51 protein-coding genes and 1 tRNA gene (2 of these 52 running past the window's edge) are annotated in these 56,854 nt (G+C 72.8%); 25 read left to right on the forward strand and 27 right to left on the reverse strand.

Going from position 1 to position 56,854, the window contains the following annotated elements; all coding sequences use genetic code 11:
* A protein-coding gene (gene malQ, locus ACFWPQ_RS37025; protein WP_384044880.1) for a 4-alpha-glucanotransferase crosses the window boundary here: on the reverse strand, positions 1-832 show its 5' portion. Its footprint begins 1,304 nt before the window's first position; only the first 832 of its 2,136 coding nucleotides appear in the window; the start codon lies at positions 830-832; the stop codon falls past the left edge of the window.
* Positions 833-1,042 carry a hypothetical protein gene (locus ACFWPQ_RS37030; protein WP_384044883.1) on the reverse strand — a complete coding sequence of 70 codons (210 nt, stop codon included), beginning with the start codon at positions 1,040-1,042 and terminating at the stop codon, positions 833-835.
* Positions 1,043-1,262: 220 nt separating this feature from the next.
* Here ACFWPQ_RS37030 and ACFWPQ_RS37035 point away from each other — a divergent pair, with 220 nt between their 5' ends.
* The 3 genes from ACFWPQ_RS37035 to ACFWPQ_RS37045 are packed head-to-tail and all read left to right on the forward strand — an operon-like array spanning position 1,263 to position 3,858.
* Entirely contained in the window at positions 1,263-1,796 is a 534-nt protein-coding gene (locus tag ACFWPQ_RS37035) for a PadR family transcriptional regulator (RefSeq protein WP_384044886.1), read from the forward strand.
* The gene (locus ACFWPQ_RS37040; RefSeq protein WP_384044889.1) at positions 1,793-2,491 is read left to right on the forward strand and encodes an ABC transporter ATP-binding protein; all 699 of its coding nucleotides are present in this window, start codon (positions 1,793-1,795) and stop codon (positions 2,489-2,491) included. The genes ACFWPQ_RS37035 and ACFWPQ_RS37040 overlap by 4 nt, the downstream gene beginning before the upstream one ends.
* Positions 2,488-3,858 (forward strand): FtsX-like permease family protein, encoded by a 1,371-nt coding sequence (locus ACFWPQ_RS37045; RefSeq protein WP_384044892.1) that lies wholly within the window; start codon positions 2,488-2,490, stop codon positions 3,856-3,858. Before ACFWPQ_RS37040 ends, ACFWPQ_RS37045 begins: the two co-directional genes overlap by 4 nt.
* Before the next feature lie 145 nt (positions 3,859-4,003).
* Here the strand turns inward: ACFWPQ_RS37045 and ACFWPQ_RS37050 are convergent, their stop codons facing one another.
* Positions 4,004-4,540 carry an HNH endonuclease gene (locus tag ACFWPQ_RS37050; protein ID WP_089107458.1) on the reverse strand — a complete coding sequence of 179 codons (537 nt, stop codon included), beginning with the start codon at positions 4,538-4,540 and terminating at the stop codon, positions 4,004-4,006.
* Positions 4,541-4,929: 389 nt separating this feature from the next.
* On the opposite strand from ACFWPQ_RS37050, the gene ACFWPQ_RS37055 reads away from it, so the two are divergent.
* Positions 4,930-6,027 (forward strand): mechanosensitive ion channel family protein, encoded by a 1,098-nt coding sequence (locus ACFWPQ_RS37055; RefSeq protein WP_384044896.1) that lies wholly within the window; start codon positions 4,930-4,932, stop codon positions 6,025-6,027.
* Here the strand turns inward: ACFWPQ_RS37055 and ACFWPQ_RS37060 are convergent.
* Both ACFWPQ_RS37060 and ACFWPQ_RS37065 read right to left on the reverse strand, forming a co-directional pair.
* Complete coding sequence (locus ACFWPQ_RS37060) at positions 6,020-6,640, reverse strand: hypothetical protein (protein ID WP_384044899.1); 621 nt, start codon at positions 6,638-6,640, stop codon at positions 6,020-6,022. The genes ACFWPQ_RS37055 and ACFWPQ_RS37060 overlap by 8 nt on opposite strands.
* Entirely contained in the window at positions 6,637-7,182 is a 546-nt protein-coding gene (locus ACFWPQ_RS37065) for a hypothetical protein (RefSeq protein ID WP_384044902.1), read from the reverse strand. Before ACFWPQ_RS37065 ends, ACFWPQ_RS37060 begins: the two co-directional genes overlap by 4 nt.
* A 249-nt stretch (positions 7,183-7,431) precedes the next feature.
* On the opposite strand from ACFWPQ_RS37065, the gene ACFWPQ_RS37070 reads away from it, so the two are divergent.
* From ACFWPQ_RS37070 to ACFWPQ_RS37135, 14 genes are all read left to right on the forward strand, one after another.
* Complete coding sequence (locus tag ACFWPQ_RS37070; protein WP_384044905.1) at positions 7,432-8,274, forward strand: hypothetical protein; 843 nt, start codon at positions 7,432-7,434, stop codon at positions 8,272-8,274.
* A gap of 255 nt (positions 8,275-8,529) precedes the next feature.
* The gene (locus tag ACFWPQ_RS37075) at positions 8,530-9,741 is read left to right on the forward strand and encodes an ROK family protein (protein WP_384044908.1); all 1,212 of its coding nucleotides are present in this window, start codon (positions 8,530-8,532) and stop codon (positions 9,739-9,741) included.
* A gap of 107 nt (positions 9,742-9,848) precedes the next feature.
* Complete coding sequence (locus tag ACFWPQ_RS37080; protein ID WP_384044911.1) at positions 9,849-11,192, forward strand: ABC transporter substrate-binding protein; 1,344 nt, start codon at positions 9,849-9,851, stop codon at positions 11,190-11,192.
* Between the two features lie 2 nt (positions 11,193-11,194).
* Positions 11,195-12,136: a carbohydrate ABC transporter permease gene (locus ACFWPQ_RS37085; RefSeq protein ID WP_384044914.1), complete on the forward strand. Its 942-nt coding sequence runs from the start codon at positions 11,195-11,197 to the stop codon at positions 12,134-12,136.
* Positions 12,137-12,138: 2 nt separating this feature from the next.
* Complete coding sequence (locus ACFWPQ_RS37090) at positions 12,139-13,032, forward strand: carbohydrate ABC transporter permease (RefSeq protein ID WP_384044917.1); 894 nt, start codon at positions 12,139-12,141, stop codon at positions 13,030-13,032.
* A gap of 7 nt (positions 13,033-13,039) precedes the next feature.
* A complete protein-coding gene (locus ACFWPQ_RS37095; protein WP_384044920.1) occupies positions 13,040-14,308 on the forward strand; it encodes a 6-phospho-beta-glucosidase in 1,269 nt (422 codons plus the stop codon).
* Positions 14,299-15,270 carry an N-acetylglucosamine kinase gene (locus ACFWPQ_RS37100; RefSeq protein ID WP_384044923.1) on the forward strand — a complete coding sequence of 324 codons (972 nt, stop codon included), beginning with the start codon at positions 14,299-14,301 and terminating at the stop codon, positions 15,268-15,270. Before ACFWPQ_RS37095 ends, ACFWPQ_RS37100 begins: the two co-directional genes overlap by 10 nt.
* Positions 15,271-15,643: 373 nt before the next feature.
* Entirely contained in the window at positions 15,644-17,059 is a 1,416-nt protein-coding gene (locus tag ACFWPQ_RS37105) for a hypothetical protein (RefSeq protein WP_384044926.1), read from the forward strand.
* A gap of 14 nt (positions 17,060-17,073) precedes the next feature.
* On the forward strand, positions 17,074-18,114 hold the full coding sequence (locus ACFWPQ_RS37110; RefSeq protein WP_361294595.1) for a glutamate ABC transporter substrate-binding protein: 1,041 nt from the start codon (positions 17,074-17,076) through the stop codon (positions 18,112-18,114).
* Between the two features lie 47 nt (positions 18,115-18,161).
* Positions 18,162-19,487 carry a hypothetical protein gene (locus ACFWPQ_RS37115; RefSeq protein ID WP_384044929.1) on the forward strand — a complete coding sequence of 442 codons (1,326 nt, stop codon included), beginning with the start codon at positions 18,162-18,164 and terminating at the stop codon, positions 19,485-19,487.
* A 2-nt stretch (positions 19,488-19,489) separates the two neighbouring features.
* Positions 19,490-21,994 carry a tetratricopeptide repeat protein gene (locus ACFWPQ_RS37120; RefSeq protein ID WP_384044932.1) on the forward strand — a complete coding sequence of 835 codons (2,505 nt, stop codon included), beginning with the start codon at positions 19,490-19,492 and terminating at the stop codon, positions 21,992-21,994.
* 3 nt (positions 21,995-21,997) lie between these two features.
* Positions 21,998-23,392 carry a protein phosphatase 2C domain-containing protein gene (locus ACFWPQ_RS37125; RefSeq protein ID WP_384044935.1) on the forward strand — a complete coding sequence of 465 codons (1,395 nt, stop codon included), beginning with the start codon at positions 21,998-22,000 and terminating at the stop codon, positions 23,390-23,392.
* Positions 23,393-23,516: 124 nt separating this feature from the next.
* Positions 23,517-24,893, forward strand: a complete 1,377-nt coding sequence (locus ACFWPQ_RS37130) for a VWA domain-containing protein (RefSeq protein WP_384044938.1) — start codon at positions 23,517-23,519, stop codon at positions 24,891-24,893.
* 68 nt (positions 24,894-24,961) lie between these two features.
* Complete coding sequence (locus ACFWPQ_RS37135; protein WP_384044941.1) at positions 24,962-26,608, forward strand: FHA domain-containing protein; 1,647 nt, start codon at positions 24,962-24,964, stop codon at positions 26,606-26,608.
* Positions 26,609-26,709: 101 nt separating this feature from the next.
* On the opposite strand, the gene ACFWPQ_RS37140 is transcribed toward ACFWPQ_RS37135, so the two are convergent.
* Positions 26,710-27,681: a methyltransferase domain-containing protein gene (locus ACFWPQ_RS37140; RefSeq protein ID WP_384044944.1), complete on the reverse strand. Its 972-nt coding sequence runs from the start codon at positions 27,679-27,681 to the stop codon at positions 26,710-26,712.
* A gap of 84 nt (positions 27,682-27,765) precedes the next feature.
* Between ACFWPQ_RS37140 and ACFWPQ_RS37145 the strand changes: the two genes are divergently transcribed.
* On the forward strand, positions 27,766-28,170 hold the full coding sequence (locus ACFWPQ_RS37145; protein ID WP_384044947.1) for a globin: 405 nt from the start codon (positions 27,766-27,768) through the stop codon (positions 28,168-28,170).
* A gap of 36 nt (positions 28,171-28,206) precedes the next feature.
* Here ACFWPQ_RS37145 and ACFWPQ_RS37150 read toward each other — a convergent pair whose 3' ends face one another.
* The 5 genes from ACFWPQ_RS37150 to ACFWPQ_RS37170 form a co-directional block, all read right to left on the reverse strand.
* On the reverse strand, positions 28,207-29,007 hold the full coding sequence (locus ACFWPQ_RS37150; RefSeq protein ID WP_384044949.1) for a hypothetical protein: 801 nt from the start codon (positions 29,005-29,007) through the stop codon (positions 28,207-28,209).
* Between the two features lie 120 nt (positions 29,008-29,127).
* Positions 29,128-29,802 (reverse strand): hypothetical protein, encoded by a 675-nt coding sequence (locus ACFWPQ_RS37155; protein WP_384044952.1) that lies wholly within the window; start codon positions 29,800-29,802, stop codon positions 29,128-29,130.
* Positions 29,799-30,212 carry an acyl-CoA thioesterase gene (locus tag ACFWPQ_RS37160; protein WP_384044955.1) on the reverse strand — a complete coding sequence of 138 codons (414 nt, stop codon included), beginning with the start codon at positions 30,210-30,212 and terminating at the stop codon, positions 29,799-29,801. The genes ACFWPQ_RS37155 and ACFWPQ_RS37160 overlap by 4 nt, the downstream gene beginning before the upstream one ends.
* A gap of 6 nt (positions 30,213-30,218) precedes the next feature.
* Positions 30,219-31,883, reverse strand: a complete 1,665-nt coding sequence (gene ettA, locus ACFWPQ_RS37165; RefSeq protein ID WP_351500862.1) for an energy-dependent translational throttle protein EttA — start codon at positions 31,881-31,883, stop codon at positions 30,219-30,221.
* Positions 31,884-32,477: 594 nt separating this feature from the next.
* Positions 32,478-32,696 (reverse strand): CarD family transcriptional regulator, encoded by a 219-nt coding sequence (locus ACFWPQ_RS37170; protein ID WP_384044958.1) that lies wholly within the window; start codon positions 32,694-32,696, stop codon positions 32,478-32,480.
* A gap of 432 nt (positions 32,697-33,128) precedes the next feature.
* On the opposite strand from ACFWPQ_RS37170, the gene ACFWPQ_RS37175 reads away from it, so the two are divergent.
* The 4 genes from ACFWPQ_RS37175 to ACFWPQ_RS37190 all read left to right on the forward strand — a co-directional run bounded on the left by ACFWPQ_RS37175 (position 33,129) and on the right by ACFWPQ_RS37190 (position 37,006).
* Positions 33,129-33,860 carry a ferritin-like domain-containing protein gene (locus tag ACFWPQ_RS37175; RefSeq protein WP_384044961.1) on the forward strand — a complete coding sequence of 244 codons (732 nt, stop codon included), beginning with the start codon at positions 33,129-33,131 and terminating at the stop codon, positions 33,858-33,860.
* 530 nt (positions 33,861-34,390) lie between these two features.
* Positions 34,391-35,005: a DUF1326 domain-containing protein gene (locus ACFWPQ_RS37180; RefSeq protein ID WP_384044964.1), complete on the forward strand. Its 615-nt coding sequence runs from the start codon at positions 34,391-34,393 to the stop codon at positions 35,003-35,005.
* Complete coding sequence (locus ACFWPQ_RS37185) at positions 35,002-35,760, forward strand: DUF2182 domain-containing protein (RefSeq protein ID WP_384044966.1); 759 nt, start codon at positions 35,002-35,004, stop codon at positions 35,758-35,760. Before ACFWPQ_RS37180 ends, ACFWPQ_RS37185 begins: the two co-directional genes overlap by 4 nt.
* Before the next feature lie 178 nt (positions 35,761-35,938).
* The gene (locus ACFWPQ_RS37190) at positions 35,939-37,006 is read left to right on the forward strand and encodes a zinc-dependent alcohol dehydrogenase family protein (RefSeq protein WP_384044969.1); all 1,068 of its coding nucleotides are present in this window, start codon (positions 35,939-35,941) and stop codon (positions 37,004-37,006) included.
* On the opposite strand, the gene ACFWPQ_RS37195 is transcribed toward ACFWPQ_RS37190, so the two are convergent.
* The 5 genes from ACFWPQ_RS37195 to ACFWPQ_RS37215 all read right to left on the reverse strand — a co-directional run bounded on the left by ACFWPQ_RS37195 (position 37,003) and on the right by ACFWPQ_RS37215 (position 43,814).
* Entirely contained in the window at positions 37,003-37,344 is a 342-nt protein-coding gene (locus ACFWPQ_RS37195; protein WP_384044971.1) for a hypothetical protein, read from the reverse strand. The genes ACFWPQ_RS37190 and ACFWPQ_RS37195 overlap by 4 nt on opposite strands.
* A gap of 40 nt (positions 37,345-37,384) precedes the next feature.
* Positions 37,385-38,752 (reverse strand): Cys-Gln thioester bond-forming surface protein, encoded by a 1,368-nt coding sequence (locus ACFWPQ_RS37200; RefSeq protein ID WP_384045037.1) that lies wholly within the window; start codon positions 38,750-38,752, stop codon positions 37,385-37,387.
* A gap of 464 nt (positions 38,753-39,216) precedes the next feature.
* The gene (locus ACFWPQ_RS37205) at positions 39,217-39,684 is read right to left on the reverse strand and encodes a single-stranded DNA-binding protein (protein WP_384044974.1); all 468 of its coding nucleotides are present in this window, start codon (positions 39,682-39,684) and stop codon (positions 39,217-39,219) included.
* 428 nt (positions 39,685-40,112) lie between these two features.
* On the reverse strand, positions 40,113-42,203 hold the full coding sequence (locus ACFWPQ_RS37210; RefSeq protein WP_384044977.1) for a YfjP family GTPase: 2,091 nt from the start codon (positions 42,201-42,203) through the stop codon (positions 40,113-40,115).
* A gap of 3 nt (positions 42,204-42,206) precedes the next feature.
* Positions 42,207-43,814: a dynamin family protein gene (locus tag ACFWPQ_RS37215; protein WP_384044980.1), complete on the reverse strand. Its 1,608-nt coding sequence runs from the start codon at positions 43,812-43,814 to the stop codon at positions 42,207-42,209.
* Between the two features lie 321 nt (positions 43,815-44,135).
* Between ACFWPQ_RS37215 and ACFWPQ_RS37220 the strand changes: the two genes are divergently transcribed.
* A tRNA-Arg gene (locus tag ACFWPQ_RS37220) sits at positions 44,136-44,211 on the forward strand.
* Positions 44,212-44,361: 150 nt separating this feature from the next.
* Here ACFWPQ_RS37220 and ACFWPQ_RS37225 read toward each other — a convergent pair.
* From ACFWPQ_RS37225 to ACFWPQ_RS37250, 6 genes are all read right to left on the reverse strand, one after another.
* On the reverse strand, positions 44,362-47,220 hold the full coding sequence (locus tag ACFWPQ_RS37225) for an ATP-binding protein (RefSeq protein WP_384044983.1): 2,859 nt from the start codon (positions 47,218-47,220) through the stop codon (positions 44,362-44,364).
* A 348-nt stretch (positions 47,221-47,568) separates the two neighbouring features.
* Positions 47,569-47,925 (reverse strand): DoxX family protein, encoded by a 357-nt coding sequence (locus ACFWPQ_RS37230; protein WP_384044986.1) that lies wholly within the window; start codon positions 47,923-47,925, stop codon positions 47,569-47,571.
* Positions 47,922-49,919 carry an acetoacetate--CoA ligase gene (locus ACFWPQ_RS37235; RefSeq protein WP_384044989.1) on the reverse strand — a complete coding sequence of 666 codons (1,998 nt, stop codon included), beginning with the start codon at positions 49,917-49,919 and terminating at the stop codon, positions 47,922-47,924. Before ACFWPQ_RS37235 ends, ACFWPQ_RS37230 begins: the two co-directional genes overlap by 4 nt.
* On the reverse strand, positions 49,916-51,511 hold the full coding sequence (locus ACFWPQ_RS37240) for a bifunctional 3-(3-hydroxy-phenyl)propionate/3-hydroxycinnamic acid hydroxylase (RefSeq protein ID WP_384044992.1): 1,596 nt from the start codon (positions 51,509-51,511) through the stop codon (positions 49,916-49,918). The genes ACFWPQ_RS37235 and ACFWPQ_RS37240 overlap by 4 nt, the downstream gene beginning before the upstream one ends.
* Positions 51,512-51,680: 169 nt before the next feature.
* Positions 51,681-52,616, reverse strand: coding sequence for a fumarylacetoacetate hydrolase family protein (locus ACFWPQ_RS37245; RefSeq protein ID WP_384044995.1), 936 nt, complete (start codon positions 52,614-52,616; stop codon positions 51,681-51,683).
* 38 nt (positions 52,617-52,654) lie between these two features.
* Positions 52,655-53,782: a VOC family protein gene (locus ACFWPQ_RS37250; RefSeq protein WP_384044998.1), complete on the reverse strand. Its 1,128-nt coding sequence runs from the start codon at positions 53,780-53,782 to the stop codon at positions 52,655-52,657.
* 136 nt (positions 53,783-53,918) lie between these two features.
* Between ACFWPQ_RS37250 and ACFWPQ_RS37255 the strand changes: the two genes are divergently transcribed.
* A complete protein-coding gene (locus ACFWPQ_RS37255; protein WP_384045000.1) occupies positions 53,919-54,554 on the forward strand; it encodes a TetR/AcrR family transcriptional regulator in 636 nt (211 codons plus the stop codon).
* A 31-nt stretch (positions 54,555-54,585) separates the two neighbouring features.
* On the opposite strand, the gene ACFWPQ_RS37260 is transcribed toward ACFWPQ_RS37255, so the two are convergent.
* The 5 genes from ACFWPQ_RS37260 to ACFWPQ_RS37280 form a co-directional block, all read right to left on the reverse strand.
* Positions 54,586-55,233, reverse strand: a complete 648-nt coding sequence (locus ACFWPQ_RS37260) for a TetR/AcrR family transcriptional regulator (protein WP_384045003.1) — start codon at positions 55,231-55,233, stop codon at positions 54,586-54,588.
* A 202-nt stretch (positions 55,234-55,435) separates the two neighbouring features.
* Positions 55,436-55,744: an acyl carrier protein gene (locus ACFWPQ_RS37265; protein WP_384045006.1), complete on the reverse strand. Its 309-nt coding sequence runs from the start codon at positions 55,742-55,744 to the stop codon at positions 55,436-55,438.
* A 4-nt stretch (positions 55,745-55,748) separates the two neighbouring features.
* Complete coding sequence (locus tag ACFWPQ_RS37270; RefSeq protein WP_384045009.1) at positions 55,749-56,324, reverse strand: nuclear transport factor 2 family protein; 576 nt, start codon at positions 56,322-56,324, stop codon at positions 55,749-55,751.
* Positions 56,325-56,502: 178 nt separating this feature from the next.
* Positions 56,503-56,784, reverse strand: a complete 282-nt coding sequence (locus ACFWPQ_RS37275) for an acyl-CoA carboxylase subunit epsilon (protein WP_384045012.1) — start codon at positions 56,782-56,784, stop codon at positions 56,503-56,505.
* Positions 56,781-56,854: the 3' end of an acyl-CoA carboxylase subunit beta gene (locus tag ACFWPQ_RS37280; protein WP_384045040.1), read on the reverse strand. The gene runs 1,438 nt beyond the window's last position; only the last 74 of its 1,512 coding nucleotides appear in the window; the start codon falls outside the window, past its right edge; it ends in the stop codon at positions 56,781-56,783. The genes ACFWPQ_RS37275 and ACFWPQ_RS37280 overlap by 4 nt, the downstream gene beginning before the upstream one ends.

A 56,854-nucleotide genomic window follows, 5' to 3' on the forward strand; every position in this document is an offset into this window, starting at 1 on the left:
TGAGGGCGCCCTGGTCGAGGACGGCGGAGCGCAGGGCTTCGGCACGGTCCGTGACGGCGGCACGGACCGCACGGCCCGTGACGGCGGCACGGCCCGTGACGGCGCCGGTGGCGGTGCCGGGGCCCGTGGCGGTGTCCTCGGCGTACTCGGCGTACTCGGCGTACTCGGGTACGGCCTCCGGGCGCAGGTGGACCGGGTCGGGGAAGCGGCGGGAGGAGGGGCGGTAGGGGGACGGGTCGGTCGGCGCTCCGGGTACGGCCGCGTGCAACGGGTTGACCTGGACGAACCCGGCGCCCGCGGTGCGGCCGGCCCAGTCGGCCAGCTCGGCGAGGTCCCCGAGGTCGCCCATGCCCCAGGAACGGCGGGACAGGAGCGAGTAGAGCTGGACGAGGATCCCGTACGAGCGGGTGGCTGGGGTGGGCAGCCGCTCGGGGGCGACGACCAGGTGGGCGCGGGCGGTGCGGCCGTCGGGGGCGGCGGCGGTCAGCAGATGCACCCCGAGCGGCAGATCCTCCACATCGCTCCGGCTCTCCCCGTCCTCCGTCCGCACCTCCAGGCGGGTGCCGGCGGGCAGGCCGAGGGCGATCTCGCCGGTGCCCGCCCAGTGGACGACCGTCGGCGGCAGCAGCCGTTCGGCGAGTTCCCGTTCCCGGTCGGCGAGGGCGGTGCGGACGGCGTCCGGGGTGCTCGCGTCGACGCCCAGGGCGCCCAGGGCGGCGGTCACGGCACCGGCGGAGGCGGCGACGGTGCGGTCCGGGGCGGGACTGTAGGAGGTGGCGACGCCGTGCAGCTCCGCGAGCCGGCGCAGCCCCGGGTCCAGGGCTTCGTTCATCTACAACCCCGGCTCGCTGGTCAGCGGCGCCGCGTCGGCGAGCGGCGGTTCGCTGGTGAGGGGCTCGGCGTCGGGCAGCGGCGGCTCACTGGTCAGCGGGGCCTGCGCGCAGGCGCCCTCGGCGCTCAACACGCACAGGTGGGGCTCCTCCGCGGTCTCCACCGGGGGTTTGGACTGGGCCGGGATCGGATGATGCACCGTTGCGGCCACGGCGGCCTCCTCGTCACGACGTCGGGTACGGCGGCGAATGCCGGGTCAGACCAGGCCTACCCCGTCGCCGCAGGGGCACTCCCCGCGGACGGCGATCAGCGCTGCGACGCGATGAACTCCGCCCAGGCCTTCGGGGCGGGCGGCGGGGCAGCGAGTTTCCGGGGGCATCATTCACTCGCACTATTCACTCAGTACATGTATCCAGTGCATACTGCTCTCCATGAGCACCCGGCACATCCTTCTGGGGCTGTTGGAGGCAGGGCCGAGTCATGGCTACGACCTCAAGCGGCGCCACGACGAACGCTTTCCGCAGGCCCGTCCGCTGGCCTACGGGCAGGTGTACACGACCCTGCAGCGCCTGGTCCGGGACGGTCTCGCCGAGGTCGAGGGGACCGACGCCGACGGGGGGCCGGAGCGGACGCTGTACCGGTCGACGGACGACGGCGCACGTGAACTGACGCACTGGGCCGGGGAGATCGCGCCGCCCGCGCCCTTCGTGGCGAACGAGATCTTCGCGAAGGTCGTCGTCTCGATCCTGGCCGGTGGCGATCCGGCCGCCTATCTGCGCGCCCAGCGTGCCGCGCACATGGAGCGGATGCGGGAACTCACGGCTGTGAAGACGGCCCGGGGCGCCGATCTGGCGACCGTGCTCTCGGCGGACTTCGCCCTCAACCACCTCGATGCCGACCTCCGCTGGATGAACACCACGGCGGACCGGCTGACCACTCTGACCGCGGAGGTCGACGCAGCATGACCAACAAGGGGGACTCCCCGGCGCCGCTTCTGGCGGGCCGGGACCTCGTCAAGGCGCACGGCAGGACGGCGGCACTGCGCGGCGCCTGTGTCGAGCTGCGCGCCGGCGAGATCCTCGCCGTGACCGGGGCCAGCGGCAGTGGCAAGTCCACGCTGCTGCACTGTCTGGCCGGGATCGTGCGGCCGGACGCGGGGGCGGTGACCTACGACGGGTCGCGGCTCGACCAGCTGCCGGAGAAGCGGCTGAGCGAGCTGCGGCGCTCCGACTTCGGCGTGGTCTTCCAGTTCGGGCAGCTGATCCCGGAACTGACCGCGCTCGACAACGTGGCGCTGCCGCTGATGCTGGCCGGAACGGCCCGCACCGAGGCCCGGGCGCGGGCCGGCGAGTGGCTGGAGCGGTTCGGGGTGCGCGGACAGGAGGAGTTGCGGCCGGGCGAGATGAGCGGCGGCCAGGCGCAGCGGGTCGCCCTGGCACGGGCGCTGGTGACCGGCCCGAAGGTGGTCTTCGCTGACGAGCCGACGGGGGCGCTGGACTCGCTGGCGAGCGAGCAGGTGATGACCGCCCTGGTGCACACGGCCCGCGAGTCGGGTACGGCTGTCCTGCTGATCACGCACGACGCGCAGGTGGCGGCGTACGCGGACCGCGAGGTGCGGCTGGGCGACGGGGCCGTACTGCCGGCGGAGGTGGCCGCGTGAGGGCCGATCTGGCGCTCGCCTGGCTGCTGACCCGGGGGTCGGACCGGCGGGAGTGGTGGCGGGTCGTGCTGACGGCGGCCGGGGCCGCCCTCGCGACCGGGCTCGGGACGATGGTCGCCGTGCTCGTGCCGATGGACGGCCACCATCACATCGGGGTCGGCGGCGGGCTGCTGGACGAGCAGGGGACCCGGGGCGGCGTGGTCGTCGCGCTGACGATGCTGCTCATTCCGGTGTACGGGTTCCTCGGGCAGAGCGCGCGGATCGGTGCCGTGCATCGCGAGCGGCGGCTGGCCGCGCTGCGGCTGGCGGGGGCCGGGGCCGCGCAGGTGCGGCGGATCGCGGCGCTGGAGTCGGGGCTCGCCTGCCTGGCAGGCTCCGCCGCGGCCACGGCGGTCTCGCTGCCGGTCCTGCTCCGTCTGTGGTCCCACCCCGCTCCCCTGGCCTGGGCCGGGATCGCCGCGGTGACGCTGCTGGTGCCGACGGCCGGCGCGACGGTGAGCGTGCTGTCGCTGCGCCGCGTGGTGGCGTCGCCGCTGGGTGTCGTACGGCGGGTGCGGCCGGCGGGCCCGGGGCGGCTGTTCCTGGTGGCGACCGTCCTGCTGGGCGTGTCCGCGCTGTTCCTGGTGGTGGCCGTGTTCGTGCGCGACCCCTTCTCGCTCCCCCTGTTCGGGCTCGCCGTCGGCCCGCTCGTGGTCTTCGCCCTGTGCCTGCTGGTGGGCGCCGCGGCGGTGTGGCTGGCGGGCTGGTCGTCCGGGCGGCTGGGCTCGGCGCTCGCCGCCCGCACCGGCAGTCCCGCGGTGCTGATCGCGGCGGAACGGCTCCGCGACGACCCGTGGGCGGCGGCCCGGACCCACGCGGCCGTGCTGCTCGTGACGGTCGTCGGAACGGGCTTCGTGGGGGTGCGGCAGGTGCTGCTCGCCGATCTGCGCGCGTCCGAGCGCGAGGGCCACCTCGGGATGGGCCTGTCGTACTACACCGACGGGCTCGATCTGACGGCCGCCGCGATCCTCGTCGCCCTGGCGATCGTCCTGGCCGCCCTCGCCGTGGGCACCGCGGAGTCCCTGGCCACCCGGCGCCGGGGCCTGGCGGTCCAGACCGCCGTCGGGGTGCCGCACGGGGTGCTGGCCCGGGCGCTGCTGCTGGAGACCGCGCTGCCGCTGCTCCCCGCGGTCGCGGTGGCGGGTGCGGGCGGCATGGGGATCGGGGTCTGGTACTCGGCGCTCGTCGGGGAGCGGACCGGCGCGGGCGTGCCGTACGCGGCGCTGCTGGTCCCGGTGGGCGTGTACGCGTGCTGTCTGCTCGCCGCGGCCACCTCGCTGCCCCTGCTGCGCCGCTCGGTGCGCCCGGCGGAGCTGCGCTACGCGTGACCGCCGGACGAGTGTCCGGCCCCCGGGTGGGGCACGGGACACCCCGGGGCACGGGACATCCCGGGGGCACGAGGGACCCCCAGGGGTACGGGGGACCCCCGGGGGCCGGAGCACACCGTGCCCGGGTATGCGAAGGCCCGGATCGTCAGGCGGAGATGCCGTCGATCCGGGCCAGAGCGTCGTCCGCGCCGTACGGCTGCAAGTAGGGCAGCCAGCGCGGGTCCCTATGGCCGGTCCCGATGATGCGCCAGGCCAGGCCGGTGGGTGGGGCTGGTTTGTGCCGCAGCCGCCAGCCGATCTCGAAGAGATGGCGGTCGGCCTTGACGTGGTTGCAGCGGCGGCAGGACGCCACCACGTTGTCCCAGACGTGCTGACCCCCGCGGCTGCGCGGGATGACGTGGTCGACGCTGGTTGCGACGCCACCGCAGTACATGCACCGGCCCCCGTCGCGCGCGAAGAGCGCCCTGCGGGTGAGAGGAACGGGCCCCCGGTAGGGAACCCGTACGAATCGCTTGAGCCGGACCACGCTGGGTGCGGAGACTGTGACGGTTGCGCTGTGCATATAGGCGCCGGATTCCTCCAAGGCGACAGCCTTGTTCTCCAGGACGAGGACGAGCGCGCGGCGGAGCGGTACGACGCCGAGCGGCTCGTACGACGCGTTGAGGACCAGGACATGCGGCACGGGGGCCTCCTTGGGCGTCGGCGGCGCGTGGCTCGCGCCGGGACGATCTGTGGCCAGTCTCCCCTCCTGCCTGGTGGACGCGCCACCATCTCCCGGTAACGGGCTGGGAGTGTTTTCGACCACACCGCATTCATCCCCCGGTTGCACCCCTTTTCAAGCGGGCCGTTTCAAGCGGTCCTGTTCAGGCGGTCCTGTGCGGCGGAAGCGACCGGAAGTGAGAAGCAGGCGTGAGGACGGTCTCTCCTTCTCGTATCGGCCGGGCCCACACACAATGCCCCGTTAGTGTGGTGTTCCTGCCCGTCCGGTGACCTTTCCGTGACCTTGAACGCCGTACGTGACCTTGAACGCCGTGCCGGAGGGCAGTACCGCACCGCCTGGAGGTACCCGCCGTGTCCTTGCCCGCCGTCCTACTGGCCGCCGGTTCGTCGCCGTCGCCGACCCCCTCGGAGTCGTCGACAACGACCGTGCCCACGCTCCAGGACGCCCAGGAGAGCGCCGCCAACACGGCCAGCTGGGTCGAGCAGAACTGGTCGACGTGGCTGGCGATCGGGCTGAAGGTGCTGCTGGTCGTGGTGATCGCGGTGGTGCTCAGAAACGTCGTGCTGCGGGCGATAACCAAGTTCATCGACCGGATGAACCGGACGGCCGAGTCGGCGGAGGGCACCACCCTCGGCGGGCTGCTGGTCAACGCCGAGCGGCGGCGGCAGCGCTCGCAGGCGATCGGGTCGGTGCTGCGGTCGGTGGCGAGCTTCCTGATCCTCGGCACGGCCGCGCTGATGGTGCTGAGCAGCTTCCAGATCGACCTGGCCCCGCTGCTGGCCTCCGCCGGTGTCGCCGGTGTCGCGATCGGTTTCGGCGCCCGGAACCTGGTCACGGACTTCCTGTCCGGCGTGTTCATGATCCTGGAGGACCAGTACGGCGTCGGCGACTCGATCGACGCCGGGGTCGCCTCCGGCGAGGTGGTCGAGGTCGGCCTGCGGGTGACGAAGCTGCGCGGCGCCGACGGTGAGATCTGGTACGTCCGCAACGGCGAGATCAAGCGCATCGGCAACCTCTCGCAGGGCTGGGCCACGGCCGGCGTCGACGTCACCGTCCGGCCCAGCGAGGACCTGGACCAGGTGCGGGCCGTCCTGGACGAGGTCGCCGAGAAGATGGCCAAGGAGGAGCCCTGGAACGAGCTCCTGTGGGGTCCGATCCAGATCCTCGGCCTGGACTCGGTCCTCATCGACTCGATGGTCGTCCGGCTCTCCGCCAAGACCATGCCGGGCAAGGCGCTGACCGTGGAGCGCGAGCTGCGCTGGCGGATCAAGCGGGCGTTCGACGCGGCGGACATCCGGATCGTCGGCGGTGTCCCGGCCGCGGCTTCGGAGGACGAGGCCGCGGACCCGGCGGACGGGGTGGCGGCGCCGTCGGTGTTCTCCAACTCGGACTCGCCGCAGGTGGCGGCGACGACGCCGATCGCCTCGCAGCGGTCGGGCGCTAAGTAGTTCCGCCGCCGCAGGCCAGCCGGTAGGCCTCCTTGACCCAGGCTTCGCCGCCTGGGTCGACGCCGCAGGCCAGGCCGGCGTCGGTGTTGCCGTTGACCCAGGTGGTGACGCTGCCGTAGACGTTCCGGCCGGGGCAGGCGACGGTGAAGCCGCCCTGGACGACCCGCACGCTCTTGGCGTCGACGTAGCGCCCGCCGTGCCCGCGGGTTCCCATTCTGAGCGGCGCCGGCTTGCGGTCGGCCGAGTCCTCCCCGGGGGCCGCGTACTCCCCGACGTCCCACAGCTTGAGGTGCTTGGCGAGCGCGGCCAGGACGCGGTGCGCGGAGACGCTGCCGTCGCTGGTGTCGACCCTGGGCACGACGTTGCGGACGAGCCGGGTGTGGAAGGTGATCCAGCCGCTGTCGCCCTCCTTCACCGTCACGACCGGGGAGAGCTCGGTGAGCCGCTCCTCGCGGGTCACACCGGCCCACCGGAAGGTGCCGCCGGGGCAGGCGGGGGCGGTGGCGGACGCCTTGGCCGAAGGGCTGGTCGCGGCCGCCTTCCCGGTCGTCGTGGTGCAGCCCGCCGTCGCGAGGACTAGGGCGAGACCCAGCCCGATGTGCCGCCGCTTCACTTCGTACTCCCGGTCTCGATCGTGCGCACCGTCTGGCAGAGCGCGAGGAAGACGGCACCGTGGAAGACGGCGGTGTCGGTCCTGAGGCCCTTGCCCGCGTGGAGCTCGACGCGGGTCTCCCCCGAGGCCTCGTCGTAGGTGACCGAACCGTCGGCGGACGCCTTGCCCCGGAACGGACGCCAGGAGAAACCGACCGGGTTGCCGTCGCCGACCTCGGACGCCCGCCGGGCCGCGCGCAGTTCGGTGCGGACGAGGGAGAGCGGGATGCCGGTGAGGGTGTGCGTCTGGGTGCGGTCGAGGGCGTTCTCGGAGACCGGGATGCCCAGCCCGCGCGCCGCGCGCACCAGCGAGCGGGTCCGCCAGGCCGCCCACAGCGGGGAGAGCAGTGCCATCGCCACCGGTATGGCGCTCACCTCGCGCAGGGTCGACCAGGCGAGGCCGTCGTCGACGAAGGCGAAGACGCACGGCGGCACCATCACCGGCACGGAGTCGACGAAGGTTCTCAGCGACAGCCGCAGGAACAGCCGTCTCGGGTAGGTCATACGAGTCACCGTTCTCCTGGTCGATGCCCGGATCAAAGGGCAGGAAACTGTGAGCGGGACCCCGTTGACCAGCGCGGACGAAGATCGTGACGCAGCCGTGATCACAATCCGGCCGTCGGCCGGATTCAGATGGTCTTCACAGGCCCCGCGCATTCTCCGCGCATCGGTGATGATCTATGGTCGCCCCACTACGGGCCCTTGTTCTGGAGCGCGACGTCGCCCGGGGGCCCGTCTCGAATGTGGGGATACATGAGAAAGCTCGCCATAGGCACCGCCCTGTCCGGTGCCCTGGCCCTGGCCGGCATCGCGGCGCCCGCCGCCTCCGCGGCCACTCCGAACCTGGTCTTCTCCGACGTGACCGTGAACAAGGGCAAGGCGATCGTCGTCGGCACCACCAAGACGGTGAACGTGCCGGTGACGTACACCCTGACCCGGCCCGCCGACCTCGTCATCGACAACAAGAAGACGTTCGCCGCGGTGACGCTCTACCGCGGCACGCTGAAGTCCCTCGGCAACGAGCTGGACCCGGAGGTCATGCCCACCTGCACGACGACCGCCACCACGGACACCACGGTCACCGAGAGCTGCTCCGAGACCATCCCGGTCGACCCGGAGTACCTGTTCGAGGCCGCGGACGCCACCACGTGGAAGGCCGCGGGTCTGTACGCCCACCTCGACAGCACCTCGTCGGACGACTTCCTCAGCTCCGAGTACGACGCGGCCATGTGGGGCAACCTGACCACGGCCAAGGTGCAGCGGGCGGCCAAGCTGACCGTCAACGCCACCCCCGAGCCGGCGGTCCAGGGCAAGACGCTCACCGTCAAGGGCAAGCTGACCCGGGCGAACTGGGAGACCGGCAAGTACGCGGGGTACAAGGGGCAGAAGGTCGTCCTCCAGTTCCGCGCCGCGGGCACCAGCACGTACCAGAACGTCAAGGGCATCACCTCCGGCACCGCCGGCGCGCTGTCCACCACCGTGAAGGCCTCGAAGCGCGGCTACTACCGCTTCGTCTTCGCCGGTACGACGACCACCGCCGCGGCGAAGGCCACGGGCGACTACGTCGAGGTGGACCCGCCGGCCCTCCAGCTCTGACAGAGCCCCAGGCGCACAGCGGGGCCCGTCCGGATCTTCCGGGCGGGCCCTTCGCATGCCCAAGCCCAGGTAACGACTGCGTTGCCGCCCCGGCGGGCTATTGACGCTCTCCTTCCGGCGGCTTACGTTTTCCAGCCAACAGGAAACTTTCCTAACAGTGATCAAGGGATGGCCGCCTCAGGTGGTCCACCCGGGTGGACCGATCGTCCGTGTCACTGGGAAACTGAGCGGCTGGAAAGGCAGGTGTCGAACCCCATGGCAGGAACCGCCGGTACGCCGGGCACCCCGCGTGTGCTGCGCGCCATGAACGACCGCGCCGCACTGGACCTGCTGCTGGAGCACGGCCCGCTGTCCCGCACCCGGATCGGCAAGCTGACCGGCCTCTCCAAGCCGACCGCCTCCCAGCTGCTGGCCCGCCTGGAGGCGGCCGGGCTGGTGCTGGCGACCGGCACCAGCGAGGGCCGGCCGGGCCCCAACGCCCAGCTGTACTCGGTGAATCCGCGTGCGGCCCACGCCGCCGGCCTCGACGTCAACCCGGGCCGGATCCGGGCCGCCGTCGCCGACATCACCGGCCGTACCGTCGGCGAGTACGAACTGCCCACCCCCGGCCGGCGCTCCGCGCAGTCCGTCGTACGGCAGGTCACCGACGCCCTGGACGGCGCCGTGAAGGCGGCCGGGCTGGCCCGGGACGACGTCCACCGGGTCGTCGTCGGCACGCCCGGCGCCTTCGACCCCAACACCGGCCGGCTGCGGTACGCCTCGCACCTGCCCGGCTGGCACTCCCCCGCACTGCTCGACGACCTCGCCGCCGCGCTGCCCATGCCGGTCGAGTACGAGAACGACGTCAACCTCGCCGCCATCGCCGAACAGCGGCTCGGCGCGGCCCGCGGCCACGGCGACTTCGTGCTGCTGTGGAACCAGGAAGGCCTCGGCGCCGCCCTGGTCCTCGGCGGCCGGCTGCACCGCGGCTGGACCGGCGGTGCCGGCGAGGTCGGCTTCCTGCCGGTGCCGGGCACCCCGCTGGTCCGCCAGGTCACCAAGGCCAACAGCGGCGGTTACCAGGAGCTCGCCGGTTCGCAGGCCGTGCCCCGGCTGGCGCGCGAACTGGGCATCGAGGACCTGCCGGACGGGCCGTACGACGAGGCGGCCGCCGAACTCGTCGCCCGCGCCGCCGACCACGCCACCGGCCCCTACCACCAGTTGCTCCGGACCTACGCGACCCGGCTCGCCACCGGTCTCGCCTCCCTCGTCTCCGTCCTCGACCCCGAACTCGTCGTCCTCAGCGGCACCGCCCTGACCGCCGGCGGCGAGGTGCTGCGCGCCCTCGTCCAGGCCGAACTGGAGGAGCTGGCGGCCGCCCGGCCACGGCTCGTCGTCGGCGACGTCCGTGAACACCCCGTGCTGCGCGGCGCGCTGGAGAGCGCGCTCGCGACCACCCGCGACGAGGTCTTCGACACCTCGCGCTGAGCCCCTGCCCTCTCTCTGCCCCTCTCCGCCTCTCTCCGCCTCTCTCCGCCCCTCGACTTCCCGCACAGCCTTCCCTTCCCACACCGCCCGCCCCGGGAGACCTCGCCATGCCCATACCCTCCGCTGCCCGAAAGACGGCTTTTGCCCTGACCGCGGCCGCCAGTTCGCTGGCCCTGCTCACCGCCTGTACCGGCCAGTCCTCCTCCGGAGCCGACGACGACGCCTCCGCGAACACCACCATCAACTTCTGGCACGCCTGGAGCGCCCCGAACGAGGTGAAGGCGGTCAACGCGCTGATCGCCGGCTTCGAGAAGGCGCACCCCAACATCCACGTCAACGTCGTCAGCAACATGACGGACGACAAGATCAACCAGGCGCTGCGCAGCGGCGGCGACAAGGCCCCGGACGTCATCTCGTCGTTCACCACCAACAACGTGGGCAAGTTCTGCTCCTCGGGCGCGCTCGTCGACCTGAACCCGTTCTTCAAGAAGTCCGGCATCGACCCGGCGACGACGTTCCCGAAGGCGATGAACGAGTACACCCAGTACGACGGCAACCGCTGCTCGGTGCCGCTGCTCGGTGACGCGTACGGCCTCTACTACAACAAGACGGCGTTCAAGGCGGCCGGTATCACCAGCCCGCCGAAGACGTGGACCGAATTCACGGCCGACGCGAAGAAACTGACGATCACCCAGGGCGACAGCTACAAGCAGCTCGGTTTCATGCCGGACTACCACGGCTGGGAGACCACGACCGAGCACTACCAGGCACAGTTCTCGCCGACGTACTTCACCGCCGACGGAAAGTCGAACGTCGCGAAGGACCCGGCGTTCACCGAGGCGTTCACGCTCCAGAAGAACCTCGTCGACGAACTCGGCGGATTCCAGAAGCTGGAGAAGTACCGGGCGACGCTCGGCGACGAGTGGGGCGACAAGCACCCCTTCCAGACCGGCCAGGTCGCCATGCAGCTCGACGGCGAGTGGCGGCTCGGCATGGCGCTGGACGCCAAGACGAAGTTCGACATCGGCGTCGCCCCGCTGCCGGTGCCGGACGACCAGGTCGCGCAGTACGGCAAGGGCTACATCACCGGCACCATCGCCGGAATCGCCGCCAACAGCAAGAAGCAGAACGCGGCCTGGGAGTTCGTCAAGTACATCACCACGGACACGGACGCGGTGGTCAACTTCTCCAACGCCATCCACAACGTGCCGTCCACGCTGGCCGCCCTGAAGTCGCCGAAGCTCAAGTACGACCCGCGGTTCAAGACCTTCCTGGACATCGCCGCCAACCCGAATTCGACGACGTCCCCCGCCTCCATCAACGGCGGTGTGTACCTGGCGACGATCCAGAACTTCGGATACGACTACGAGAGCGGCAAGGTCACCAACCTCAAGTCCGGTCTGGAGGCCACGGCCAAGCAGATCGACACGGACATCGCGCAGGCGAAGTAGCGATGAGCACCATCACGTTGGCGTCGAAGCGCCGCCGGTCGGCGCTTCGTACGGCCGCCTTCATGTCGCCCTGGCTGATCGGGTTCGCGGTGTTCTTCGCCTACCCGCTGATCTCCACGGTCTATTTCTCCTTCATGCACTACGACGGCTTCAAACCGCCGACGTGGACCGGCACGAAGAACTGGACGTACGTCTTCGAGCACTACCCCTACTTCTGGCCCGCACTGCGCAACACCCTGTGGCTGGTGCTGGTGATGGTGTCGCTCCGGGTCGTCTTCGGCCTCGGCGTCGGCATGCTCATCACGAAGATCAAGACGGGCACGGGGGTCTTCCGCACCCTCTTCTACCTGCCCTACCTGGCCCCGCCGGTCGCCGCGACCATGGCGTTCGCGTTCCTCCTCAACCCCGGTACCGGACCGGTCAACTCGATCCTCGAGAAGATCGGCATCCCGGCCCCTGGCTGGTTCAACGACCCCACCTGGTCCAAGCCGGCCCTGACCCTGCTGGCCCTGTGGGGCGTCGGCGACCTGATGGTCATCTTCATGGCCGCGCTGCTCGACGTGCCGACGGAGCAGTACGAGGCGGCGGAGCTGGACGGCGCCTCCGCATGGCAGCGCTTCCGGTTCGTCACCCTCCCGAACATCTCACCGATCGTGATGTTCGCGGTCGTGACGGGTGTCATCCAGACGATGCAGTACTACACGCAGCCGCTCATCGCCGGAAAGGTCGCCTCGGGCGTGATCCAGGGCGCGGGCACGCAGTTCGAACCCGGCTATCCGGAGAAGTCGACGCTCACCCTCCCCCAGCTCGTCTACAACCTCGGCTTCCAGCGCTTCGACTACGGCTCCGCGTGTGTCGTCGCCCTCGTGCTCTTCGCCCTGTCCATGGCGTTCACCGCGATCCTGATGCGGCGCCGGGGCGGTCTCATCCAGGCAGGTGACTGACGATGACCCAAGTGCTGGACCGGCCGGCGGAGCTGAAGGCCCCGGTGTCGGACGCCGAACGCACCGCCCGCCGCAAGGCCTTGCTGAACTGGGTGGCGGTGCACTCGCTCGGCGTCGCCGCCGCCCTGTTCTTCACCCTCCCCTTCGTGTTCGTGTTCCTGACCTCGCTGATGAGCGACAGCCAGGCGCTGAGCCGGGACCTGATCCCGCACACCTGGGAGTGGGGCAACTACAAGAAGGTGTTCGACACGCCGGGCTTCCTGACCTGGTGGAAGAACACCCTGATCTACGCCGGACTGGGCACCGTCCTGACCGTCGTGTCGTCGCTCCCGGTGGCGTACGCGCTCGCGAAGTTCCGCTTCCGGGGCCGCAACCTGTCCCTGATGCTGGTGATCTCGATGATGATGCTGCCGCCGCAGGTGGTCATCATCCCGATGTACCTGTTCTGGGCGAAGCAGCTGGACCTCTCCGGCACCCTGTGGCCGCTGATCGTGCCGATGGCGTTCGGCGACGCGTTCTCCATCTTCCTGCTGCGCCAGTTCCTGATGACGATCCCGAACGAGTACCTGGACGCGGCGAAGGTGGACGGCTGCGGCGACCTCAGGACCCTCCTCAGGGTGGTGATCCCGATGGCGAAGCCGGGGATCGCCGCCGTCGCTCTCTTCCAGTTCTTCTACGCTTGGAACGACTACTTCGGCCCCCAGATCTACGCCTCGGAGAACCCGGGCGCCTGGACCCTCTCCTACGGCCTGGAGTCGTTCAAGGGCATGCACCACACCGACTGGAACCTGACCATGGCCGCGACCGTGCTGGTCATGGCCCCCGTGATCCTCGTCTTCTTCTTCGCCCAGAAGGCGTTCGTCGAGGGCGTCACGCTCACCGGAGTGAAGGGTTAACCCATTCATGAAGCTCACTGTGGTCGGCGGAGGCTCGACCTACACCCCTGAACTCATCGACGGTTTCGCACGCCTGCGGGACACCCTGCCCATCGAGGAACTGGTCCTGGTCGACCCGGCCGCCGAACGCCTGGAACTGGTCGGCGGACTGGCCCGCCGGATCTTCGCCAAGCAGGGCCACGGCGGCCGGATCGTCACCACCTCCGACCTGGACTCGGGCGTGGAGGGCGCCGACGCGGTGCTGCTGCAACTGCGCGTGGGCGGACAGGCGGCCCGCCAGCAGGACGAGACGTGGCCGCTGGAGTGCGGCTGCATCGGCCAGGAGACCACCGGCGCCGGCGGCCTCGCCAAGGCCCTGCGCACGGTCCCCGTCGTCCTGGACATCGCCGAACGGGTCCGCCGCACCAACCCGAACGCCTGGATCATCGACTTCACCAACCCGGTGGGGATCGTGACCCGCGCCCTGCTCCAGGCCGGCCACAAGGCGGTCGGGCTGTGCAACGTGGCGATCGGCTTCCAGCGGAAGTTCGCGAACCTGCTGGGTGTCACGCCCTCCGAGATCCACCTGGACCACCTCGGTCTCAACCACCTCACCTGGGAGACGGCGGTCCGCCTCGGCGGCCCCGAGGGCGAGAACGTCCTGCCCAAGCTGCTCGGGGAGCACGGCGACACGATCGCCGCCGACCTGAAACTGCCCACGGCCCTCCTGGACCGCCTCGGCGGCGTGATCCCGTCCTACTACCTGCGCTACTACTACGCGCACGACGAGGTGGTACGGGAACTGCGCACCAAGCCGTCCCGGGCGGAGGAAGTCGCCGCGATGGAGAAGCAGTTGCTGGAGATGTACGGCGACCCGGCCCTGGACGAGAAGCCGGAGCTGCTCGCCAAGCGGGGCGGCGCCTACTACTCGGAGGCGGCGGTCGACCTGGCCGCGGCGCTGCTCGGCAGCAGCGGCAACCCCTACCAGGTGGTGAACACCTACAACGGCGGCACGCTGCCCTTCCTCCCCGACGACGCGGTGATCGAGGTACAGGCGGCGGTGGGCGCGCACGGCCCCGTTCCGCTGCCCGTCCCGGAGGTCGACCCGCTCTTCGCCGGGCTCGTCGCGAACGTGACCGCGTACGAGGAACTGGCCCTGGAGGCGGCCCTGCGCGGCGGCCGGGACCGCGTGTTCCGGGCGCTGCTCTCCCACCCCCTCATCGGCCAGTACGAGTACGCCGACGCCCTGACCGACCGACTGATCGCGCACAACCGGGAGCACCTCGCGTGGGCCTGACCGCAAGTGTCCTCGCCATCGACGCGGGCAACAGCAAGACCGACGTCGCGGTGGTGGCGGCGGACGGCGAGGTCCTCGCCACGGCCCGGGCCGGCGGTTTCCGGCCGCCGGTGGTGGGCGTGGAGCAGGCCGTGGACGAGGTGGCGACGGCGGTCGCGGCGGCGTACGCCGCCGCCGGGGTCACCTCCGTCGCCCACGTCTCCGCCTGCCTGGCCAACGCCGACTTCCCCTTCGAGGAGGAGCAGTTGGCCGCCGCGCTGGCCACGCGCGCGTGGGGGGCGACGGTGGCGGTCCGCAACGACACCTTCGCGATCTTCAGGGCCGGCGTCACCGAGCCGCGCGGGGTCGCCGTCGTGTGCGGTGCCGGCATCAACTGCGTCGGCATGCGCCCCGACGGCCGTACCGCCCGCTTCCCCGCCCTCGGCCGCATCTCCGGTGACTGGGGCGGCGGCTGGGGACTGGCGGAGGAGGCCCTGTGGCACGCGGCCCGCGCGGAGGACGGGCGCGGGGAGGGCACGGCCCTGGCCCGCGCGCTCCCGGCCTACTTCGGGTACGACAGCATGCTCGCGCTGATCGAGGCGCTGCACCGGGAGGACGTCGAGCCCGCCCGGCGGCACGAGTTGACGCCGGTGCTGTTCGCGACGGCGGCCGACGGCGACCCGGTGGCACGGGCGGTCGTGGACCGGCTGGCGCAGGAGGTGGTGGCGATGGCGGTGGTCGCGCTGACGCGCCTGGAGCTGCTGGACGAGGAGACGCCGGTGCTGCTGGGGGGCGGGGTGCTGGCGGGCGGGCATCCGCAGCTGGACGACGGAGTGCGGGAGTTGCTTGCCGCGCGGGCACCGAAGGCGGTACCGAGGGTGGTGACGGCGCGGCCGGTGCTGGGCGCTGCGCTGCTGGGGCTGGATGTGGTGGGGGCGGGGGTGGGGGTGCAGGAGAGGGTGCGCGCCTATTTCGAGGGGTGACCCGGGGTGCGGCGGGGGGGTGGGGACGCTCACCGGCGCCGGCCGGGTGCCTCCCCCAGCCTTCGGCCGGGGGGACCCCCAGCGCCCACCCGTGCCGCCCTGCGGCACGCCTGCCCGCAGCTACGGCGTGCCCCGTACGGGGCGCGGGGCTGCATTTGATTTGCGGCTGCCGCCGCGTGGGCGCGACCAGCCCCCACCGGCCCGCGCCCCGTGACGCACCCTCACCACCCCTCCGGAACCGAACCGATTCCCCCGGCGTATTCATGGGCAGGGGTTCCGCTGCGATCCGATCAAGATCCAGTGAAGGCCGGTGCCGAATGTCAGTCCGGGCGGCGATACTGGTCGGCGACCGGATGGCCATGGGGGAGGTCAAGTGACAGACTCGCCGACGAAGAGCGCGGCACCGCCAGGAGCAGGCACCGCCCTGCCCGCGCAGCGGACCGGCGCCCCCACGCCCGAGGCGGCGCCCCCGCGCCGCCGTTCCGCGTTCGCGGAGGGCGTCGAGCAGGTGCGCACCGCCGCCACCACCGAGCCCGGCCGGCTCCGGATCATCGGCGCCGTCCTGGCCGTGCTGATCGTCGCCTTCGGTGCCGTCACCGCCTGGCAGATGACCGACCGCGCGGCCGCCGCCGACGACGTGCTGCACCGCAGCCAGCCGCTCAGTTCGGGCGCGGCCGACATCTACCGCTCGCTGGCGGACGCCAACACCACGGCCTCCAGCGGCTTCCTGGCGGGCGGCCAGGAGACGGCCGCCTCCCGCACGCGGTACGAGAAGGACGTCCAGACCGCCGCCGCCAAGCTGGTCACCGCCGCCGCCAACTCCGAGCCCGGCTCGCCCGCCGAGGCGGCCGTGGCGAAGCTGAACAAGCTGCTGCCGGAGTACGAGGGGCTGGTGGAGCGGGCCCGCGTGTACAACCGGCAGGGCTACCCGGTCGGCGGCGCTTATCTGCGGTACGCGAACGAGAAGATGCAGCAGGAGATGCTCCCGGCCGCGGAGGACCTCTACACGAAGGAGAACGCGCGCCTCGCCTCCGACTACTCGGACGCGACGCCGTACCCGTGGGCGGCGATCGCCCTCGGTCTCCTCGCGCTCGCCGCGCTCGCCTGGGCCCAGCTGCGCCACTACCGCCGGACGAACCGCCTGCTGAACCACGGCCTGGTCGCGGCCTCGGCGGCCACCGTCATCACGCTGCTGTGGCTGGTCGTCGGCCACACCCTCGCCCGGTCCGGCCTGGACGGCTCCTACGACCACGGCGTCCGCTCGCTGAACGTGCTGCACGACGCCCGGATCGCCTCCCTGAAGGCCCGCGGGAACGAGAACCTGAGCCTGGTGGCGCGCGGCGCCGAGACGGTCACGGTCGGCGGGCAGACGTACGACGCGTACTACTACGACTTCGACAAGGACATGACGGCGCTCGGCAAGGGCCTCACCGAGGCCGCCGCGCTCTCGGACGGCACGGCCGGCAAGAAGCCTGTCGTGGCGGCCGAGGGGAACATGAAGGTGTGGAAGGAGCGGCACGCCGACGCCCGCACCGAGGACGAGAACGGCGACTACCAGGCGGCGCTGGACAAGGTGATAGGCACGAAGGACGCCACCGCCGAGTGCTTCGACAGCGTCGACACCAATCTGAAGAACGCGCTGGCGTTCGAGGAGACCGAGTTCAAGGAGCAGGCCACCGACGGGCGGGACGCGATGTCCGGACTGCCGATCGGTGCCGCCATGCTGGGGGTCGCGGCAGCGGCCGGCGCACTGTTCGGCATCGGGCGCAGGCTTTCGGAGTACCGGTGAGAGGGGGCGTGGCGATGTTCGTGCGGCGGCTGAGGGCCTCCCTGCGCGGCTGGGGCGGAGTGGGTGCGATGGCGGTCGGCTGCGCCCTGGCGCTGGCGTTCGTCCTGCTGCTGCCGCTCACCCAGTCCCGTGGTGAGGGCGGTCAGGGCGAGGGGATCGGCGGGCCGGGGCTGGCGACCGGCAGCCCCGCCAAGGCCGACGACTGCACCGACTCCCAGGCGCAGAACGAGACCTGGTCGCCGTCGGGCGCGGACGGGTCCACCATCGACGCCATCAAGGCCCGTACCGGCGCCAAGCGGAAGCTGATCGTCGGCGTCGACCAGAACAGCTACCGCTGGGGCTACCGCAACCCGAACAACTCGGACGCGGAGCTGGAGGGTTTCGACATCGACCTGGTGCACCGGATCGCCCAGGACATCCTCGGCGACCCGAACGCGGTGCAGTTCAAGGCGATTCCGACGAGCCAGCGGATACCGGCGATCCAGGACGGCCGCGTCGACATGGTGGTGCGCACGATGACCATCAACTGCGACCGGCTGAAGGACGTCGCGTTCTCCGCGCCGTACTTCAAGACCGGGCAGCAGGTCCTCGCCCCCAAGTCCTCGTCGATCACGGGCTACAACGGCACGCTGGCGCACAAGAAGATCTGCACGGCGGCCGGTTCGACGGCGTACACCAAGCTGGACGCCGACAAGAAGTCCGGGAAGCTGGTCGCCTCGGCGGACATCTCCACCACGGTCCCCAACCAACTCGACTGCCTGGTAAGGCTGCAGCTCGGCGAGGTCGACGCGGTGGTCACCGACGGCGCGCTGGCCGCCAGCCAGGCCGCCCAGGACCCGACGGTCGAGCTCAAGGGCGCCGCGTTCACCACCGAGTACTACGGCGTGGCGATGAAGAAGGACGCGACCGATCTGGTACGCCGGGTCAACCAGATCCTGGTGGAGTACCGGGCCGACGGCTGGCAGGCGTCGTACGACAGGTGGCTGTCGGCGACACTGGGAACGGACTCGGCGGCGTCGAAACCGCCCGCGCCGCAGTACCTGCGCAGCAGCTGACCCGCATCCGCGCGGCCCAGCCCCGACGAGCAAGCGAGAGGTGATCGATGGGCGTCACGGACCCCGCCGGGCCGGTGATGGACCGGGACGAGGTGGACCGTGCGCTGGCGCGGCTCGGCGCGGAGCACGAGGCGATCGAGACCTCGCTGCTCGCCCTGCAGGACCACGCGGGCCGCAGGCTCCTGGAAGGCGCCGAGCTGACCGGGACCACCCGGGAGCGGTGGACGACCGCCGACGCCTCGATCACCCTGCTGTGGGCCTACTTCGACGCCTACACGGACGCGTTGCGCTCCGCCCGGGAGATCAGGGCCAGGCGCCGCTGGTCCAGCCGTGAGGACCTGGTGGAGCTGACCGAGCTGCTGCGCGGCGAGTCCGTGACGGTGGCGGGCAGCGCGACCGCGACGGCGAACGCGCCGACCCTGCTGTCGGCGGCCGGCCGGCTCAGCGAGCGGTTCTCGCTGGCGGCCCTGGTCGACCGGATGAACGAGCTGTACGCGACCTCGCTGGACATGGTCGTCACCGCCGACGCGGTGTGGTCGGCGCTGCCCGCGCGGATCGATTTACTCGCCGCGGAGCTGCAGCGCACCCGCAAGCTCGCGCACTCCGTCGGGGTGCGCCCCGGCGAGCACCCGGCGGGCGACGACCTGGAGCGGATCACCCGGACCCTGACGAGACTCCGGGAGGACGTCGTCTCGGACCCGCTGACGTTCTGGGTGCCGGCGCAGGGGAGTTCGGCCCCCGGCGGCGGCCGTCCGGACACCACGGTGTACGACCGGGAGGCCCGGGCGCTGGAGGAGGTGCGGCGCGAGATCGACGCCGTGCTGACGGTACGGCAGGACGCCGAGGCCCGGCTGATCAAGCTGCGGGACGTGCTGTCCCGCGCGGACCGCACGCTCGCCGAGGCGCGCACCGCGCGCGGTGAGGTGCTGGCGAAGATCGCGGCGACCGAGGTGCCGGTGGTCAGCGGCCCGCCGACCGTGCTGCAGGAGCAGCTGGCGGCGGCCGCCGAGTACCGCAGACAGGCCCAGTGGCACCGCCTGTCACCGCTGCTCGAGTCGCTGGAGCAGAAGGCGGAGGACGAACTGCTGCGCGCCCGCGAGTCGTTGACGGCGGTCACCGCGCCGCTCGCGGTCCGCGCGGAGCTGCGCGGCCGGCTGGACGCGTACAAGGCGAAGGTGGCCCGGCACGGGCTGGCGGAGGACCCGTTCCTGATCGAGCGGTACGACGCGGCCCGGCGGATGCTGTGGAGCGCGCCCTGCGATCTCAGGGTCGCGGAGGAAGCGGTGCTGCGCTACCAGCGGGCGACGGCCGAGGCGCTGGGGGCGCCGCGGGTGCCGCAGCAGAGCGGGCCCGAGGACCGGAGGGGAGAGTAGGCGTGAGTCAGGCGGGAGAGGCCTGCCAGCGGCCGGGCTGCGAGGGGTCGTACGAGGACGTGGGCGGCGGTGAGCTGTACTGCGACACCTGCGGTCTGGCGCCGGTCGTCTCGGCGAACGGGATGGTCGAGTCGCCGCACACCGGGATCACGGCCGGTGGCAAGGGCTCGACGGAAAGCGGCAGTTCGCGCTCCGGCAGCCGCGGCAGCTCGCGTACGTCGTCGCAGTCGTCGAAGTCGCGGCGCTCGGTCTCCGGGCGGCTGTCGCGGTCCCTGTCGGGCAGTTCGACGGGCCGTTCGGTGTCGGTGCGCAGCTCCGGTTCGTCGTCGAGCACGTCCGCGCGCAGCCGGCTGGGCGCCGGCCTGGTCGCGGTGCCGCAGGTGCCGAAGCCGGACCCGCGCGAGATGGTCCTGGAGAACCCCGAGGTGCCGGAGCGGAAGCGGTTCTGCTCGCGGTCGGACTGCGGGGCGCCGGTGGGCCGGGCCCGCGGGGAGCGGCCGGGGCGGACCGAGGGGTTCTGCACCAAGTGCGGCAACCCGTACTCGTTCGTGCCCAAGCTCAAGGGCGGCGACGTGGTGCACGGCCAGTACGAGGTCGCGGGCTGTCTCGCGCACGGCGGCCTGGGCTGGATCTACCTCGCCGTGGACCGGGCCGTCGCCGACCGCTGGGTGGTCCTCAAGGGCCTCCTGGACACCGGCGACCAGGACGCGATGGCCGCCGCGATCTCCGAGCGGCGGTTCCTCGCGGAGATCGAGCACGCCAACATCGTGCGGATCTACAACTTCGTCGAGCACCTCGACCAGCGCACCGGCTCCCTCGACGGCTACATCGTCATGGAGTACGTCGGCGGCAAGTCCCTCAAGGAGATCGCCAACGACCGCCGTACCCCGGAGGGCCGCCGGGACCCGCTGCCGGTGGAGCAGGCCTGCGCGTACGGCATCGAGGCCCTCGAAGCCCTCGGCCACCTGCACAGCCGCAACCTCCTGTACTGCGACTTCAAGGTCGACAACGCCATCCAGACCGAGGACCAGCTCAAGCTGATCGACATGGGCGCGGTGCGCAGGATGGACGACGAGGAGTCGGCCATCTACGGCACGGTCGGCTACCAGGCGCCCGAGGTCGCCGAGGTCGGCCCGTCGGTCGCCTCCGACCTGTACACGGTCGGCCGTACCCTCGCCGTCCTCACCTTCGACTTCCAGGGCTACACGACCGTCTTCGTGGACTCGCTGCCCGACCCGGACAACATCGAGGTCTTCCGGCAGTACGAGTCGTTCTACCGGCTGCTGGTCCGGGCCACCGACCCCGACCCGGCGCGCCGGTTCGCCTCCGCGCAGGAGATGGCCGAGCAGCTGACCGGTGTGCTGCGCGAGGTCGTGTCGGTGCAGACCGGCACCGCGCGGCCCGCGCTGTCGACGCTGTTCGGGCCCGAGGTGAAGGTGACGGACACCGAGCTGTTCCCGAAGCTGGACGGGGACGTGTCCCGGCTGGGCGCGCGGGCGGTGGCCTCCAGAACGCTCGCGCTGGACCCGTCGGGAGCGGCCCCGGACCCGGCCGACCCGGCCCTGGTCAGGCCGATCGCCACGCCGGCCGCCGCGCTCGCCCTGCCGGTCCCGCTCGTCGACCAGAACGACCCGAACGCCGGTTTCCTGGCGGGCCTGATGATGACCTCGGCGCCGGGCGAGCTGCTCGGGGCGCTGGCCGCCGCGCCGGCCCAGACGGTGGAGACCCGGCTGCGCCAGATCCGCGCCCGGCTGGAGAGCGGCGACCACGAGGCCGCCCTGACCGCGCTGGGCGAGCTGGAGGAGGAGCAGCCGGACGACTGGCGGGTGGTCTGGTACCGGGGCGTGACCGCCCTGGTCACCGGGGACTTCGAGGGCGCGGCGCTGTCCTTCGACGCGATCTACGACGCCTTCCCCGGCGAGAGCGCGCCGAAGCTGGCGCTCGGCCTGTGCGCGGAGGTGCTCGGCCAGCTGGACAACGCGGCCGAGTACTACCGGCTGGTGTGGGCGACCGACCCGGGCTTCGTCAGCTCCGCGTTCGGGCTGGCCCGGGTGCGGCTGGCGGCCGGGGACCGGCGGGGTGCCGTACGGACCCTGGAGTCGGTGCCGGAGGCCTCCATCCACTACACGGCGGCCCGGGTGGCGGCCGTACGGGCGCGGCTGCGGCACCGGACCGCGGCGGCCGACGACACCCCGTTCCTGGACGACCTGACGGCCGCCTCCGGACAGATCGAGGCGCTGGACGCGTACGGTCTGGACCCGGCCAGGCGCGAGCAGTTGTCGGCGGAAGTCCTCGGCTGCGCGCTGGACTGGATACTCTCCGGGGGCCAGGACTCCCAGCCCGCCGCCGGCGGCCGGGTGCTGCTCGGCAGCGGTCTGGACGAGCGGGGCCTCCGCTTCGGCCTGGAACGCTCGTACCGCACGCTGGCCAGACTGGCGGCCGGCGGTGAGGAGAGGATCGACCTGGTGGAACGGGCCAACCGTTACCGCCCCCGGACGTGGGTGTAGTTGATGTCGCAGATGCCCCAACAGGCCGCACCGGCGAAGTGCCCGAGCTGCGCGGAACCGCTCGAATCGGGTGACCTGTTCTGCGGTGCGTGCGGGTACGACCTGTCGGCCGTGCCCGCCGCGCCGCAGGACCACCCGACCCTCACCATGGGCGCCGCCGGTGTGGGATCCTCGGGCGTGGACTGGCCCCCGCCCGAGCCGGAGAGCTCCGGAAAGCCCGCGGCACCGCATCTGCCGACCGACCTGCCCGGCACCGACTCGGGCGGCACGCAGCTGCCCGAGTCGCCGCACGGTTCGCCGGCATCCCCGCCCCCGCACGGCTCCCCGCCGCCGCACGGTTCGCCGGCGTCCCCGCCGCCGCACGGTTCGCCGGTGTCGCCGGCCTCCGGGGTGCGGTTCGACCGGCCGCCGGAGCCCGACGAGTACCCGCTGCAGGCGCCGGACCCCCGGGTGGCCGCCTCTGCCGCCGACACCGCCGAGCTGCCGAAGGTGTGCGTGGCCTGCCGGGCGGGCCGGGTCGACGACGACGGCTACTGCGAGAACTGCGGGCACGCCCAGCCCCGCGAGCGCGACCACATGGAGCAGGAGGCGGGCCCGGTGGCCGCCGTCAGCGACCGTGGGCTGCGCCACCACCGCAACGAGGACGCGTTCGCCGTCGGCCACACCGCGCTGCCCGACGGCACCCCGGCCTCGCTGGCGGTCGTCTGCGACGGCGTCTCCTCGGCGACCCGTCCCGACGAGGCCTCCATGGCCGCCTCCCGGGCCGCGGTCGAGGCGCTGCAGGCCGCGCTGGAGCAGGGCACCCATCCGCAGCAGGCGCTGCACGACGCGATCGTCGCCGCCTCCCAGGCCGTCAACGCCCTGGCGGAGGAGCCCCCGTCGGCCCGTGAGCACACCCCGCACCAGAACGCCCCGGCGTGCACGATCGTCGCCTCGGTCGTGGCCTCGGGCCTGCTGGTGGTCGGCTGGGTGGGCGACAGCCGCGTCTACTGGGTGCCGGTGGACCGCGCCGCCCCGGCGGCCCGGCTCACCGAGGACGACTCCTGGGCCGCGCAGATGGTCGCCGCGGGCCTGATGAGCGAGGCGGAGGCGTACGCCGACGAGCGCGCCCACGCGATCACCGGCTGGCTCGGCGCGGACGCCTACGAGGTGGAGCCGCACACCGCGTCCTTCAAGCCGGACCGGTCCGGTGTCGTGGTGGTGTGCACGGACGGCCTGTGGAACTACGCGGAGACGGCCGAGGAGATGTCCGAGATCGTCCCCTCGGACGCGGCCGTGCGGCCGTTGCACGCGGCCCGGGTCCTGGTCGGCCACGCCCTGGACGGCGGGGGCCACGACAACGTAACAGTGGCGCTGCTGCCGTTCCCGGCACCGCCGCAGGGGGCAGGATCCGCCTGAGGCCGTCGCAAAACGGCCGCAAACGGGATCGAGACGTACGGGGCAGTACCCGCGGACCGGAGGGGACCGGTCCGCACACCGTCAGCACCCACCACGCGTGGGGTGGAGGGGGACCAGAGCAGTCATGGCCAATTTCTCGAAGTCGAACGTGCCGCAGTTCTCGGTGGACGTGTACCAGAACGAGTACCTGCCGGAGGGCGGCCGCGAGGTCAACGCGATCGTCACGGTGACGGCGACCGGCGGCGGCACCGTCGGGACCGCGGTCGGGGCGTCGTACGCACCCGGGCAGGGGCCCTCCGCCGGGGTGGCGATCATGGTCGACTGCTCGGGCTCGATGGACTACCCGCCCACCAAGATGCGCAACGCCCGGGACGCCACCGCGGCCGCGATCGACACCCTGCGCGACGGCACCCACTTCGCGGTGATCGGCGGCACGCACGTCGCCAAGGAGGTCTACCCGGGCGGCGGCCGGCTCGCGGTGGCCGACCGCACCTCGCGCGAGCAGGCCAAGCAGGCGCTGCGCAGGCTCAGCGCGGGCGGCGGCACGGCGATCGGCACCTGGCTGCGGCTCGCCGACCGTCTCCTGTCCTCCGCGGACATCACCATCCGGCACGGCATCCTCCTCACCGACGGCCGCAACGAGCACGAGGCGCCGGAGGACCTCAGGGCCGCCCTGGACTCGTGCGCCGGGCGGTTCACCTGTGACGCCCGTGGTGTCGGCACCGACTGGGAAGTGAAAGAAGTCACAGGCATCGCCTCCGCGCTGCTCGGCACCGCCGACATCGTCGCCGACCCCACGGGCCTGGCCGCCGACTTCACGCAGATGATGGAGACGGCGATGGGCAAGGAGGTCGCGGACGTCGCGCTGCGGCTGTGGACCCCGGTCGGCACGACCATCAAGTTCGTCAAGCAAGTGGCGCCCACGGTCGAGGCGTTGACCGACCGCCGCACCGAAGCCGGGCCGCGGGCCGGGGACTACCCCACCGGCTCCTGGGGCGACGAGTCCCGTGACTACCACGTCTGCGTGGAGGTCCCCACGGCCGGGCTCGGCCGGGAAATGCTCGCCGCACGGGTGTCGTTGGTCGTCCCGCAGCCTGGGGGCACCTCCCGCTCGAGCGCAGCCGAGAGTGGGGGAGGCAGCGTCCAGAACCTGGGTGCGCAGGGCCTGATCAGGGCGGTGTGGACGGACGACATGGTCGCCTCGACCTCCATCAACCCCCAAGTCGCCCACTACACCGGCCAGGCCGAACTGGCACAGGCCATCCAGCATGGCCTGGATCTACGCAAAGCGGGCGATATGGACGGGGCAACGGCCAAACTGGGTCGGGCCGTTCAGTTGGCAAGCGCTTCCGGGAACGCGGATACTGCGAAACTGCTTGCGAAGGTGGTGGACGTGGTCGACGCCACGACAGGTACTGTGCGACTGAAGGCGAAGGTCGAGGAGGCCGACGAGATGACTCTCGAGACAAGGTCCACAAAGACTGTTCGTGTAAAGAAGTGACCTGACAGTCCACCCGCAGGACCACCCAGACAGGCTCAGGACGAACCTGACAGAGAGGGAAGCCCGCCATGCCGACCTGCCCGAACGGACACCAGTCGGGTTCCGACGACTGGTGCGAGGTGTGCGGTCACCGCATGGCCGGTGCCGTACCTCCGCCGCCCCCGCCGACCGCCGGCGGCTACGGCTTCCCGCCGCCCGCGCCCGGCGCCCCCGCCGGTGGCCCGATGGGCGGCGGCCGTCATCTGTCCGCGGTGCCGAACGCGCACGAGCCGGAGCTCTGCCCGCAGTGCCGTACGCCCCGTGAGGGCGGTGCGCCGTTCTGCGAGGAGTGCCGCTGGAACTTCCTGACCAACACGGCCACCTCGTACACCCCGGCCGCCCCGCGCCCCCCGGCCGGCGGTCCCGGTCCGGCCGCGCCCACCTTCCGGCCGCCGGCCCCGCCGACGTTCGGCGGCGGCGACTCGTACGAGTACCAGGGCTCGCGCCCCTCGCAGGTGAACCGTCCGGCCGAGCCGATCCCGTCCTTCGGCAGCGAGCCCTCGGGCCCGACGCCGTTCGCGGGCGAGCGCGGCGGCCAGTCCGCCTTCGGCGCCGACCGCGGCCCCTCGGCACCGCCGCCCGGCCCGTCGGGCCCGCCCGGCCAGCCGGGGTTCGGCGGCGACCGCGGACAGCCCGGCCCTCCGGCGTTCGGCGGCGACCGCGGACAGTCCGGCCCGCCCGCTTTCGGCGGCCCCGACCGCGGCCAGTCCGGTCCTCCGGCGTTCGGCGGCGACCGTGGCCAGCCGGGCCCGCCCGCCTTCGGCGGCCCCGACCGCGGCCAGTCCTCTCCCCCGCCCTTCGGCGGCGAGCGCGGCCCCTCCTCTCCGCCCCCGCCGTACGGCGGCGCCCCGGGCCAGAACCCCGGCGGCCCGTCCGCGTTCGGTGCCCCGCCCGGCGCCGGCCAGCCCTCGGGCCCCTACACCCGCGACCCCTCCGGTGGCCCCGCCGCCGGGCCCTTCGGCGGCGCGGACCCGTCCCGCCCGCCGGTTGCGCCGCCCGGCGGCCCCGGTGCGACCACCGGCGGCGCTCCCGGCGCCTACCAGCAGTCGGCCCCGCCCGCTCCGCCCGGCTTCCCGCAGGAGACCAGGCCGCCGGCCGGCGGCCCGTCCTTCGGCGGCGGTGATGACGACTGGGTGATCTCCCCGCCCGGGCCGACCGGTGGTCCGGCGGGCCCCGGCGCGCCCGCCCGCCCCGGCGGCTACGGCTACCCGCAGCCCGGCGCCACCCAGGCCCCGCCCGGCCCCGCCTTCCCGCAGGCCCCGCAGGGCCCGGCGACCTGGATCGCGACGATCGGCCCGGACCGCGAGTACTTCATGGCGATGATGCAGCGCTCGGGCCCCGAGGCGGCCGGCCTCAACCTGCCCGCGTACTCCCCGGAGCAGCAGCGCACGCTCACCGGCAACCAGGTCACCATCGGCCGCCGCCGGCACTCCACCGGCGACACCCCCGACATCGACCTGTCGGTGCCGCCGGAGGACCCGGGCGTCTCGCACCAGCACGCGGTCCTGGTCCAGCAGCCCGACGGCAGCTGGGCGGTCGTCGACCAGAACTCGACGAACGGCACCACGGTCAACGGCGGCGAGGAGCCCATCCAGCCGTTCGTCCCGGTGCCGCTGCAGGACGGGGACCGGGTGCACGTGGGCGCCTGGACGACGATCACCGTCCGACGGGGCTGAGCTGCAGTGCCCCGAAAGGGGCGCTGGGGGTACCCCCGGCCGAAGGCTGGGGGAGGAACTGCGCGACCAGCCCCCACCGGCCCGCAGCCGAAGAACCGTGCTCAGACCGGGAGCGGCCAGACGAACGGCCCCTCCCGGTCGTCCAGCCACAACCACTCCCCGTCTTTCCCGACGCTCACCCCATACCGCTCCCGCCCGGGCATCCCCTCCCCCGCCCACACCTCGTACGCCTCCCGCGGACTGAGCACCCCCTGGGTCAGCTCGGCCAGGAACTGGAACAGTTCATCCCCCAGGGCTCCTGGCGGCACCCCGCCCAGATCCCCCACCCCCGCCCGCGGCATCCCGCGCAACGGCACGAAGAACGCCGCCGACGGCAGGAACCTCCCCTCGGCGCACCCGCCCCGCACGGTCAGCGCCAGCAACCCCGTGGCCACCGGCGTGAGAATCCGCGCCCCCTCCCCGCACTGGTCGACCCACGCCCGCGGCACGCTCGGCAGCGAACACGTCGCGATGATCCGGTCGTACGGCGCCCGTTCCGGCACCCCCCGCGCCCCGTCCCCCGTGACCACGGCCGGCCGGTACCCCGCCGCGGCCAGGTGCCGCCGCGCGGACTCGCTGATCTCCGGCTCCACGTCGACGGTGGTGACCAGGTCGTCGTCGCCCAGCCGATGCGCCAGCAGTGCCGCGTTGTACCCGGTGCCGGCGCCGATCTCCAGCACCCGGTCGCCGTCGGCCACCCGCAGGGCGACCAGCATCCGCGCCATCAGCGAGGGCTGGCTGCTGGAGGAGAGCAGCTCGCCGTCGCGCAGCCGGGTGGCCAGCGGTACGTCCTCGTAGGCGCCGCGCACCCACCGTTCCCGGGCCGCCGGATCCGGGCTCTCGCCCCACCGGCGCTCATAGCCGTGCGCCCCGGCGACGTAGTAGTAGGGCACGAACAGGTGCCGGGGCACCTCCGCGAACGCCTCCCGCCACACCGGCTCCGCCGCCCAGACCCCCTCGGCGTCGATCTCCCGCACCAGCGCGGCCCGGGCCACGGCGGCGAGCCCCTCGATCCCGCTGTCGTAGCCGCCCATGTCTCCACCCTAGGCGCGTGTCCCCGCCCGGCCCGGGGTCCTAGGCCTTGAGTCCTGGGTCACCCTGTCTGAGACCATGTACGGGTGAGAGAGATTCGGCGCGGCACGCTTCAGGAGAAGACCTTCTACGAGCAGGTCGGCGGGGAGGAGACCTTCCGCCGACTGGTCCACCGTTTCTACGAGGGCGTCGCCGAGGACCCGATCCTCAAGCCGATGTACCCGGAGGAGGACCTGGGACCGGCCGAGGAACGGCTCACCCTGTTCCTGATGCAGTACTGGGGCGGCCCCACGACGTACAGCGACAACCGCGGCCACCCGCGGCTGCGGATGCGGCACGCGCCGTTCACCGTGGACCGGGCGGCGCACGACGCCTGGCTGCGGCACATGCGGGTGGCCGTGGACGAGCTCGGTCTCTCCGAGGAGCACCGGGAACAGCTCTGGAACTACCTCACCTACGCGGCCGCCTCGATGGTCAACACCCCCGACTGACCGCCGCCCGTCCTCGGCGTGTCGGCGTGCGGCGGCTCAGCGGGCGTGGCGCGCTCTGACTCCGCCGGGTTCGAAGTCGAAGACGGTCTCGTTGATCCGCAGGCCGTCGACGGCCCCGATCCACATGAAGTCGCGGCCCTTGCTCACGCCGGCGGTGTAGATGACGGGCTCCGCGCCGCCGTCGTTGAGGGCCGTCATCAGCTGCGGGAAGGTGCACTGGGTGGCCAGTGTGCAGCCGGTCGCGGTTCCCGCGTTGCCCGTGAGCCACCATCCGCCGGTCGTGGTGGCGTCCAGGTAGCCACTCCATTGGTTCGTCACCGGCGAGTCGGGCGGATTCCACACCATCGAGGAGTAGGTGGCGCCGGAGCTGCTGAGGTTCGGATTGATCTCGAACCTGATGTTCGGCATGTTCACGATGCCGTGGCCGTAGCCGACGTTCTCACCGGTCTGGAAGACGTGGAAGCCGACCTGATGCAGTCGCAGGACCGGGGCGCCGTAGAAGTCGACCTCGTTGCCGAAGTGGACGGTCTCACTGGGTGTGCTGAGTGAGGTGGAGTGATCCGCCACCTCGATCCCGAGGCTGCCGTGGCCGTAGGGCGGATGGGCCAGTTCGGGCCGTACGGCGACCGGGACGAAGGGACCGTCCCGCAGGGCGGCGACGGGCGAGCCGATCGTGTTGCGGGTGATGACGCCCCAGTGGGCCGACCGTCCGTAGTTCCCTCCGGCCGGGACGGCGGAGGCCGCTCCCGGGACGGCCGAGGCGGCGACGATCGCGACCAGCGCCGCGACGGTGACGCCGAGCGCCGATCTCCGTTTCGTTCCGAAGCGAGTTCTCACACTGACACCTTTCGTGGTCGGAACACGCCACGTTAGATACTCTCCGTGACGACATCACCACGACGCACCAGTGATATGTGCTGATTAGTCCCCCTGGTGGAACAACTCCACCGACGGCTCTCAGCGGACGCTGACGTCCAGTGCCCCGAGTCCCGCCCGCCGTACGGCGATCGACCCGAACGGCGTCCGCAGCCGCAGCCACGCGCCCGCCGAGAGCAGCACGGCCTCGGCCTCGTCGTCCGGCCGCAGGAAGCCCAGGGACTGCGCCGCGTGCACGGCCCGGACCGGCAGCCGGGTGTCGCCGACCGTACGGGACCAGATGTCCCGCCCGATCCGGTCGAGTTCGGCCCTGGTACGACCCTCCGGGGCCAACTCCTCGGTACGGGACCGGAATTCACCGACCGCGGCGGCGACCGTGGCCCGCAGCGCCTGCGGCGCCGGCAGCCCCGGCTCGGCCCGCCAGCCGCCCCGCGGCGGCAGCACCCCGGCCCAGGGCGGCCCGGTCACCGCCCCCGGCACGGCGGCCGTGGCGGCCTGTTCGTCGACCGACTCCAGCAGCTCCCCCGCCGACACGGTCACGTCGAGGGTGACGTCCAGGCCGTCCTCGTACGGCTTGGCGAGCCGCACCGCGCGGATCGCCAGCACCTCGAAGGACGGCGGCCGCCCGAAGACGGCGAGTGCGGTGCCGGCGGCCTGCAGCCGCACCGCGGCCGAACGGTCGTAGCGGAGCAGCCGGGAGAGGAAGGCCGCGAGATCCGCGGCCTCCCCGTCGTCAGCGAGGTGGAGCACCGTCATGCGGCGACGGCCTCCTCCTTGTCGTCGTCACGGTACCCCTCCAGGAAGTCCCGTTCCTCGGCGGTGATCCGGCGCGGCCGGCCCGCCTCGAAGTCGAACGGCACGACCACCGTCGAGGCCCGTACGTAGACCAGGTCGTCGTCCTTCACCTCATAGGTGATGGTGAAGGACGCGGCCCTGATCTCGGTGATCCACAGCTCGATGTCGACCGGGTGGTGCCGGTGCACGAGCTGCCGCTTGTAGTCGATCTCGTGGCGCGCCACCACCGACCCCTGCTTGAACTCCTTGTCCGGGCGGAACAGGAAGTCGATCCGGGCTTCCTCCAGGTAGCGGATGAAGACCGCGTTGTTGACATGGCCGTACGCGTCCATGTCGGACCAGCGCAGGGGGCAGCGGTAGAGATGACGCAAGTTCGATCAGCCCCGGGTCAGCTTCTTGTAGGTGGCACGGTGCGGACGCGCGGCGTCCGGCCCGAGCCGCTCGATCTTGTTCTTCTCGTACGACTCGAAGTTGCCCTCGAACCAGAACCACTTGGACTCGCCCTCGTAGGCGAGGATGTGGGTCGCCACCCGGTCGAGGAACCACCGGTCGTGGGAGACGACCACGGCGCAGCCCGGGAACTCGAGAAGCGCGTTCTCGAGGGAGGACAGGGTCTCCACGTCCAGGTCGTTGGTCGGCTCGTCGAGGAGCAGCAGGTTGCCGCCCTGCTTGAGGGTGAGCGCGAGGTTGAGGCGGTTGCGCTCACCGCCGGAGAGGACACCGGTCGGCTTCTGCTGGTCCGGGCCCTTGAACCCGAACGCGGACACGTACGCCCGGCTCGGCATCTCCACCTGGCCGACGTTGATGTAGTCGAGCCCGTCGGACACGACCTCCCACAGCGTCTTCTTGGGGTCGAGGTTGGAGCGGCCCTGGTCGACGTAGGAGATCTTGACGGTCTCGCCGACCTTGATGTCGCCGGAGTCCGGCGTCTCCAGGCCCTGGATCATCTTGAAGAGCGTGGTCTTGCCGGCGCCGTTCGGGCCGATGACGCCGACGATGCCGTTCCGCGGCAGCGTGAACGACAGTCCGTCGACGAGGACCTTCTCGCCGAAGGCCTTGTTCAGCTTGTCGACCTCGACGACGATGCTGCCGAGCCGCGGGCCCGGCGGGATCTGGATCTCCTCGAAGTCCAGCTTCCGCATCTTGTCGGCCTCGGCGGCCATCTCCTCGTACCGCGCGAGACGGGCCTTGGACTTGGCCTGGCGCCCCTTGGCGTTCGACCGCACCCACTCCAGCTCTTCCTTGAGCCGCTTCTGCCGCTTGGCGTCCTTCTGACCCTCGACCTTGAGACGGGTGGCCTTGGTCTCCAGGTACGTGGAGTAGTTGCCCTCGTACGGGTAGGCACGCCCGCGGTCGAGCTCCAGAATCCACTCGGCGACGTTGTCGAGGAAGTACCGGTCGTGGGTGATGGCGACCACGGTGCCGGCGTACTTGGCGAGGTGCTGCTCCAGCCAGTTCACCGACTCGGCGTCGAGGTGGTTGGTGGGCTCGTCGAGGAGCAGCAGGTCGGGGGCCTCCAGCAGCAGCTTGCAGAGCGCCACACGCCGCTTCTCACCACCGGAGAGGGTGGTGACGGGCCAGTCGCCGGGCGGGCACCCGAGCGCGTCCATGGCCTGCTCCAGCTGGGCGTCGAGGTCCCACGCGTTGGCGTGGTCGAGGTCCTCCTGCAGCTTGCCCATCTCGTCGAGCAGCGCGTCGGAGTAGTCGGTGGCCATCAGCTCGGCGATCTCGTTGAACCGGTCGAGCTTGCCCTTGACCTCGGCGACACCCTCCTGGACGTTCTCCAGGACGGTCTTGTCCTCGGTGAGCGTGGGCTCCTGCATGAGGATGCCGACGCTGTAACCGGGCGAGATGAAGGCGTCACCGTTGGAGGGCTGCTCCAGCCCCGCCATGATCTTCAGCACGGTCGACTTACCGGCACCGTTCGGACCGACGACGCCGATCTTGGCCCCCGGCAGGAAGTTCAGGGTGACGTCATCGAGAATCACCTTGTCGCCGTGCGCCTTGCGCGTCTTGCGCATGGTGTAAATGAACTCAGCCAAGAGAAACCGTCCGGCAGCTTGAAATCTGGCAGTGGGCAGATACACCCCATCTTGCCTGACGTCCAGCCTTGGGTGTTAACCCGTTCGGTGCGGGGGCTGTGACCTGGGGTTTCGGTGATGGTTGCGGCGGCCTGCCGGTCGCCGTCGAGCGGCTTCGGGGAGCGTCGTACGGCCCAGGGGCCGCCCAGGAGTCGGCCCACACCCACCGCACGTCATCGGCGGCCCCTGACCGTACAAGAGGGTCGGGGCCTTCGTCTTGCGTGCTGCCTGCCGGACGCGCAGGTTCCTCCCGGCACAGCACTACGGACGGCCCGCGAGCGGCCGTCCGTACCACCGCTATCCGCTAGGCAGCCTTGGAGCGCGCCGCGCGCGTGCCCGAGGTGGGCTCCTGTGCGTCCTCGGACCAGGGAGTCTCTTCTTCTCCGAAGTCCGGGGCCTGGAAGGGGTTTGTCCTCGGAGGCGGCGACACCGCAGTGGAGCTGCGGGGTTGCTCTTCCAGGGCGGAGAACAGCGACGTCGAGTCGATGGGAGGTCTGCCTTTCGTTACAGGTCCCTGAGGGGGCCTGGCGTGCCGCGACCGGGCACACGGGGGACCTACAGTTTGGTCATTTTGGCGTACGGGCTCAAGATCCGCATTTGTGCCGAGCCGAAATCCACGAGCGCCGCGGCGTCCTCGATGCCGACTACCCGGCCGAGGCCGTGCACGTCATGTGTGACCTGGTCGCCGATGGCGAAGTGCTCGGGAGCCCGTGTGACCGGGGCCTTGAAGGGGCTGGTGGGCAGGTGACGCTTGGGTACCGCGGATTTTGTCATAGGTCAGTATGCGCCTGCCTGTGTCCCGCTCGCTGTGGCCGTCGGCACAGATTGGGAGGGGGACAACCACATCACGCCACTGACCTGGTGTTTCCGGGCCGGTAAGGCCCCGACATCTGGCACGGTTGTGGCACGGGCCTCAGCCGACGACCCTCCGGCAGGAGCGCGCCGATCGATCAGGTGCGCGTTTCAGGGGCAGGATCGCCCCACTGCACTGTTGTTGATGCCGGTTGCCGATGTCGGGCTGGATGCCCGGTCTCCCCGTCGAGGACATGAACCGGCTCCTCGACACCGCAGGGGTCCCTGCCCGGCTCGGGCGTCCCACACGTACGTCGCGCCGGGGAAGCGGCTGTCCAGGGAACGCTTCGGTGCCGGTCCTGCGTCGTCCCTCTCCAGGGGCACGGCGGCGTGTCACCGAAGAGGGGAGACCGGGTGCTTGCGGACGGGTTCGCCAAGTGGACACGGCGGTTCGAGGACGAGCGTGAGCGCAGGCGTGCGCAGGGGGATCCGGAGTGGGGGCGGGGTGCGGCGCTGCATCCGGCGATATGGGGCAGTGTCCAGCGCTTCCAGGTCGGCGAGGACGGTGACGGTGCCAACCTCGTCGGCAAGGCGGACCAGGCCGGCGACGCCGACTACGGCCGGGCGGTCCGGCTCTTCGTCGCCGAGGAGCAGAACCACGCGCGGCTGCTGGCCCGGCTGCTCGCCGCGGGGGGCATGCCGACGTTGGCCGGGCACTGGAGCGACACGGTCTTCGTACGGCTGCGGCGTCTCATGGGCCTGCGCATGGAGCTGCTGGTGCTGATGATCGCGGAGGTCGTGGCGCTGCGTTACTACCGGGCCCTGCGGGACGGCACCGGCGACGCGCTCACCTCGGAGGTGGCGCGACGCATCCTGTCCGACGAGGAGCGCCACGTCCCGTTCCACTGCGAGCGCCTGCACGCCTCACTGGCGGAGCTGCCCCGTGCGGTGCGCCGCCCGGTGATGGCCCTGTGGCGGCTCCTGCTGCTCGCGGTCTGCCTCGTCGTCGCCGCCGACCACGGACCGGCGCTGCGCCGGCTCGGCGTCGGGCACCTGCGATTCGTCGGCGATGTCATGAGCTCGTCCCGCTCGGTGGTCTCCGCGGTGCTGGCTCCCCGACCGGACGCGTGGACGAGCACGGGCTGACGAGACACAGCCCTTTCGGGACGGCTCTGAAGGGAACGGCCGGGTGGTGTGCAGACTCGTTCTTCGTCCGCCGTTGATCCGCTGACGCCGTACCCGCCCGATACGGTCGTGCCGTGTCGGCGTCGTTGTGGGAGACCGCGCTCGGGGGCTGGTACGGGCCGGTCACTCCGCCGATGTTCCGCCACGTCGTCGTACCGTGCGCAGCCGTGCGAGAGATATACCGTCCGGGTGAGGACGCCCTCCGCGCCCACGTCCGCGACGGTGCTCAGGGGCGCCCGGAGGAACGGACTTCGTTCCGCTGGTCCCTCAACGGGTCGCCGGTCGCCGCAACGCTCTGGGCCGCCTCTGCGGCAGCCTTCGTGTTCGGCACCACGAAGGTGTGGCTCCAGGTCGGTGAGCCGCGCCGGCAGTGGATCTGCGCGACGTGGGTCGTCGGGAATAGCCTGGAGAGGAGTGGCACCGGGACGGAGCGGGGCCTCCCGATGCACTCCCTTTGCCGAGGGGGACGTGGGAGAGGGAGGCGGAGAGCCATGCCCTGGAATATGAGCGGTACGTATCTGGAGAGCTGCAACTGCGACGTGGTGTGTCCCTGCACCACCTCGGGTCTCACCGCGCCGGCCGACCACGAGCGCTGCCAGGTGACCTTCGCGTTCCACGTGGACAGCGGGAACGTGGACGGCGTGGACGTGTCCGCCCGCAACGTCGCCGTCTTCATCGACGCGCCGCGGGTGATGTCCGAAGGCGGCTGGCAGGTGGCGCTGTATCTGGACGCCTCGGCCGACGACGGCCAGGCGGACGCGCTCGGCAGGGTCTTCTCCGGCCGGGCGGGCGGGCCGATGGCTGCGCTCACTCCGCTCATCGGCGAGGTCCTCGGCGTGGAGCGCGTCCCCATCGACTACCGCGACGACGGCCGCCGCCACGCCGCACGGGTGGGCGACGCCATCGACATCGAGATCGAGGACCAGGTCGCCCCGCAGTTCGGCGAGGACGGTCCGGTCATGGGCCTGACCGGCATGTTCCACCCGGTGAACAGCACGCTGACCGTCGCCCGCTCCACCCGGGCGACGGGCGACGGCGTGTACGGCCGCTCCTGGGACTTCTCCGGCGGCAACGGACACTCGGCGCCCTTCACGTGGTCCGCGTGACCGGTCGGCCGGTCGCCGTCCGCCGCGGGGCGGGTCCCGCGGGACTGCTGCTGGTCGCGGCGGCCGCCGCCTGGGTGTGGGTGGTGGCGCGGTGGGGCGGCATGCAGGCGATGCCGGGCACCATGGGGCTGGGCCTGCCCTCGTTCCTCGCCGTGTGGACGCTGATGATGGCCGCGATGATGCTGCCGGCCACGGCGCCCGTGGGCGCGCTGTACGCACGCACCATCACCGTGCACCGGGCCCCTCGCATGGTCGTCTTCACGGTCGCCTACCTGCTCGTCTGGGCCGCGGCCGGGCTGCCCGCGTACGGGCTGGCGGCCGGCCTCGGCCGCGCGGCGGGCCTCCCGGCCGTGGCGGGGACCGCGGTGGCCGCGGCCGTGTTCGCGGCCAACGGCGTCTACCAGCTCACGCCGCTCAAGGACCGCTGCCTGGCGAGGTGCCGCTCGCCGATCGGGCTGATGCTGCGCTACGCCTCGTACCCGGGGCCCTCGCGCGATCTGCGGGCCGGAGCCCACCACGGGGCCTTCTGCCTGGGCTGCTGCTGGTCGCTGATGGTGCTGCTGGCGGCGTTCGGGGTGATGAACCTCTGGGCCATGGTGGTCCTGACCGCCGTGATCACCGCCGAGAAGCTGGCTCCGGCCGGGCGCCTGGTGGCCCGCGCAGTGGGAGTCGCCTCGCTCGCCCTGGCCGGCGCCGTCTTCTGGGTCCCGGCGCTGGCCCCGGGCCTCACCGGTGGCGGCATGGCCGGGATGTGAGGACGGGCGGCGCCGGAGGGTGGTGTCCGGCTCTGCTTCTTTCGACATGACAGCGCTCGGGGAGGAGCGCAGGCTGGGGGGAGTGCCCAGAGCGCCCGCCGGGCCGTCGGTCGTGGGGTGCCAGGTGTGACGGGTGTGCCGGGTGCCGGGAGACGGAAGGTCACTCATGCCGCGATCCATGCGCGCGCTCGTAGCCGGAGAGGTCGGCGAGCCGAACGACGTGCTGCGGCTGGAGTCCCGGCCTGTTCCCGTGGCAGAAGACGGCCAGGCGTTGATCCGGGTGGGGGCGACTCCGGTTCACGCCAGTGACCTCCACGTGCTGCGTGGTCGCTACGGCTTCTCCCCCGCGTTTCCCGCGGTCGGGGGGAACATGGAATGCGTGGGCCGGATCGAGGCCCTGGGGCCGGGCACCGAGGGGCTGAGGATCGGCGAGCGGGTGGTGGTCGCCGCCGTCCCGGCCGTACCCGGGCCGCCTGTGGCCGGTACCTGGCAGGAATACCTTGTCGCCGACACGCACAGGCTGCTGCCGGTTCCCGACCGTCTGAGCGACTCCAGCGCCTGCCAACTCGCCGTCAACCCGCTGACCGCGCTGCTCCTGGTGAACCGCGAACTCGATGTCCAGCCGGGGGAATGGCTGTTGCAGACGGCGGCGGGTTCCACCGTCGGCCGGCTCGTCGTCCAGCTGGCCGGGCATCTGGGTATTCGCACGATCAACGTGGTGCGGCGGCGCGCCGCCGTCGCGGAGATCAAGGCGCTGGGCGGCGACGAGGTCGTCTGCACCGAGGACGAGGACCTGGTGCGGCGGGTGGCCGAGATCGCGGGACCGGCCGGCGTGCGCAAGGCCGTCGACTGTGTCGCGGGACAGCTGGGTGCCCAGGTGTCCCAGGCGCTGGCTCCGGGCGGGGAGACCGTGGTCTACGGCGCGCTCTCCACCCATCGCCGGACCGACCCGGTGGCGCTGACGATCCCGCTGTCGGCGCGTTCGCTCATCTACGAGACCAAAGTGGTCCGTGGCTTCTGGCTGAACCGCTGGTTCGGCACCGCCTCGCCTGCGGATGTCCTGGACGCGCTGTGCGAGGTGCGCACCCTCGTCACCGACGGCGTGCTGAGCATCCCCGAGGGCCGGCCGTTCCCGCTCGAACGCTTCGCCGAAGCCGTCTCGTTCGCCGAGGCACCCGCCCATGGCGCCAAACCGCTCTTCGTCCTCGACGACGGGCGGGACCGCGACGGAGAAGGGTCTGTCTAGTGCCGGGCTCTGCGCAGGAGGAGGGCGGTCGCCGCCACCGCTGCCACCGCGCCGGCGGTGCGGAAGGTGCGGTCGGAGCGCCAGGAGAGAGTCGACCAGCGGGAGTTGGCCGAGAGGACGGAGCCGGTGCTCAGCCAGGAGCCGGCCGAGATGAGGGACAGCGCCGAGCCGATCGAGCCCACCGACAGGGCGCTGCCGATCGAGCCGACGGAGAGGGCCGAGCCGACCGACCCGATGGAGAGCACGGAGCCCACCGAGCCGATCGACAGCACCGAGTCCTGCGACCACAGGGACAGGACGGAGTCCGAGGACGACGACGCGCCGGGTGAGTTGGTCATGAGGCCATAGTGCCCGGTGGCCCGGGCACTCGTCCCGGACTCAGTCGGTCTGCTGGTTCTCCCGCTGGCGCAGGATCACCAGGACCGCGCCGCCGATCACCACCAGGCCGATGGCCACGCCCGCGATCACGCCGGTCGCGGAGCCGCCGCCGGTCGCCGCCAGGTTGACGTCGGCCGCGGTACCGCCGACCGAGGCGGGGCTGGGCTCGCTGAGGGTCTGGGTGCTGAGGCCGGCGTCCGTGCCCTGGGTCTTGCAGTCGAGGACACCCGTGAAGCGGCGTTCGAGGCCGTTCGCGCCGGTGATCGTGAAGTCGTAGGGCTGGTCCTCCTGGAGCGGGATGGTCACCGTCCGGGAGGTGTGGGCGGGGATGCTGTACTCGGTGCTCACCAGCTCGAACGTGAACGGCTGGTCGCCGGTGTTGGCCGCGGTGATGTCCACGCCGCTGCGGTCGCAGTTCTTCTCGGCCGACAGGGCCGGTATCGCGCCCTGGTCCGCCCAGGTCGCGTTGGAGGTCGCGGTGACCGTCGACTCGCTGGAGCCCGCCAGGATCTGCGTCTGGCTGCGGCTCTCGGAGGTGAAGGCCCGGCCGACGGGGACCGTCGTCGACGCCTGGACGGCCAGCTCGGCGGAGCCGTCGGCCGCGTCGTCGGGAACCCTGAAGTACAGCTCGCTGCCGTTCCGCGCGGTGGTGACCGGCTTGCCGGCCTTGTCGGTGATCCGTACGCCGCTCAGGGCCGCGTCGGACGGCGGGATCACGGCGACCGTGTCCGCGTTGGTGTGGACCGTCACCGGGCCGAGCAGGCCGCCCGGGCGGCCGGAGACGGCCGCCGGCGAGAGGGTCAGCGAGGCCTGCGGTTCGTTCTGGCCGCGGGCGTTCTTCTCCAGGTAGTCGGCGAGCTTCTCGGCCTGCGGGTCGACGGCGTCGACGTCCGCGCCGTCCGAGTAGCGCCAGATCGCCACCTGGGTGCCGGCCGCCGCGTCCTGCTCGCTGAGGCTGCCGACGCCTGCCTTGCGGGCCAGCGCGGCGAGGTCGTTGACCTGCGGGTAGGAGTTCTGCAGGATCCAGCGGATGTTGCCGGCGTTCCTGTTGGCGCCGAGCGAGGTGCCGCTCCACGCCGTCTCGTGGTACTTGGCGTCCCGCTGGGTGGGGTTGTGGAGGTCGACGCAGTAGGTCTGGAGCGTGCCGCCGCCGTCCACGGACATCTCGAACAGGCCCGCGGCCACCTGCTCGTCGCCGCTGTCGCCGTGGACCACGGCCTCGCCGTAGGTCTTCAGGCCGCTCATGGTCGCCGTCGCCCCGCTCTGGCTCGCGGCGGTCCCGTCGTCGGCGGCGGCCCGGCCGGCGCCGGTCAGCGCGGCGGCGGCCACCAGCCCGGACACCAGGGCCGCGGCGGCGAGGCGGGACATGCCTCTCGCGGCCACGGCCGGGCCGTAGTGCCTGGCGGACGCGCGGGGCGCCGAGGAACCAGAGAACGCAGCGAGCACAGAATTCCCCTTCGAGCAGGACCCGTTGGACGCGGGGGGGGGTGGTCCCACCAGCAGAATCAGCGGCCCCAGGGGCCATGCCCGGCATCCTATGGATCAGCCGGACCGGCCTTTCCCGGTGAGATGGTCCGATGAGCGATCCGATCCGTAATCGTTATCGCGGGAGCGTCGGCGAGCAGGGCTTGTCGACAAGTCCATCCGGTCACCTTGGCGGGTGCTTCGGAGCCCGTCCGCCGTCAAACCGTCAAGCCATCAGGCCGTCAAGCCGTCAAGCCGTCAAGCCGTCAAGAAGCGCCGACGAGCGGTCGGTCGGCCGCGGCACGGGATGTTCGTGGTGAACAGGGCCTGGTGCGGGCCGACTTCACGTCACGTCACGGCACGCCTGGTCACGACACGGCCAGCGGTTCCGGTTCCGGTTCGGCGACGGCCGCCGGAGGCTCCGCCGGTGTCTCCCAGTTCGGCTCCGGGCGCGGTGGTGCCGGTGTCGCGGTGTCCGGCTTGCCGGTGCGCCGGAAGGCCGCCGTACCGCGGGCGAGGTCGTGGCCGATCGCCACCGCGTCGATGTCGGCGGAGGCCCACTGCTGGCCCTCCCGGGTCTCGGTGCGCACCTTCAGCCTGCCCTGCACGACGACCGGGTCACCGACCGTCAGCGAGGTCGCCGCGTTGGTGGCGAGCTGCCGGTTGGCCCACACCGTGAAGAAGTTGGTGTGGCCGTCCGTCCAGGCGTTCTTCTCGCGGTCCCAGTAGCGCGAGGTCACCGCGAGCCGGAACCGCGCCGACGGTCCCGCCGCCAGCTCCCGGAACACCGGTTGCGTCGCCACGTTGCCCACCGCGCAGACCATCGTCTCGTTCATCACGAACCCCTCCCTCGCCCGGCCGCCGCGGCCGGGCGGATCCGCGTACGGTCCGTCCCGTACGGCGGTGTCCAGCGCGGCGGCCGCGTGCGTGGGATGCGTCCGTGCTCGTGTTCGTGTTCGTCGAGCGTGTCCGAGTGCGTCCGGGTGCGTCGCGATCGCCGCGGGACCAGAGTGCCCGCCGTCGGCCCGGGCCCGCCGAGCGCTGTGGACCACCGGGGACCGGTGGAAAACTCCGCCACCCGGACGAGTGACCCGCCTCCTCCGGACGGCCCCTCACCCCGGTCCGGGCGCCACCCAGACCGGCCCCGGACCGGCCCCGGACCGAGCCTCACCCGACCCGGCGTCGGCCGGGGCCCGACCCGGGCGCCCTGCCCCGGCCGCGCCCCGGCGACGGCCCCGGCCGCGTCACACCGCCCCGGTGTCCGTCACACCGCCCCGGCGTTCGCCCGCGTCACCCTCCCGTACTGCTCCCGTACCTCCTGGTACCGCAGCAGCTCCGCCGCCACCGGGTCCAGCACCCGGGCCCGGCCGCAGCCGGCCGCCGCCTCGCGCAGCCGGCGTTCCGCCTCCAGGCCGTAGCGGCGGGCCGGGCCGCGGGCCGCGATCCGGCAGCCCCACTCGACCAGCGGTCCGCCGACGATCCCGGCGACCATCAGCAGCACCGGGACGCCCAGGTTGGGCGCCGTCACCCCGGCGATCTGCCCCACCAGCCACAGCCCGCCGACCACCTGAAGGAGCGTCATGGCGGCCTGGGCGAGCACCGCCACCGGCCACCAGCCCGGCCGCGGTGGCCGCCCCGGTGGCAGCCCGGCCCGTGCGGCCAGGTCGTCGAGTGCCTCCGGCAGGCCCTGCGAGCCGCGTACGGCCGCCTCGCGCACCGCCTGTGCCCAGGGCGCCGGCAGCCCGGCCGAGGCCCGTTCGGAGACCGTGCGCACCGCCTGCTCGACGCGCTGCCGCGCGGTGGCCTCCACCTCGGGCTGGGTCTGCTGCAGGCGCCCGGTGGGCGGCTCACCGCGCTTCTGGTGCCAGCGCCACAGCCGCAGCCAGGGCGTGCCACAGGCCCGGTTGGCGTTGCGCCGCCAGGCCCGTTCGGCGGCCTCGCCTGCGGCGGTGGCGCCGACCGCGTCCGCGAGCCGCGCGGCGAACTCGTCGCGCGCCTCCTCGCTGAGCCCGGCGCGCCGCCCGGTGGCGTAGACGGGCCGCAGCCGGGCCGCGGCGGCGTCCACGTCGGCGGCGACCCGGCGAGCCGCCGCGCCCCGCTCGGACACGAACTGGCCGAGCACCTCGCGCAGTTCACCGACGCCGTCGCCGGTGAGCGCGGACAGCGCGAGCACGGTCGCGCCCGGGTCGCCGTACTCGCCGAGGGCGATGCCGTCGTCGTCGAGCAGCCGGCGCAGGTCGTCCAGGACCTGGTCGGTGGCCTCGCCCGGCAGCCGGTCGGTCTGGTTGAGGACGATGAACATGACCTCGGCGTGGCCGGCCATGGGCCGCAGATAGCGCTCGTGGAGGACCGCGTCGGCGTACTTCTCGGGGTCGACGACCCAGATCACCGCGTCGACCAGTTTCAGGATCCGGTCGACCTGTGCGCGGTGCTGGACGGCGGCCGAGTCGTGGTCGGGCAGGTCGATCAGGACCAGTCCGCGCAGCTGTGCGTCCGCCTCCGGGTTGTGCACGGGGCGGCGGCGCAGCCGGCCCGGGATGCCGAGCCGGTCGATGAGGGCCGCGCTGCCGTCGCTCCAGCTGCACGCGATGGGCGCGGCGGTGGTGGGGCGTCGTACCCCGGTCTCCGAGATGGCGACGCCGGCGAGGGCGTTGAACAGCTGGGACTTGCCGCTGCCGGTGGCGCCGGCGAGGGCGACGACGGTGTGCTGGCCGGAGAGCCGACGCCGGGCGGCCGCCTCGTCCAGGACCCGGCCGGCCTCGGCGAGGGCGGTGCTGTCGAGGCGGGTGCGGGAGAGGCCGACGAGTTCGCGCAGGGCGTCGAGGCGGGAGCGCAGCGGGCCGTCGTAGGCGAGCGGGGCGGGGGGCGGGGCGCCGGGGCCGCGGGTCTCCAGGACGGGTACGGCGGCCTTGGCGGTCTCGGTGACGCGGCGGGCGATGAGGCCGTCGTCCCAGACGTCGTCGGCGCCGGCCGGATCGTCCTCGGTGACCGGGTCGCCGTCGGCCGGCTCACGCTGCTCCCGCACGCGCGCGTGCGGCACGTTCTCGGTTCCGGCGGCGGCCCCGGTGGCTTCGGCCGCCTCGCGGGCCTCCGGGGCTTCGGGCGGCCCGGCGGCGTCCGCGGGCTTCTTCTCGGTCGCCTTCCGGTGCGGGGCGCCTCCCGGCGCGGAGTCGGAGACACGTTCCTGCGCGGACTCCCGTACGGCTTCTCGCGCGGACTCCCGTACGGCGTCCGGCGTGGGGTCCGCCGCGGTCAGGCCGGTTTCGAAGTCGCTGGTGTAGTCACCGGTGTAGTCACTGGTGTGATCCATGCGTTCCATGTGATCCGTGTGGTCGTGGTCAGTGACGGCGGTCACCGGTCACCTCTCCTTCTGCAGGACGGACAGGGCGGCGATGAGTTCGGCCTGGGGTTCGGGGTGCACGTCGAGGGCCTCGAGCGGGGCGATGCGGCGTTCGCGTTCGGCGTGCAGGACGCGGTCCACGTGGTCGGTGAGCAGCCGTCCCGCGCGGTCGCGCAGCCGCAGCGCGCCGTGGGCGCCGATGCGCTCGGCGAGCCGCTCCCCGGCCGCCTTGGCGCGGCGTCCGCCGAGCAGCGCGGTGGCGACCAGGGCGGCGACGACCTCGGAGTCCGGTGCGACGCTGCGGTCGAGCTCGCGCACCTCGTCGTCGGCGTACTCCTCCAGCTCGCGCCGCCAGCGCCGTACGGCGAGGCCGATGCGGTGCTCGGCGCTCTCCAGGGAGGGGTCCCGCTCGGTGAGGCCGGGGGCGGCGGAGGCCGGCTCGCGGCGCCAGGCGTCGTCGACGCGTTCGTCGGCCGCGGTGACGGAGCACAGCAGCAGGGCGGCGAGGCTCTCCACCAGGGCGTCCAGGAGTTCGCCGGGAGAGCAGTCGAGGGGGTAGGCGCGCCAGCGCTTGAGGGCGTCCCCGGCGAGGACGGCTCCGCCCTGGAGGCGCCCCTTCACGCGCGCGTGCTCGCTGTCGTACGCCGTGTCGACGGCGGAGGTCAGGCGCAGGGCGGCGGCGTACTGGGCGGCGGCGGCGCCGGCCAGTTCGGGCATGCGGGCCTTGAGGGAGTCGAGGAGGCCGTGGGCGGTGCGGGCCAGGGTGTGGCTGCGGGCGCCGGGGTCCTGGGCCTGGTGGAGGAGCCAGGCGCGCAGCGGGGCGACCGCGGTGGCCGGGAGCAGGCCGCCGCCCCAGGCCGACTCGGGCAGTTCGGGCACCGTGAACCGGGGGACGTCGCCGAGTCCGGCCTTGGTGAGGAGGGCGCCGTACTGCCGGGAGACCTCCGAGACGACCGTGTGCGGGACCCGGTCGAGGACGGTCACCAGGGTGGCGCCGTACTCCTTGGCGGCGCGCAGCAGGTGCCAGGGGACGGCGTCGGCGTAGCGGGCGGCCGTGGTCACCATCACCCAGACGTCGGCGGCGCAGATGAGCTCTGCGGCGAGGACGCGGTTGCCGACGACCAGGGAGTCGATGTCGGGGGCGTCGAGCAGGGCGAGGCCGCGCGGGATGCTGTCGGCGGTCTCGACGCGCAGCACGCGCGCGCGGTTCTCGTCGGGGAGGAAGGGTTCGTCGCGGGATTCCTGGTGAGGTACCCACTCGCGGGTGAGGTCGGGCAGCACGCGCATGCCGCTGAACCAGTGGTGGTCCTGCGGATGGCAGACCAGGACCGGCGTGCGGGTGGTCGGCCGCAGCACGCCCGCCTCGCTGACCCGGCGGCCCACGAGTGAGTTGACGAGGGTCGACTTTCCGGCGCCCGTCGATCCGCCCACGACGGCCAGAAGTGGCGCTTCGGGCTCTCTGAGGCGGGGCACCAGATAGTCGTCGAGCTGTGCGAGCAGTTCGTCGCGGTTGGCACGCGCGCGTGGAGCCCCCGCCAGGGGCAGCGGAAAGCGTGCGGCAGCGACACGGTCGCGCAGGGCGGAGAGTGTGTCGAGCAGCTGAGGCCGTACGTCCAAGGTCACCACATGCGAAGAATGCCCAATTTTAGGGGAATTCTGAAGCATATAGATATGTCTGCGCGCCGACAGGACACAACGGGCGGAAGGGGCGACTGGGACGGAGGCACAGTCCAGGCATAACGAGTGCACAACACCCGGTGCGCCGGGCGCCAAAAGCGATGCACGATTCGTACCTGCCTGCGATTATCAGGACCGCTTCACCGAACCTCCACATTGAGCCACGGAGGCGAAGCAGCAGGGAGAAGGATCGGGGAGTTCTATCCTTGTCCCCGGCAACGTCACGGACCCGCCCCCACCAGGGCAGTACGTACGAGGCCAGCACAGCCGGCCCCCGTAGCTCAGTGGATAGAGCAGGCGCCTTCTAAGCGCTTGGCCGCAGGTTCGAGTCCTGCCGGGGGCGCCACCCGCGGTTCGCACCTGTTCGGACATCGTCGCAGGTAAGCGCCGCTTTTCAGGGATACGTCACCCTCCCGGCCGGGCGCCCCGCGCATCCGTGGCTCGAAATGGGAGGGTGCCCTCCGTGTCTCCCGGGATTCCCGCTACCGGATTCCCGCTACCGGATCCCGAAGCTCTCGTCCGTGCGGTTGCGGTGGGCGTTGACCAGCTGGACGCGGGAGTTGACGTCGAGCTTGGTGAACACCGAACGCAGGTGGGTGCCCACGGTGTTGGGCGAGACGCCGAGTTCGGCGGCCGCCGACCGGTTGGTGTGGCCGGCGCTGATGAGGGCCGCCACCCGGGCCTCGGCGTCGGTGAGGGCGGCCCAGCCGTGGGTCGGGCGGGCGCTCCCGGCCCCGGCGGACCACTCGGGGCGCCGGATGCCGGCCTTGCGGGCCGCGCGGTGCAGTGAGTCCTGTGCCGGGCGGGCGCCCATGCGGTCGTAGATGGCCCAGGCCCGGTCGAAGTGGACGGCGGCCTCCGCGCGCCGGCCCCGGGCGGCCAGCAGTTTCCCGTAGTCGGCGGCTCCGCCGGCCTGGAGTTCGGGGCGGGGGCTGCGGCCGAGGGTGTCGGCGGCCTGCTCCAGCAGGGTGAGGTCCTGCCGGGCCAGGCCCTGGGTCTGGTAGGCGATCCCCTCGTAGCTGGCGATGCCCGGATTGCGGGCGGCGCCCTCCTCGGCGAGGGTGAGCGCCTCCTTGGCGAAGCGCTCGTCGCCCGCGGCCGTGCCGATGGCCAGCAGCAGCCGCGTCCAGCCGGGCCACCAGGGCCAGCAGGTCCTCGACTCGCGGGCGGTGTAGAGGACCGGGGCCAGGATGTCCACGGCGTCCGCGGGCCGTCCCTCGGCCGCGGCGAACCAGCCGCGCATCAGCCGGAGGCTGGGCTTGCGGATGCCGTCGTCGGCCGTGCTCCGGCTCTCCCGGTCCGCGACGAGACGTTTGGCCCGCTCCCACTCGCCGCGCAGCGCGCACACCGAGGCGTACACCACGACGGCATCCAACTCGTAGACGTGGCCGCCCAGTTCCTGGCTCATGCAGATCAGCGCCCGGGCCCCCGACTCGGCGTCGTCCAGCCTGCTGAGGTTGAAGTCGTGCCACATGTGGGCGGAGAGCAGGGAGGGCCGGACCGCCTCGACCTCGTCCCGGGCGTCGGCGAGGGCCGCGGCGATGAGCGCCTCGGATTCCTCGTAGCGGTCGAGGAGTTGCAGTTCGATGATCTCGCCGGCGACGTGGTTCACGCCCTCCAGCTGCCGCAGTTCGCGGAACGCGGCCATGGCCTCCAGGTGGTGCCCGGAGTTGCGGCCGACCTCCCCGACCGCCTGCAGCGCCAGCACCATGGCCTCCCGGTCGTCCACCGCCCGCGCCTGCTGGAGCGCGGCCGGTGCCACGGCCCGGGCGGCGGAGGCGTCGTGGCCGGTCAGCGCCAGCGCCCGGGCCGCCTCCAGCCTGGCCCGCAGCGCCGGTGAGATGCCGGGCAGCGCCAGGACCCTGCCGATCCGCTCCACGGAGTCGCCGAGGTTGCCGGTCAGCCACAGCGCGCGGGACATCAGCACCTGGATCCGGGCCGTCGCCTCGGGCTCGCTCGTGCGCCGCAGCAGCGTCTCCGCGAGGTGCACCGCGTCGGCCGCCCGCTGCACCCGGCCCAGCACGTCCACGCAGTGCTCCCCCGTCTCACGCCATATCTGGCTGCCCGGCCGCAGCGGCCGGAACGCCTCGGTGACCAGCTTCCCGGCGGTCTCGGGCAGTGCCGGTACGGCCTCCTCGGCGGCGTCCCGCAGGATCCGGACGCAGTCCTCGTCGTCGGGGGTGACGCTGAGCCTGGCGTGCGGGGCCGCCTCCAGGGGGCTGTGGCCGCCGTCGATCAGGAACGCGGCGCAGCCGCGGTGGAAGCGGCGCCGGGCGCCGTCGGAGAGGGCGCCGTAGACGGTCTCGCGGACCAGGTCGTGGCGGAAGCCGATGCGGTGCCCGGCGGTGCCGAGCAGCCCGGAGGCGAGGGCGGCCTCCACGCCGGTGACGACCGACGCGTGGTCGTACCGGACGACCGACGCGTGGTCGTGCCGGGGGACCGACGCATGGTCGTGCCGGGGGACCGACGCGTGGTCGTGCCGGGGGGCGAGGAGTTCGGCCATCTCGTCCACGGCGAAGGTCCGGCCCAGCACCGAGGCCATCCGCACCACGTCGGCGGCGGCCGGGTCGAGGCCGGCCAGCGAGCGGCGGACGCCCGCGATGAACTCGTCGGGGACGCGGTCGGCGGGCTCGCCGCGCGCTGCCGCCCGCAGCAGCCCTTCGAGGAGCTGGACCGCCAGGAAGGGGCTGCCGCCGACGCCGTCGAGCATCCGGCGGACCGGCTCCGAGGGCGGGCGGCCGAGCCGGTCCCGGGCGATCTGCAGGACGTCGTCCCGGCCGAGGGCCGCCAGCGGGACGACGGTGACGGGTGTCGAGGGGGTGGTGCGGGCCGTCAGGTCGCGGAAGACCTCGCAGTCGGGGTCCCTGCTGGTGAACACCCACACCAGCGGGTGCCCGGCGAGCCAGCCGGGCAGCGCGGACAGCGCCGTGCGGCTGAGCTGGTCGGCCCACTGCACGTCGTCCACGGCGATCAGGACGGGGGTGGCCGCCGCGGCGCGCTCCAGGATCTCGCCGATCCGGTCCATGAAGGTGAGAGGCCGCGCCGACAGCCCGTCGAGTTCGGCGATCTCCCCGGCCCCGGCCCCGGCCGAGGCCAGCGGCCCCGACCTGAGCGCCATCAGCAGGGGCGCGCCGGGCGTGGTCCGCGCTATCTCGTCCACCGAGCTCCGCCCGATCACGAAGCCGAGCGGGGCGGCCTCGCAGGTCAGGGCGTCCAGCAGCGCGCTCTTGCCCATCCCGGGCTCGCCGGTGACGAGGACGATCCCGCTCTGACCGGACCGCACCGTACGGCGTAATACGGCGAGCCCCAGCGACAGTTGGTCGGAACGACCCCGCAGCGGTGTGCTACGACCCAAGACCACTCAACTCCCACGCTCGTCGGCCGGTGCCCGAGTGCGCTCCCCGGGACGCGGAAGAGAGGGCGAGCGGTTGCCACGCGATCGGAGCTCTCCAGGTACCCGGACAGCACGGCCCCAGCTTTCTTCCGCGCCCGACGGCACCGCATCCCGTGAACCACGTAGTCCCGCCCCGGCCACGCGACCACGCACGCACCGCTGCGGAGCCCGGGGAGCGGGCGGACTCCGGGACTCCCCGGAGCCCGAGGCCCCGCCGGGCTGGTACCGAGCTGGTACCGGGTGGGTACCAGCCCGGTACCAGCCCGGTACCTGGCGGGTACCTGGCGACGTCCGCGGCCGGTTCGTCCGCTACGCGGCTGCGCACAGCCAGGCGTACGCCGCCGTCGCCACGAGCAGCACGGCGGCGGGCAGCGCGCGGGCGGGCGGGTCGCCGCGGCGCAGGTGGGCCACGGCCGCCCCGGCCATCAGCAGCGCCAGCCCGCCCGCGGCGGCCGTCCCCAGCGGGGCCGAGACCGGTCCGAGCAGCAGCCCGGCGGCCCCGGCCACCTCCAGCGCCCCGATGACCCGGTAGCGGCCGGTCGTCATGCCGAGGTGTGCCGCCGCCCGGCGCATGAACGGCAGCGCGGCGATCTTCGCCGCACCCAGCGGCAGGAAGACCAGGGCCAGGACGACGGCGAGGGCGAGGGAGACCGGGCGGGCGCTCACGCGGGCCGCTCGCGGCGTGCGGCACCCAGCCGGGCGTAGTGGCCGAGGAGGTCCGGTGCGTCCACCGCGGACGGGTCCGCGGCGTCCGTCATCGGCGCGCCCTGGAGCAGGCGTTTGACCGGGACCTCCAGCTTCTTGCCGGTCCGGGTGTGCGGGATGCCCGGCACTTCGAGGATCTCGTCGGGGACGTGACGGGGTGAGACGCCGGTGCGGACGGCGGCGCGGATCCGGTCGCGCAGGGCGTCGTCCAGGGCCGCCCCGGGCGCGAGGACCACGAACAGGGGCATCCAGTAGCCGCCGTCGGGCTCCTCGACGCCGACGACCAGGGCTTCGGCGATCTCCGGCAGGCGTTCGACGACGTCGTGGATGTCGGCGCTACCCAGGCGCACGCCGTTGCGGTTGAGCGTGGAGTCGGAGCGGCCGTGCACGATCACCGAGCCGTGTCCGGTGACCGTGATCCAGTCGCCGTGCCGCCACACGCCCTCGTACACCGAGAAGTAGGCGTCGCGGTAGCGGGTGCCGTCCGGGTCGTTCCAGAAGTACAGCGGCATCGACGGCATGGGCCGGGTGACGACGAGTTCGCCGACCCGGTCGGTGACCGGGAAGCCCTCGGGGTCGTACGCGGCCAGCGCCACGCCCAGGTGGGGCGCGGACAACTCCCCCGCCCACACCGGGGTGCTGGGCGCGCTGCCCGCGAAGCCGGATACCACGTCGGTGCCGCCGCTGATGGAGGCCAGCAGGACCCGCTCGCCGACGTGGTCGCGGACCCAGGGATAGGCGGAGGCGGGCAGGGCGGAGCCGGTGCAGCCGACCACGCGGACCGCCGAGAGGTCGTGCACGGTCGGGTCGATGCCGAACTTGGCCATGCCCAGCAGGTACTGGGGGCTGGTGCCGAAGACGGTCACCCGGTGCCGGGCGGCCAGCTCCCACAGCGTGTCGGGCTTGGCGAAGGGTGCCGGGCTGCCGTCGTAGGTGCAGGTGGTGGCGCCGGTGAGCAGGGTCGAGACGACCAGGTTCCACATCATCCAGTGGGTGGTGGTGTACCAGAGGAGCCGGTCGCCGGGGCCGAGGTCGGAGTGCAGGCCGAGGGTCTTGAGGTGTTCGAGCAGGACTCCGCCGTGGCCGTGCACGATGCCCTTGGGCAGCCCCGTCGTGCCCGAGGAGAAGACGACCCACAGCGGGTGGTCGAACGGGACCGGCACGAAGGCGAGTTCCTCGGTGCGGGTGGCCGCGTCCTCCCAGGGGACGACCAGCGAGGGGTACGGCCGGGCGGGCCACGGCAGACCCACGTGGTCCACCAGCAGGGTGGCCTTCAACGTCGGCAGGGCGGCGGCGAGTTCGAGGACGGCGTCGCGCCGGTCGTGGGTCGCGCCGTTGAAGAGGTAGCCGTCGGCGGCGATCAGCACGACGGGGTCGAGCTGGCCGAACCGGGCAGCTGCGGCCCGCGGCGCGTAGTCCTGCCCGCACACCGACCACACGGCGCCGAGGCTCGCGGCGGCGAGGAACGCGACGATCGCGTGCGGGGTGTTGGGGAGGTAGCCGACGACCCGGTCGCCGGGGCCCACCCCGAGGTCGCGCAGGGTGGCGGCGACGGAGGCGACCTGGGCGCGCAGCCGGCCCCCGGTCACCTCGTACCCGGAGCCGGTCTCGTCGAGGGCGATGACGGCGGGCCCGTCGGCCGGAAGGTGACGCAGCGCGTGGTGGGCGTAGTTGAGGGTGGCCCCGGTGAACCAGCGGGCGCCCGGCATCCGTTCGCCGTCGAGCACCTGCTCGTACGGGGTGGCCGCGTCGATGTCGAAGTACTCCCACACCGCGGCCCAGAAGCCCTCCAGGTCGGTGACCGACCAGTGGTGCAGGGCGGCGTAGTCGGTGCCGTCCAGCCCGGCGCGGCGGGCGAAGTCCGCGATGCGGCTGTCCGCGACGGCCCGCGGATCGGGCCTGGTGAAGGGGGCGGAGCTGGGGGCGGAGCTGGGGTACGGGTCGGGACCGTTCATGGCGTGGTGGTGCTCCTCGGCAGGCTGTTCTCGACGGGGTGGGGGCTGCGCGCGGTGTGCAGCAGGGCGGCCCAGGCGGCGGTGTCCGTGAAGGTGCGCCCGCCGGCCGGGACGACGTCCAGGACGACGCGGTCCGGCCGCAGCAGGACGGCGTCCGCCCGGCCGGCGCGCAGCCAGGCGGCGAGCGTGCCGTCGTCGTGGAGGGCGGTCACCGGGACAGCGCGGACGCCGAGTCCGTGGGCGAGCGCGGTCAGCGAGGGCGCGGGACGGGCGGCGGTCAGGACGGTGAAGTCGTCGCCGAGCACCTCGTCGAGGCGGGCATGACGGCTGTGGCGGCCGTCGGCGCGCACCCAGGGCTGCGGGCAGTGGGTGCCGGGAAGGCCGCGGCGGGGGCCGCGCCGGACGAGGGGGCCGGCGGTCAGGGCGGGGCTGAGGTCGCGGCCCGCCGCCGCGGTCAGGCCGGGGACCCGGCAGGCGGCGGCCAGCAGCCTGCGGCGCAGCGGGGCGGCGCCGTCCTGGCCGCCGGTCATGGCCCAGCCCAGCGCCACCGCGAGCCGGATCACGTGCCGGGCGTGCGGCCGGCGTTCGCTCTCGTAGGTGTCCAGCAACCTTTCGTCGCCGCCCTCCCGGAGCACCCGGGCCAGCTTCCAGCTGAGGTTGTACGCGTCCCGGAGCCCCGCGCACAGCCCCTGTCCGATGAACGGCGGGGTGAGGTGGACGGCGTCGCCGAGGAGGAAGACCCGGCCGTCGCGCCACCGGTCGGCGACCCGCGCCCGGAACGTGTACCGCGTCTCGCGGATCACCTCGAACTCCCCGTCGTACGACAGCGGCAGCCACGGCGCGACCAGCTCGCGCAGCGGCCGCCGCTCCCCCTCGCGGAGCCGGAACTCCCAGCGGTAGCGGTCCTCGGCGACGCGCATGAAGGTGGCCGGCCGGTCCGGGTCGCAGACCTGGTCGACCCCGCCCCAGGAGCGGACGGCGGCCGGGGTGCGGACGTCGACGACGGTCCAGTTCTCCTCGAACCGCAGGTCCTCCCAGACGCCGCCGATCGCCCGCCGGGTGAGGCTGTTGGCGCCGTCGCAGCCGAGCACCGCCGCGGCCCGCAGCTCGTGCTCGCCGGTGTCGTCGCGGTAGGCGACCCGCACGGGGCCGGTGGTGCCCGGGCCGGCCGCGGTGACCGCGGTGACCTCGGTGCCGCCGCGCAGCTCGCACTCCGGGCGGCGGGCCAGCTCGGCGCGGAGCAGCCGCTCCAGCCGGGGCTGCTCGAACATGCTGGTCTGCGGGTAGCCGTGCGGGCCGTGCCCGGCGCGGCGGAACTCGGCCATCACCCGGTGCCGGGCGTCGAGGAGGCGCAGCCCGTTGCCCGGGCGGGCGATGGCGTCGAACTCCTCCCCCACGCCGGCGGCCTGCAGGATCCGGCGCACCTCGTCGTCGACGACGAGGGCGCGCGGGAGCGGATAGACGTCCCGATGGCGTTCCAGGACGACACTGCGCACTCCGCGCCGGGCAAGCAGAAGGGCGGCGGTCACACCCACCGGCCCGGCACCGATGATCACTACGGGGAGGTCGGCCGAGTACGGCTCAACGGTCATGTGCGGCTCTTTCGGGGGGACTTGAGCGCCCCGAAAGGGGCGCGGGGAACTGCGCGACCAGCCACGACGGCGCCGCACCCGACACACGGGCACCCGGCACCCGACACACGGGCACCCAGCACCCGGGCACCCGGGCACCCGGCACACGGCGGCACGCCCAGCGGAGCGCCTACGCGTCGGTGACAGCCGTCCGCTGCTCGCCCAGGTCGATCCGGCCGTCCGGGGTCGAGATCGTCGCCGTGACCACGTCCCCGGTGCGCAGGTAGCGCGGGTTCCTCGCCTGACTCCTGAAGAACACCTTCCATTTCACGGCCGGCGGCAGCAGCGCGCCGAGCTTCTCGACCGGCTTGGGCGGGGCCTTCAACGCCGTACCGCCCGGGGTGCCGGTCAGCAGCAGGTCGCCCGGGTCCAGGGCCTGGAAGCGGGCGAGCAGGCTCAGCGCCCGCGCCGGGCGGACGATCATGTCGGTGAGGGTGCGGTCCTGACGCAGCTCCCCGTTGACACGCAAGGTCAGCCGCAGGTCGAGGAGACGGGCGAAGTCCTCGGGCTCCAGGAGGGCGAGGTACGGCCCGGTGGGCGTGAAGGTGGGGTAGGACTTGCTCTCGTAGAACTGCGTCCTGGTGAGCTGCACGTCCCGGGCGCTCACGTCGTCGGTGACGACGAGTCCGGCGACGTACGACGGCAGGTCCCGCTCCTCCACCACGGTGCCGACGGGCAGCGCGGCGCCCATGACCAGGCCCAGTTCGACCTCGTAGTCGAGGAGGGCGACGTGCGGGGGCCGGCGGATGGCCTCGCCGGGGCCGCTGACCGAGCCGGACGCCTTGCGGAAGAAGGCGGGCGGGATGTCCCCGGTGAAGCCCGAGTCGCGGGCGTGGCTGCGGTAGTTGACCATCTGGGCGACCACCCGGCAGGGGGTGGTGACCGGTGAGAGCGCGGCCAGGTCGGCGAGGGGTGTGCCCGGCTCGCCCGAGGCCGCGGCCTCCTGGACGGCGGCGCGGTCGGCGATCAGTTCGGCGGTGGTGGCGGCCTTGGTGTGGACGGGGACGGCGCGCTCGCCGCGGACGGCCCACCAGCCGTCGGCGGTGCGCAGGACGTTGGTGCTCATGAAGTGGCTCTCTGTGAAGGGGCTCTGTGTGACGGGGCTCAGGAGTTCGCGGCCCTGAGCAGGCCGAGCAGGCGGGCGGGGTCCATCTCGTTGTCGCCGCGCAGCGCCTGGACGACCTCGCGGACCCGCCGCGGGGACGGGTTCGCACCGAGGAAGTCGCGGGTGGCGGGCGGACCCCACTGGGCGAGTCCGCTCGTGGACATCGGGGCCCAGCCGGGTTCGACGTCACTGGAGAAGAGGTCGCCGTCGGCGAAGTGCTCCAGCATGAAGCGGTCCGGGTCGCGCCAGTAGTCGAAGAGCTGGCTGCCCTGGATGTGCCGGCCGATGCCCCAGCTGCGCTTGTAGCCGCGCTCCTTGAGGTACTCGCCGCCGGCCGCGATCGAGTCCAGGTCGGTCACCTGGTAGGCGGAGTGGACGTATCCGCTGCCGGGGCCCAGGTGCATGGCGAGGGTGTGGTGGTCGGCCGGGGTGCCGCCCAGGTCGCAGCGGACGAACGCCATGACCGGGCCGCGGTGGCGCTGGCCGTCCAGGAACAGGAAGTCGGACACGATCATGCCGAGGGTGTCCAGGTACCAGTCCAGGGCCCGGCCGAACACCCGGGTCTCCAGCACCACATGACCGAGCCGCTGGATACGGGACGGCTCGCGGGGCGGGCGCTGGGTGGCGTTCCTGCGACGGTGGTCGGTGCCGGAGTTGAGGAGCAGCGGCCACTGCTCGGGGAGCGCCGGCAGCCGCTCGGCGCAGTGCACGACCCGCACCGGGAAGCCGGACGGGTCGAGCAGGTCGACCGCCCGGCCGCCGCCGGGCACGTCCGCGGCCCGTACGGCCGTCCCCGTCGCCCCGGCCAGCCGGTCCAGGTCGGCCCGCTCGGCCGCCCGGAAGGCCGGACCGATGAAGCGGCTGGTGCGGCCCTTGCGGATCACCATGCACGGCGAGCCGGCGAAGGTGCCGCGCAGCCACAGCTCGCCGTCCGTGCGGGCGGCGATGCCGAACCCGAAGTCACGGGCGAAGACCTCGGCCCGGTCCAGGTCGGGCTTCTCGAACTCCAGCCAGGCCAGGTCCGCGACCTTGATCACGGGGTTCCGGGACCGGCCCGGATGCTCGCCGTGCAGGGCGCCCTGCTCGCTGTGGAGGTCCTGATGGGCGGTTCTGACGGTTTCAGACATGGTGCCCTCCGAGCAACATCGCCGTAATGATGGAATCATCAATCATGAGATTTCCATCGTCAAGATGTCGCCCGGAGTTAACTGATGAATTCATCAGTACTGCGATCGCCATCGGCACCGGAGCTAGACTCGGCGCATGTCTACGTCAGCCCCGCCCGGCAACCGGTTCGAGCGACGCCGCGCCGAGACCCGTCAGGCGCTCGTGCGCGCGGCCCGGCGGATCCTCGCCGAGACCGGCGACACCAGCGCCAGCATCCAGGCGATCGCCGAGCAGGCCGACGTCGGCTTCGGCTCCTTCTACAACCACTTCGAGTCCAAGCCGGCGCTGTTCGAGGCGGCCGTGGCGGACGCCCTGGAGGAGTTCGGCCAGGCCTTCGACGAGCGGCTGACCGGGATCGACGACCCGGCGGAGCTGGTCGCGGCGGGTTTCCGGCTCAGCGCCCGGATGGCGGACTCGCACCCGGAGCTGATGCAGGTCCTGCGCCGCCGCGGCCTCGAGCACGTCCACAGCGAGAACGGCCTGACCAGGCGGGCGCTGCGGGACCTCCAGGTGGGCATGGCCTCCGGCCGCTTCACCGCCGTCGACCCGACCGTGGCCCTGTGCGCCCTCGGCGGCAGCCTGCTCTCCCTGGTGGAGCTGCGGTTCGCCCGCCCCGAGGTGGACGGCGACGAGGCCGCGGCGAACCTCGCCGAGATGGCCCTGCGCATGCTGGGCGTACCGCCGGACGACGCCCACGAGGTGGCCCGGCGACCGCTGCCCGACCTCGGCTGACGGCTCCGCCGACGACGCCCGGAGCCCCGGCTCAGGTGTTGGTGGCGCTCCCCGGCGCGACCTCGGCGGCGACCTCGTCGACCACGGTGTGCGCCTGCTTCTCCGGGACCCCGGCCGCGATGAGCGTGGCGACGGCCGTGCGGGTGCCGTCGTCCTCGAAGGCTCCGGCGTTGACCTCTTCCAGCAGGGCGATCGTCATGCCCTCCAGGGCGGCGCTGAGCACCGCGGACGGCAGGTGGGGATGGAAGACGCCGTCCCGCTGCCCGCGCTCCACGATGGCCGTGGCCCGGACCCGGGCCGGTTCGAGGACCTCGGCGACACGCTCCGCGCCCAGGTCCCGGTGGGCGAGGGCCAGCAGCATCCGGTAGCGGTCGCCCACCGGCCAGAGCGACAGGGAGAAACGCGCGAGGGCCCGGTCGGCCGGCTCCGCGGGCTCCGCCTCCGGCGCCAAGGCGGCCTCGAGCGCCTCGGCGGCCTCCTCGGCCAGGGCTTCCAGCAGCGCGGCCCGCCCCGGGAAGTGCCCGAAGAGCGTGCGCCGTACGACACCGGAGGCGCGGGCCAGCTCCTCCAGGGTGATGTCCGGGTTCCGGCCGAGTTCCTGGCGGGCGGTGGCCAGGATCCGCGCCCGGTTGGACCGTGCGTTGCTACGCTGCGGCACTCGGCCGACGGGCTGGGACACGGACAACCTCGATGAAGACCGGACGAACGGCGGGCGCCCTCATTCTGACACGGACGCCCCGGCGTGGAGCTTGGGTGCGGATCTCGGGTGCGGATCTCGGGTGCGGACCGGCATCCCCGACTGACAACGTTGTCGCATGACCGGCGTGCCGGAAGCCACCGGTGGCCGTGCTCGTCGTCCCACCGGTGGCGTCGTGCCGGGCTCAGGTCCGGTCGACCAGCTCGCTCAGGGTCTCGGCCAGTTCGCCCACCGACTGTTCGCGCAGCAGGTGGTGGGCCGGTACCGGGATGTTCAGGGCCGCCTCCAGGGTGCGCTGGAGGGTCAGCGCCGTGAGGGAGTCGATGCCCTGGGTGTAGAGGGGGCGGTTGCGGGCGATGCGGTGGGCCGGGGGGATGTCCAGGTGCTGGGCCAGGTTGCGGCAGAGGAACGCCTCGAAGGCGCGCCGCCGGTCGTCGCCGGCGGTCTCGCGCAGGGCGCCCAGGTTCAGCGCGGTGGTCGGTGTGGCTGACACGGTCTCATCGTCCTTTCGTCTGGCGTGGTCGTGGCTGGGAACTGCGCAGTTCGCGGGGGTCGGGGCCGGGGCGGGGACCGGCGCCGTCGGACCACACCAGCCGGAACCGCCAGCGGTGCAGCCGCCAGCCGTCCGGGGTGCGGACCGCCTCCCCCTCGCTGTAGCCGCCGATGTCGAAGCGGCCGTCCGGGTCCGGGCCGTCCTCGTGGTGCACGTGGGACGCGACGAGGTGGACGCGGATCCGGGCGGTGTCCCCCGACACCCGGATGCCGTAGTTGGCGGCCAGGTGGTGGGTGCGGGCGAAGCGGGACTTGCGGTCGTGGTGGAAGGCGGCGGCCCGCTCGCGGCCCTCGACGGCGCCGACCGGGAACTCCAGGCGGCAGTCCGGGGTGAAGACCGTGGCCGGCCAGGTGGGGTCGAAGCCGTGGTCGTCCTGGGTGTCGAGCAGGGTGATGTACCGGTCGACCAGCTCGACGACCGCCGCACGGTCGGCGAGGGCCCCGAACTCGGCACGCAGGGCGTCGAGTTCGGAGCGCAGTGCGGTGACCGTGTCGGCGCGGTCGAGGGACGGGGAGGTCATGGGGTCCGGGACTCCGATTCGGTCGGGGATGCGGGCGGGGGCGTCGGTCGGCTGGAAGTGCCGCGATGTGCCGTCGGTCGGCCGCGGCGCCGTCGTGGCTGGTCGCGCCCGCGCGGCGGCAGCCGCATATCGGATACTGCCTCGCGCCCCTGACGGGGCGCTGCCCAGGCGGGCCCGCTCACGCCGCCCGGCCGCCGGTGAGGCGCCAGCCGCGGGGGTCGCGGTGGGTCGCGAGGCGTTCCGGGCGGCGCCAGCCGGCCACCGGGCGGGGCTCCAGGGGGCAGAGGTCCACCGCGGCCAGGGCGGCGGCGCGGGCGAGCAGGACGGTGGTGAGGGCGGCGAGCTCGGCGGAGCTCGCCTGCCCCTTCACGACCCTGATGACCAGGGCGCCGTCCGTCCCCTCCGTGCCGTCCGTGCCCTCCGCGCCCCGCACGCCCTCCGTGCTCTCCGGCGCGCTCACTGCGGCGGGTTGCCGTGCTTGCGGCACGGCAGGTCGGCCTGCTTGCTGCGGAGCATCGCGAGGGCGCGGA

This window comes from Streptomyces sp. NPDC058464 (assembly GCF_042721035.1).
GTDB lineage: Bacteria > Actinomycetota > Actinomycetes > Streptomycetales > Streptomycetaceae > Streptomyces.

Coding starts and splice junctions, on each gene's coding strand:
- ACFWPQ_RS37035 (WP_384044886.1), top strand. CDS start 1,263: ATGAGCACCCGGCACATCCTTCTGGGGCTGTTGGAGGCAGGGCCGAGT.
- ACFWPQ_RS37115 (WP_384044929.1), top strand. CDS start 18,162: ATGGGCGTCACGGACCCCGCCGGGCCGGTGATGGACCGGGACGAGGTG.
- ACFWPQ_RS37235 (WP_384044989.1), bottom strand. CDS start 49,919: ATGAACGGTCCCGACCCGTACCCCAGCTCCGCCCCCAGCTCCGCCCCC.
- ACFWPQ_RS37090 (WP_384044917.1), top strand. CDS start 12,139: ATGACCCAAGTGCTGGACCGGCCGGCGGAGCTGAAGGCCCCGGTGTCG.
- ACFWPQ_RS37080 (WP_384044911.1), top strand. CDS start 9,849: ATGCCCATACCCTCCGCTGCCCGAAAGACGGCTTTTGCCCTGACCGCG.
- ACFWPQ_RS37135 (WP_384044941.1), top strand. CDS start 24,962: ATGCCGACCTGCCCGAACGGACACCAGTCGGGTTCCGACGACTGGTGC.
- ACFWPQ_RS37245 (WP_384044995.1), bottom strand. CDS start 52,616: ATGAGCACCAACGTCCTGCGCACCGCCGACGGCTGGTGGGCCGTCCGC.
- ACFWPQ_RS37195 (WP_384044971.1), bottom strand. CDS start 37,344: ATGACCAACTCACCCGGCGCGTCGTCGTCCTCGGACTCCGTCCTGTCC.
- ACFWPQ_RS37085 (WP_384044914.1), top strand. CDS start 11,195: ATGAGCACCATCACGTTGGCGTCGAAGCGCCGCCGGTCGGCGCTTCGT.
- ACFWPQ_RS37130 (WP_384044938.1), top strand. CDS start 23,517: ATGGCCAATTTCTCGAAGTCGAACGTGCCGCAGTTCTCGGTGGACGTG.
- ACFWPQ_RS37200 (WP_384045037.1), bottom strand. CDS start 38,752: ATGTCCCGCCTCGCCGCCGCGGCCCTGGTGTCCGGGCTGGTGGCCGCC.
- ACFWPQ_RS37250 (WP_384044998.1), bottom strand. CDS start 53,782: ATGTCTGAAACCGTCAGAACCGCCCATCAGGACCTCCACAGCGAGCAG.
- ACFWPQ_RS37070 (WP_384044905.1), top strand. CDS start 7,432: ATGAGAAAGCTCGCCATAGGCACCGCCCTGTCCGGTGCCCTGGCCCTG.
- ACFWPQ_RS37170 (WP_384044958.1), bottom strand. CDS start 32,696: ATGACAAAATCCGCGGTACCCAAGCGTCACCTGCCCACCAGCCCCTTC.
- ACFWPQ_RS37140 (WP_384044944.1), bottom strand. CDS start 27,681: ATGGGCGGCTACGACAGCGGGATCGAGGGGCTCGCCGCCGTGGCCCGG.
- ACFWPQ_RS37255 (WP_384045000.1), top strand. CDS start 53,919: ATGTCTACGTCAGCCCCGCCCGGCAACCGGTTCGAGCGACGCCGCGCC.
- ACFWPQ_RS37270 (WP_384045009.1), bottom strand. CDS start 56,324: ATGACCTCCCCGTCCCTCGACCGCGCCGACACGGTCACCGCACTGCGC.
- ACFWPQ_RS37205 (WP_384044974.1), bottom strand. CDS start 39,684: ATGAACGAGACGATGGTCTGCGCGGTGGGCAACGTGGCGACGCAACCG.
- ACFWPQ_RS37065 (WP_384044902.1), bottom strand. CDS start 7,182: ATGACCTACCCGAGACGGCTGTTCCTGCGGCTGTCGCTGAGAACCTTC.
- ACFWPQ_RS37180 (WP_384044964.1), top strand. CDS start 34,391: ATGCCCTGGAATATGAGCGGTACGTATCTGGAGAGCTGCAACTGCGAC.
- ACFWPQ_RS37075 (WP_384044908.1), top strand. CDS start 8,530: ATGGCAGGAACCGCCGGTACGCCGGGCACCCCGCGTGTGCTGCGCGCC.
- ACFWPQ_RS37110 (WP_361294595.1), top strand. CDS start 17,074: ATGTTCGTGCGGCGGCTGAGGGCCTCCCTGCGCGGCTGGGGCGGAGTG.
- ACFWPQ_RS37040 (WP_384044889.1), top strand. CDS start 1,793: ATGACCAACAAGGGGGACTCCCCGGCGCCGCTTCTGGCGGGCCGGGAC.
- ACFWPQ_RS37155 (WP_384044952.1), bottom strand. CDS start 29,802: ATGACGGTGCTCCACCTCGCTGACGACGGGGAGGCCGCGGATCTCGCG.
- ACFWPQ_RS37190 (WP_384044969.1), top strand. CDS start 35,939: ATGCGCGCGCTCGTAGCCGGAGAGGTCGGCGAGCCGAACGACGTGCTG.
- ACFWPQ_RS37125 (WP_384044935.1), top strand. CDS start 21,998: ATGTCGCAGATGCCCCAACAGGCCGCACCGGCGAAGTGCCCGAGCTGC.
- ACFWPQ_RS37095 (WP_384044920.1), top strand. CDS start 13,040: ATGAAGCTCACTGTGGTCGGCGGAGGCTCGACCTACACCCCTGAACTC.
- ACFWPQ_RS37240 (WP_384044992.1), bottom strand. CDS start 51,511: ATGACCGTTGAGCCGTACTCGGCCGACCTCCCCGTAGTGATCATCGGT.